The sequence below is a fragment of the Streptomyces sp. NPDC060194 genome, from assembly GCF_042728285.1.
Classification (GTDB): Bacteria; Actinomycetota; Actinomycetes; order Streptomycetales; family Streptomycetaceae; genus Streptomyces.
In genome coordinates, this window is sequence record NZ_JBHWZH010000010.1 from 9,248 (window position 1) to 66,918 (window position 57,671).

Below are 57,671 nucleotides of genomic sequence, written 5' to 3' on the forward strand. Positions count from 1 at the left end.
CAGGCAACGCGCGGCGCTGTTTGCGCCCACACCCCCGCCCGGCCCGGCGAGAGGGCTCTACCCGGCCGGGGCGGGGGGGGGGGGGGTCCGGGGGGGGGGGGGGGGGGTGGGGGGGTCGGCCGGGCGGGGCCGGCCCCGCCCGGCTAGGACGCCCCCGGACCGTCTCCCGGCGGAGCCGGCTCGGGGGTGCGTCGGCCGACGACGTACCCCTCCCACAGGCGTCCGCCCGCCGGTGCGAGCACCTCGTCCACCAGGGCGACGAGGTCCCCGCAGCCGGCCGCCGGCGCGGCCCGCGACGCCGCCTCCAGTCGGGCGGCGAATCCCGGCCGCACCTCGTCGGCCCGCCGTGCCAGCCACTTGCCGCCGCCGAGCCAGGCCCGGTGCTGCAGCAGCAGGAAGGCGGCGGTGCGTTGGACGATCTCGGCGACGACGAAGAGCCGCTCGCCCGGGTCGCGGCAGCCGGCCAGATCGTCCAGGAGGTCGGTCAGGTAGTACCGGTGGGCGTCCCGCTCCTCCTCGGTGAGCGGGGCCGGCCCGGCCGCCGCGACCCGCCGCGACTCCTCGGCCAGCGCGGCCCCGACCCCGTCGCGGTCGAGGATCAGATCGCCCTGCGCGCACATGTCCATCAGCGGCGAGCGCCGCTCGGCCACCTCGCGGGTGAAGAACTCCCGCCAGCTCTCGGGGCTCTGCACGAACAGCTCCACCGGCCACCCGCCGGAGCGCAGGCTCTCCCGGTACGGCGCGGCCGCGGAGTCGGTGACCACCACGATGTCCAGGTCCGAGTACGGGGTGCGCCAGGACGTGAGGACGCTCCCGGCGAGGAAGGCGGCCCGCGCCTCGGGGTGCCGGTCGGCCACCAGCGCGCGTGCGGTCGCGTGCGGTTCTGTGTTCGCCATCCGCACATTCTGTCCGCGGCGGCCCGGGCCGCGCATCGGTATTCGATCACGCGGCGGCGTCGGACCCGCGCGCGGCAAAGGTGCAGTTGAGGGCTGTGGTACGGCGGTTGGCGCCGTGTGCGCCGCGTCCGGGGAAACGTCACTGCCCGTGCTGGCTCGGGAACCGAGCGTGCAAATCCCGGGAGTCTAGTACGCCGCGAAGGCCGCCGTACGCGGTTGGGAGAACTCCCGAAGCGCTGATCGCCAAGGGCTACGCTCGCCTCGTTGTGACCGCAGTTGGCACGTATTCAGGCATTTGTTCGCATCGGTTCCCGAACGTCCCGTCCGTCGACCGCCAGAGGGATAGCAATGGCACGCGTTGAGGCGCCCCCCACCGATCGCACCGTCCCCGTCGTCCGCGCCCTGCTCCTGGCGATCGTCCTGACCTCCGCGGCCACCGTCGGCGCGGCGGCCCTCGCGGAGCAGGCCGCCCGGATACCCCTGCTCCTCGCCGGCGTCGCGGCCACCGTCGCCGTCGCCGCGCTCTCGGCCGTCGCCGCCCGCCGCCGGCTCGACGCCCGCGCGCGGGAGCAGCGCGACGCCGTCCGGATCGCCGACCTCGAACGCCGCCTGGCCGGGCACGACGACCGGCTCGCGGGGCTCGCCGACGAGGTCCTGCCCGCGGTCGTCCGCCAGCTGCGGGCGAGCATCCCGCCGACCCGCATCAGGAAGCAACTGCGCGAGGCGGCCGCCGCCTACGAGGACCTCCCCAGCATCGGCCGACTCGTCGAGGGCGTCATCGCGGTCGTCGACCACGAGATCCTGCGCCGCCAGGGCGCCGAGCACAGCTTCGTCGGCGTCGCCCGCCGCGTGCAGACCATCGTCGCCCAACAGGCCATCGAGCTGCGGGAGATGGAGGAGGACCACGGGTTCAACCCGGAGGTCTTCGACGACCTGCTCCGCATCGACCACGGCAACGCCCTGATCGGCCGCCTCGTCGACAGCATCGCCGTCATGAGCGGCAGCAAGCCCGCCCGCCAGTGGCGGCGCAACGTCGCCCTGTTCAGCGTGCTGCGGGGCGCGATGTCCCGGATCCTGGAGTACCCGCGGATCAAGCTCGACTCGGTCGCCAAGGTCGGCATCGTCGCGCCCGCCGTCGAGTCGGTCATCCACCTCCTCGCCGAGATCCTCGACAACGCCACCCGCTACTCGCCGCCGACCTCCAAGGTGCGCGTCAGCGCCGTCGAGGTACCGTCGGGCGTCGCCATCGAGATCGAGGACTCCGGCGTCCGGCTCACCGAGACGGCCCGGCTGCGCATCGAGAAGCTGCTGCACGGCGCGATGCAGGGCACCGACGTCGACCAGATCGGGGAGTCGCCGCGCCTGGGGATCGCCGTCGTCGGCCGGCTCGCCACCATGTGGAACATCCAGGTGTCGCTGCGCTCCTCCGCCTACGGCGGCCTCCGCACGGTCGTCGTCGTGCCCAGCGAACTGCTCGGCGAGGCGCCGCCGCGCAACATCATCGAGGCCATGGCCCACGGCATCGGGGCGCTCGCCCAGCCGGGCCCGGACGGGAAGATGCCCCGTCCGCCGCGGTCGCACGGCAGGCCGCCCAAGGAGGAGCGCGAACCGAAGCCGGCCGCCGTCCCGGCCGCCGTGCCCGGTCCCGCGCCCTCCTGGCAGGTCGACCGGCCGGCGGTGCCCAGGTCCCGTGCGCTGTCGGCGGACGACGACGAGCCGGTGGTGACCGAGTGGACCGAGGACGGGCTGCCGCAGCGCCGCAGCAAGCTCCGCGCCCAGCTCGAGATGCCCCCGCCCGCCCCCGCACCCCGCCCGCGCGCGCCCGAGCCGACGACCGCGCCCGGCATCCGGGTGGAGCAGTTCATCAGCGCGGCCAAGGGACTGCCGCACCAGCCGCCCCCCGCCCGGGAGTCGGGCGAGCCCCGAGACGAGGAGGACCAGACGTGATCCGGCAACTGGGCAACATGGACTGGATGCTGAAGGACCTCTCCCAGAGCGCCCAGGGCATCCTGCAGATCGTCGTCCTGTCCGCCGACGGGCTGCGCATCGCCCGCCACGGCGGCGACCCCGACGGCGCCGACCGCGTCGCGGCCGCCTGCGCCGGCCTGCAGAGCCTGGCCGCCGCCGTCGCCGCCGAACTGCCCTACGGCGAGGGCGTGATGCGGATGGTCGTCATCGAGATGGACGCCGGCTTCTTCTACCTCATGGCCGTGGCCCCCGGCTCCTACGTCGCCGTGCTCACCGACGAGACCGCGGACTCGGCCCGGATCGGGGCCGCGATGCGGGACATGGTCGCCCGGATCGGCGAGAACCTGGCCAGCCCGCCCCGGCACGACGGGAAGGCCGGATGACGTCCCCGCCCCGCCGGGAGCGCCGCGAGCCCCTGCCGGAGGAGGACCCGGACTCCGACCCCGACCGGCTCTACCTCCTCACCGGCGGGGCGCCCGGCGGGCGCGCCCCGATCGACCTGGTCACCATGATCGTGGGCCGGCCCGTCGACCCCGACACCCTCCAGCCCGAGCAGGCGGCGATCGTCCGGCTGTGCTCCTCCCCGCTGTCGGTCGCGGAGGTCTCCGCCTACCTGCGCCTGCCGTTCCGCGTGGTGGCCGTCATCCTCACCGGACTCCTCGACGCCGACCTGGTCGAGTCGCGCGCGCCCCTCGTCCGCAAGGCCCTGCCCGACCGGGCCCTCCTCGAAGCGGTGATGCATGGACTCCAGAAGCTCTGACACCGTCCTCGGCGCCGGCGCCGTCATCGACCCGGACGCCGTCGTCGGACCCCGGCAGGAGGACGTCCTGCCCGACACCACCCGGGCCGCCGTCAAGATCGTCATCGTGGGCGGCTTCGGGGTCGGCAAGACGACCATGGTCGGCTCGGTCAGCGAGATCAGGCCGCTGACCACCGAGGAGACCATGACCCAGGCGGGCGTCGGCGTCGACGAGAACCGCGGCGTGGACGACAAGACCGCCACCACCGTCGCCATGGACTTCGGCCGGATCAGCATCAGCGACGAACTGGTCCTCTACCTCTTCGGTACCCCGGGACAGGAGCGGTTCTGGTTCCTCTGGAACGGGCTCTTCGAGGGGGCGCTCGGCGCGGTCGTCCTCGTCGACACCCGCCGGCTCCAGGTCAGCTTCGAGGTCATCGGACGGCTGGAGGAGCGCGGGGTGCCGTTCGTCGTCGCCGTCAACAGCTTCCCCGACGCCCCGCGCCACCCCGTCGAGTCCCTGCGCGCCGCCCTCGACCTCGCCGACGAGGTCCCGATGGTCGACTGCGACGCGCGGCAGCGGGCGTCCAGCCGCGACACCCTGCTCACGCTCATGCGCTACCTGCACGGGCTGGCGGCGCGGGACACATGAGCCCGCGGGGTGCTTTGCCGACATGTCCGTCCAGGGCCGCATGCCAGAGGTCCAGCGATCCACGTCAGGAGTGCACGTGACAGCCCCCTCCCACCCCGAGTCGGGATCCCCGGACGGCTCGGCCCTCCCGCCCCCGCAGTGCCCGGCCCACGCCGCCGGCGCCGCGCTCAACGGCGTCGACCGGGACCTCGCCCCCACCACCACCGCGGTCTCGCCCGTCGGCCCCGGCGGGATCCGCCGCCTCTACGGGCCCGAGGTCACCCACGACCCCGTGGGCGTCTACGAGAAGCTGCGCGCCGAGCACGGGTCCGTGGCGCCCGTGCTGCTCCACGAGGACGTCCCCGCCTGGCTCGTCCTCGGCCACCACGAGGCCATGCACGTCGTCACCACGCCCGCCGTCTACTCCCGCGACCCCCGCAACTGGCGGCTCGTCCACGACGGGACCGTCCGCCCCGACCACCCGCTCGGCCCGCTGTTCGTCTGGCAGCCCTTCTGCAGCTTCGCCGACGGGGCCGAGCACGTCCGGCAGCGCGGCGTGGTCGACGAGGCGATGGGCGCCTTCAGGATCCGCGACGCCCGCCGCTACATCGACGACTTCACCAACCTGCTCGTCAACGAGTTCTGCCGGGACGGCCGCGCCGACCTCGTCCCGCAGTTCACCGAGCACCTGCCGATGATGGTCATGTGCGAGGTCCTCGGCATGCCCGAGGCCTACAGCGAACGCCTCGTCCGGGCCGCCCGGGACATGATCAAGGGCACCGAGACCGCGCTGGCGAGCAACGAGTTCGTGATGCAGCACCTCATGCGGCTCGTCGCCGCCCGCCGCGCGCAGCCGACGGACGACTTCACCTCCCGGATGCTCGCCCACCCCTCCGCCTTCACCGACGACGAGGCCGCCCAGCACCTGCGGCTGGTCCTCATCGCCGCCTACGAGACCACGGCCAACCTGATGGCCAACGTGATCCTGATGGTCCTCACCGACCCCCGGTTCCGCGCCCAGCTCAGCGGCACCAGCATGACCGTGGTGGCGGCCGTCGAGCAGACGCTGTGGGACCGGCCGCCGTTCACCACGATGTTCGGCCGCTGGGCCGCGGCCGACGCGGAGCTCGGCGGGAAGCGGATCGCGAGGGGCGACGCCCTCGTCCTCGGGATCGCCGCGGCCAACCTCGACCCGGCGATCCGCCCCGACCGGGCCAAGCCGATGCTGGGCAACCGCTCCTACCTCACCTTCAGCGGCGGCCCGCACGAGTGCCCCGGCCAGGACCTCGGCCGCACCATGGTCGAGATCGCGGTCCACTCACTGCTCGTGCGGCTGCCGACCGTCGACCTCGACGCGGACGAGCACGAGCTGCGCTACGAGGCGTCGCTGATGGCGCAGCACCTCAAGGAGCTGCCGGTCACCTTCGAACCGGGGCCGCCGCAGGCGGTGTCCGACGGCGTCACGCTCACCAGCCTCCGGCCCCAGGAAACCGCCTCCGGCGATCTGCCGCGGCCGGCCGCGGCGCCCCCGGCAGCCACACCTCCGGCCGACGCGCCGCAGGCGGCCGGGGCGCCGGCTCCGGACCCGCTGATCCCCGCCCAGCGCGGGGTCTCCGCGCCCCGCCGGCTGGTCCGGTCGGTCGTGCGGTGGTGGCGCGGCTACTGACCGACGACGAGCCGCGTCGGCGCGAGGGACCCGAGCGGCGGCAGGGCGATGCCGTCCCGGCCGGGGGTGACGGAGCCGAGCACGCTCGGGTGGCGGGCCCCGGTGCAGCCGGGCAGGGTGCCCGCGAGTCCGTGGAGGGTGAGGAAGCCGAGCACGGCGAAGGCGTACGCCTCCTTCGCCGCGGACGGCAGCCCGAGCTCGTCGGAGAACCGCAGCGGCGTCCCCGCCAGTTCCTCGCGCAGCATCTGCACGAGCACCGGGTTGCGGGTGCCGCCGCCGGACGCGACGACCTCGGTCGCGCCGGCCGAGCGGACGGAGTCGGCGACGGTGCGCGCGGTCAGTGCGGTGAGGGTGGCGACGAGGTCGTCGGGCCGCACGTCCTCGTCGAGCCCGGCCAGCGCCTCCCGCAGGTAGGCGCCGTGGAACAGCTCCTTGCCGGTCGTCTTCGGGGCGGGCCGCGCGTAGTACGGCTCGGCGAGCAGGCGGTCGAGGAGCGCGGTGCGCACCCGGCCGCGGGCCGCCATCGCCCCGTCCGCGTCGTACGCGAGCGCGCCGCCGGTCAGCTCGCGCGCCGCCGCGTCGATCAGCGCGTTCGCCGGGCCGGTGTCGTACGCCACCGGGTCCTCGCCCGCGACCGTCAGGTTCGCGATGCCGCCGAGGTTGAGGGCGACCGGGACGCCGGGCAGGCCGCGCAGCCAGAGCACGTCGAACAGGGCGACCAGCGGCGCGCCCTGGCCTCCGGCGGCGACGTCGCGCGGCCGGAAGTCCGAGACGACCGTGCGGCCGGTGGCCTCGGCGATCCATGCGGGCTGCCCGAGCTGGAGCGTGCCGTGCACCCGGCCGTCGGCCACCCAGTGGTAGACGGTCTGCCCGTGCGACGCGACCGCGTCCGCCCGGCCCCCGCACAGCTCCCGGTCGGCCCGCGCGGCCAGCGCGCCGAACGCCTGCCCGATCCGCGTGTCGAGCACGCACACCTCGCGCAGGTCCGTCGCCGCCGGCGGCAGCGCGGCCGCGAGCGCGTCCCGCAGTTCCGGCGCGTACTCCTCGCTGACCATCCCCAGCGGCCGCACCCGCAGCTCCCCGCCGACGAGGTCGATCTCGGCGGCCGCCGCGTCGACGGCGTCGTACGACGTCCCCGACATCATCCCGATCACGCGCAGTCCCGGCATCGCGTCCCTCCCGTTGCGTCGGTCCCGGTGATCGTATGCGCCGTGCGCAAACCGCTTGTCGGCGGTGCGGGGCGATGATGGGGTGCGGTCATGGACCACGACGAGGTACTCGCGCTCTTCGACCGGCGGATGCGGCGGGAGGCCGTCCCGGACGGGCCGGACACGCGGGTCGAACGGGTCGGCGGCGTCGTCCGTTCGGTCGGACCCGCGCACGCGTGGAACGGGGTCCTGTGGTCGGACCTCACCCCGGCGACCGCCGACGGGGCCGTCGCCGAGCAGGCCGCCTTCTACGCCGGCCGCGGGCTGACGTGCGAGTGGAAGCTGTACTCGCACGACCGGCCCGACGACCTCGGCCGGCGGCTCGCCGCGGCCGGGTTCGAGGCCGAGCCCGCCGAGTCGCTCATGGTCGCCGACCTCGCCACGCTGCCCACCGACGCCGAGCCGCCCGCCGGCGTCCACCTGCGGACGGTCGCCGCACCGGCCGACGTGGCGCTGGTCGCCGAGGTCCACGAGCAGGCCTTCGGCACCGACAGCCCGTGGCTGACCGCGCTGCTCCTGGAGCAGTTGGAGCGGGGCGCGACCGATACCGCCGCGGTGCTCGCGATGGCGGGGGAGCGGCCCGTCAGCGCCGCACGGCTGGAGATGCCGGCGGGCGCGCCGTTCGCGAGCCTGTGGAGCGGGGGGACGGTGGGGGAGTGGCGCGGGCGGGGCATCTACCGCTCGCTCGTCGCCCATCGCGCGCGGATCGCTCGGGAGCGGGGCTATGCGTACCTCCAGGTCGACGCGACCGAAGCCAGCCGCCCGATCCTGGAGCGCCTCGGCTTCGCACGGCTGGCGACGACGACGCCGTACGTGAAGGCCGCCCGCTAGGAGGGGCTCGGGGCCGGCGCGCTGTCGGGGGCCGGGGCGAGGCCGTCCTCGACGAGGCCCTTGAGGACCGCCGCGCCCAGGGTCTGGACGGCGGACAGGGGGCGGACCATGACGGTGAACTCCTTGATCCGGCCGTCGGGGGCGAACTGCAGGAGGTCGATGCCGTGGATGTCCCTGCCGTCGATCGTGGCGCGGAAGGGGAGGACGGCGGAGTCGGCGGGCTCGCCGGCGGCGGTCTCCACGGTGCCGTCGAGCGCGCCGACGTAGCGGAGGTCCTCGAAGGTGCGCAGCAGGACGCCGAACAGGCCGAGGACCGCGGGGCGGCCGGTGAAGGGGACGAACTTGACGGGGCTGTGGAGGACGATGTCCTCGGTGAACAGCTCCTCGAGCGCGGCGAGGTCGTGCTGCGCGACGGCGGTGCGGAAGGCGTCGGTGGGCGTCACGGTGGCTCCTGATCGGCGTCGGTAGTCATCGATGTGACTAGTCATGTCGATGAGTATCATGGCGGCAGCCCCGGGAACAGCCCCAGGGACTCCCGACAGGAGGAACGCCCATGGCGTTGCGCCACGCGGTGCTCGCCGCGCTGCTCGACGAGGAGCTGAGCGGTTACCAGCTGACGAAGGCGTTCGACATCGGCGTCGCCAACTTCTGGCACGCGCTGCCGCAGCAGCTGTACGCGGAGCTGAGCAGGCTGGAGGGGGCGGGGCTGGTCACCGGGCGCGAGGTGGTGCAGGAGAGCCGGCCCAACAAGCGGCTCTTCCGGGTCACGGACGCGGGGCGGGCCGAGCTGGAGCGGTTCGCGGCGGCCGCGGTGAAGCCGTCGTCCATCCGGGACGACCTGCTGGTCAAGGTGCAGTCCGCGGACCGGATCGGGGCGGAGGAGGTCGTCGCACAGCTCGCCGAGCGGGCGGAGTTCGCCTCCGCGCGGATCGCGCTGTTCAGCGCGCTGCTGGCGAAGATGCGCGGCTCCCTGACCGAGGAGGAGTTCCTGCGCGACGGGGATCGCATCGGGCCGTACCTCACCTGCCTGCGGGGCCTGGCCTTCGAGCAGGGCAACCTCGACTGGTGCGAGCATTCCGCGCAGGTCCTGCGCAACCGCCTGGCGGCGAGCCCCGCCGGCCCTGACGGCGGCTGACCCGTCGACCGCGGCTGCGCCGCGAAGCGCCCCGGTGGGGCGGGGGGCGATGTCGCCGCCGAGCGGCACGAGACGGCACGCGAGCCGCACGCACTCACCCAAGCCGGCGAACGCAATCGGCCCGGCCGGCGTTCGAGGCCTCCGGGCGGAGCCCGGTATCCGCGGCGGAGCCGCGAACATCCCGTCGCTGCCGCCCAAGGCTTACGCTCCACCGGTGAGCAGAGCCGCCCGCCGGGCCCGTCGTCAGCCGCCGCCCGCGCCCCTCCCGCAGCGGGGCGGGATCGATCCCGTGCGGGTGCGGCTGCCGCAGGGGGAGGAGTGGGCGACCGTGCGCGACTACCTCGTGGCCCGGTACGGGCGCGCGATCGGGTCCACGCGGGTGGACGCCATGCTGCGGGAGGGACGGTTCCACGGCCTCGGCGGCCCCGTCGGCCCGGACGCCGCGTACGAGCCGGGCGCGTACGTGTGGTTCCACCGGGACCTCCCCCCGGAGCGCCCCGTACCGTTCGCGGTGGAGGTCGTGCACCGGGACGAGACGATCGTCGTGGTCGACAAACCGCACTTCCTCGCCACCACCCCGCGCGGAAGCCACGTCACGGAGACCGCGCTGGCGCGACTCCGCAGGGACCTGGACCTGCCGGAGCTCACCCCCGCCCACCGCCTCGACCGGCTCACCGCCGGCCTGCTCCTCCTCGTGGTGCGCCCCGAGGACCGCGGCGCGTACCAGGCGCTGTTCCGCGACCGCCGCGTGCGCAAGGAGTACGAGGCGGTCGCCCCGTACGACCCCGCCCTGGAGCTGCCCCGGACGATCCGCAGCCGGATCGTGAAGGAGCGCGGCGTGCTCGCCGCCCGCGAGGTGCCGGGCGAGCCCAACGCGGAGACCCGCGTGGAGCTGCTCGACCACCACGGCGGCCTGGGCCGCTACCGGCTGCTCCCCGCCACCGGCCAGACCCACCAGCTCCGGGTGCACATGAACGCCCTCGGTCTGCCCCTCCTGCACGACCCCCTCTACCCCGTGGTCGACCCCGACCGCAGTGACCCGGAGCGCGAGGACTTCACCCGCCCCCTCCAACTCCTCGCCCGCTCGCTCGACTTCACCGACCCCCGCTCCGGCCGCCCGCACCGCTTCCGCAGCGGCCGTTCTCTCGGCGCGTGGCTCAGGCCGCGGCCTCCGCACTCGTGATCACCGCGAAGAACGCGCCCTGCGGGTCGGTCAGCATCGCCATCCGCCCGACCCCCGGCATGTCCACCGGCCCCATGAGGACCGCGGCCCCGCGCCGGGTCGCCTCGGCGACCGTGGCGTCGGCGTCCGGGGTCTCGAAGTAGGGCTGCCAGTAGCCCGTGCCGTCGGGCAGCATGTCCGGGCCGAGCTGCATCAGGCCGGCGTGGGCGCGCTCGGAGCCACCGCCGGTGGGGGAGGCGACGGTGTAGGTGTCGGACACCGCGCCGGGCGGGAGCGGCATGTCCTCGTACTCCCAGCCGAGGACTCCGGCGTAGAACGCCTTGGAGCGGGCGGCGTCCGGCGTGAAGGACTCCGTCCAGCAGAGGGTCCACGGGTCGGTGACCGCGTCGAGTCCCTTGTTGCCGCCCGGCTGCCACACCGCGAACTCCGCCCCGGTCGGGTCGGTGAAGTGGGCCATCCGGCCCTGGTCGAAGATGTCCATCGGTGCGGCGCGGACCGTCCCGCCCGCCTCCTCGACGCTCTTGGCGGTGGCGTCGGCGTCCGCGGTCTGGAAGTACACCGTCCAGGCGGGCTTCGCGCCCTCCCCCTGGTGCGGGCCGACCGCCGCGACCGTCCTCCCGTCCCGGACGAACATCCCGTACCCGCCGGCCTCCGGGCCCGCCGAGGCGAACTCCCAGCCGAAGAGAGCGCCGTAGAACTCCACGGAGGCCGGCACGTCGCCGGACCCGAGATCGACCCAGTTGGGCGCGCCGGAAACGTAGTCGGTGGTGAGCATGACGGTCCTCCTCACTCGCGGCCCGGCGCCTCGGTCAGATGCCGGATGTGACCTGGAACACAGCATCGCAGCCCCCACTGACAATCGCCGCCCGGCCACCGCTCACCCGTCGGCAGGCCCCTTCTGAACTGCGGCGATGTCCCGTACCCGACCCCGCACCCCGTACCAGCCGGCGACCAGTGCGGCCCCGATCGGGAGGATCAGCAGCACGGTCCAGCGGTTGATCCGGTCGCCGCCGAACGCCATCAGGCCGAGCACGGAGAGCAGGAACGCGACGGTGACCACGTTCAGGTACGGGGCCGCCCAGAGCCGGAACGCGGGGCGCTCGCGGCCCAGGGACCGGCACCGCCGGACGAACACCAGATGGCAGACCATGATCAGCGACCAGGTGCTGATGATCCCCAGGGAGGCGACGTTCACGACGATGCTGAAGGCCGCGTCCGGCAGCCACGCGTTCAGCGCCACGCCGAACAGCGCGACCCCCGAGGTCAGGAAGATGCCGCCGTAGGGGACGTGCGTGCGGCTCATCCGCGCGGTGAAGCGCGGGGCCGAGCCGGCCATGGACATCGAGCGCAGGATCCGGCCCGTCGTGTAGAGGCCCGAGTTGAGGCTCGACAGGGCCGCGGTGAGCACCACCAGGTTCATGATCCCGTCGGCCGCGGGGATGCCGATCGCGGACATCGCCGTCACGAACGGGCTCTCGTCGGCGGAGTACGCGTCCCACGGCAGCAGCAGCGCCAGCATGAGCACCGACCCGACGTAGAACACGCCGATCCGCCACATGATCGAGTTGACCGCCCGGGGCACGACCTTCGCCGGTTCGGCGGTCTCCCCGGCGGTCACGCCCACCATCTCGACCGCCGAGTAGGCGAAGATCACCCCTTGGACGACGAGGACCACCGGCAGCAGCCCCACCGGGAAGAAGCCGCCGTTGTCGGTGATCATGTGCAGTCCCGGCACCTCGTCGCCCACCGGCGTCCGGGTCACGAGCAGCGCGATCCCGATGCCCATGAAGCCCACGAGCGCGGCGACCTTGATCACCGCGAACCAGAACTCCATCTCGCCGAAGAGCCGCACCGACACGAGGTTCACCACGAGGACCACCGCCAGCGCCACCGCGGCGAGCACCCACTGCGGGACCGGGGTGAACACCGACCAGAAGTGGGCGTAGAGCGCTACCGCGGTGATGTCGGCCATTCCGCCGGTCGCCCAGGTCAGGAAGTACATCCAGCCGGCCACGTAGGCGCCCTTCTCGCCGAGCAGCTCCCGGGAGTAGGAGACGAAGGAGCCGGACGAGGGGCGGTAGACGACCAGCTCACCGAGTGCGCGGACGACGAAGAAGGCGAAGACCCCGCAGACCAGGTAGGCGAGCGCCAGCGCCGGGCCTGCCTTCGCGAGGTTGCCGCCCGCGCCGAGGAAGAGGCCGGTGCCGATCGCCCCGCCGATCGCGATCATGCTGATGTGGCGGGGCTTGAGCGTCTTGCTGTACCCGGCGTCGCCGGGATCGACCGGCGGGGCGGGTGCGGCCTGCCCGCCGGCGGGGACGTGCTCGCTCACCGGCCGCCGCCCAGGACCTCGGCCAGGTCGAACGAGACGGGCTCGGCCAGCTGGTCGTACGTGCAGCTCGACGGTTCCCGGTCGTCGCGCCACCGCTTGAACTGGGTGGTGTGGCGGAAGCGGGTGCCCTCCATGTGGTCGTAGCCGACCTCGCACACCAGCTCGGGGCGGAGCGCGACCCAAGAGGCGTCCTTCTTGGCGTTCCAGCGGTTGACGGAGCCGGGCAGCCGGTTGGCCTCGTGGGCCGCCTCGTTCGCCCAGTCCGCCCACGGGTGGCCGGAGGGGTCGTCCATCCGCAGCGGCTCCAGGGCCTCGACCAGCTCCGCGCGGTGCTTGGCGGAGAACGCCGAGCTGACGCCGACGTGCTGGAGCACGCCCTTGGCGTCGTACAGCCCGAGCAGCAGCGAGCCGAGTACCGGCGCGTTCTTCGCCAGCCGGTAGCCGGCGACCACGACGTCCGCGGTCCGGGCGTGCTTGATCTTGAACATGGCCCGCTGGTCGGGGCGGTAGCCGCCGTCCAGCGGCTTGGCGACGACGCCGTCGAGGCCGGCGCCCTCGAACTGCTCGAACCAGCGCTCGGCGAGTTCGCGGTCGGTGGTGGCGGGCGCGAGGTGGAGCGGCGCGGGGGCGCCTCCGACCGCGCGCTCCAGGGCCGCGCGGCGCTCGGCCTGCGGGGTGCCGAGCAGGGAGTCGTCGCCGAGCGCGAGGAGGTCGAAGGCGATGAACGAGGCCGGCATCTGCTCGGCGAGGAGCCGGACGCGGGAGTCGGCCGGGTGGATCCGCTCGGTCAGTGCCTCGAAGTCCAGCCGGCCGTCCCGCGCGATGACGATCTCCCCGTCGACGACGCAGCGCGGCGGCAGCAGCTCCGCCAGAGCGGCGACCAGTTCGGGGAAGTACCGGTTGAGCGGCTTCGCGCTCCGGCTCCCGATCTCCAGCTCGTCCCCGTCCCGGAAGACGAGCGCACGGAACCCGTCCCACTTCGCCTCGTACTGCATCCCGGGCGGGATCTTCGCCACCGCCTTGGCGAGCATCGGCTTCAACGGCGGCATCACAGGCAGGTCCATCCCCCGATTCTGGTGGCGAGATGCCGGGAAACGACCGATATGCGTACCGTGTCGACATGGGTGTGCAGAGCGACGGTCCGAAGGACGGCAGCGGTGCGGGTGCGGACGGCGGCCGTGACGCCGGGGGTGGCGGGCGGTCCGACCGCGGCCGGCGCGCCACCGCCGGGGGCGGTGCCGAGGCGGGCGCCGGCCGCGGCGCAGGAGCCGGCGACGCGGGCGGGGACGCGAGCCGTGCGGCCGCGTCCACCGGCCCGGTCCGCCGCAAGGCCGCCACGCCTGCCGAGGCCGGCGCGGCCGGTAAGGCGCGCGGCGGCCACGGAAGCCCGGTCCAGATCGACGCCGGGGGCCGGTCCGTGCGCCTCTCCAGTCCCGAGAAGGTGTGCTTTCCCGACCGGGGGTACACCAAGGCCGACGTCGCGCGGTACTTCCTCGCCGTCGGCGACGGGATCCTGCGCGCCCTCCGCGACCGGCCCACCACGCTGGAGCGCTACCCGGACGGGGTCGCCGGCGGCTCCTTCTACCAGAAGCACGCGCCCAAGAACCTGCCCGACTGGATCCCGACCGCCGAGATCACGTTCCCCAGCGGGCGCAGGACGCGGGAGATCGCCCCGGCCGAGATCGCCGCGGTGATCTGGGCCGCGCAGTTCAACACCCTGACCTTCCATCCCTGGCCGGTCCGCGGGGACCGCCCCGACCACCCCGACCAGCTCCGCATCGACCTCGACCCGCAGCCCGGCACGTCGTACCCCGACGCCGTCCGCGCGGCGCACGAACTGCGCTCCGTCCTGGACGGGTTCGGCGGTCTGCGGGGCTGGCCCAAGACCTCCGGCGGCCGGGGGTTGCACGTCTTCGTGCCTCTGGAACCGCGCTGGACGTTCACCGAGGTGCGCCGCGCCGCCATCGCCTGCGGCAGGGAGCTGGCGCGGCGGATGCCGGACGGGGTGACCACCGCGTGGTGGAAGGAGGAGCGCGGCGAGCGCATCTTCGTCGACTACAACCAGACCGCCCGCGACCGCACCATCGCCTCCGCCTACTCCGTCCGAGCCCACCCCGACGCCCGGGTCTCCGCGCCCCTGCGCTGGGACGAGCTGGACGACGCCCGCCCGGCGGACTTCGACCTCGGCTCCATGCCCGCCCGCTTCGCCGAACTCGGCGACGTGCACGCCGACATGGACGACCACGCCTATTCCCTCGACGCCCTCCTGGAACAGGCCGACCGCGACGAGCGCGACCACGGCCTCGGCGACCTGCCGTACCCGCCGGAGTACCCGAAGATGCCGGGCGAGCCGAAGCGCGTCCAGCCGAGCCGGGCGCGGCACGACACGTAGCCCGCGGCACGCGGAAGGCCGCCACCGGTACGCCCGGCAGCGGCCTCCGTCACGAGCTCACAAAACAACGAGCTCACGAACCCACGAGCTCACGAACCCACGGACGTGCGGTCAGAGCTCCTGCACCCGGATGTCCCGGTACGAGATCACGTCCGTCGTCCCGTGCACCTGCAGCCCGATGTACCCGGACGCGAACCGCCGTCCGTCGGTCCCCGGGTCGTCACCGCGCGGCGGGCTGAACGCCTGGCCGCCGGTGTTCTCGAACTCGTTGATCAGCACCCCGTTCCGGTAGACCGAGTAGTGCTGGTCGACGACCCGGATCTCGTAGTCGTTCCAGGTCCCCTTCGGCGTCACCCGCGCGCCGGCCAGGCCGACCCGGTCGAAGCCGTAGAGGGAGCCGGTCTTGTACATGTCGCCGTCGGGCCGGTCCAGGACCTGGACCTCGTGGCCGTACTTGATGGCGACCCACTCCGGGCGCGACTCCTCCGGGTGGTCGTGGACCTGCGGGAAGCGGACGAAGACCCCGCCGTTGGCGTTGCCGTTGCCCGGTGCGTCGTCCCGCCACTGGAGCTTCAGCGAGAAGTCGCCGAACCTGCGCTGCGGGAACCACAGCATGCCCATGCCCGGAACGGTCGTGCTGCTGGTGATCGAGCCGTCCGCGTTGAGCCCGAACTGCCCGCCGCCGACGTGCTGCCACTTGGCGAACGACGAGGCGGTGCCGTCGAAGATCGGCGTGTAGCCCTCGGTCTGGCCCGGCTTGCCGATGCCGGACCTCTTGGCCGCCGCGTAGACCTTCCTGTGCTCGCGGGCGTCGATCACCCCGTCGGTGAGCAGGCCGTCGAGCACCTTGTCGACGTGCTTGAGGAACAGTGCGTGCGACGACCAGGACTTCTCGTCCTCGATCAGCTCGCCGATCGTGCACCGGCTGCGGGTCATCCGGTTCGGCACCCCGCTGTCGACCGTCCCGACGATGACGGTGAGCCGCTCGTCGTGCTCGGGGCAGGACGGGGCGGGCACCCCGCCGCCCTCCGCGACGGTGAACGCCGTGGTCTTCGCCGCGGCCGTGTTGCCGGCCTTGTCGGTCGCCCGGTAGGCCACCGTGTGCCGGCCGACCCGGTCCACGAGCACCGGGACGGTGTAGGCGAGGTACGGACCGCCGTCGAGCGAGTACTCGACCTTGTCCACCCCGGAGTCGGCGTCGGTCGCGGAGACCGTCACCTTGGCGCTGGTGACGTACGCCCCGTCGGAGTTCTTCGTCCCCTCGACCTTCACCGACGTCGTCGGCGGCGTCCTGTCGACGACCGGCGGGGCGACGACGGTGAACGTCACGGACTTCTCCGCGGCGGCGTTCCCGGCCTTGTCGGTGGCGCGGTAGCGGACGGTCTTCTCGCCCACCTCGTGCACCATGACCGGGCCGGTGTACGCCGTCCACGCGCCGTCCGCGCCGAGCGCGTACTCGATGGTGTTGACGCCCGAGCCGGCGTCCGACGCGGTGACCGTGACCGTCGCCATGTCGATGTAGCGGCCCTCGGCGTCCTTCTCGCCGGTGACGGTCGCCGAGGTCTCCGGCGCCGTGGTGTCGTCCGTCGGCGGGGCGACCACCGCGAAGTCGACGGACTTCTCCGCCGCGGTGTTGCCGGCCTTGTCGGTGGCCCGGTAGCGGACCGTGTGGGTGCCGACCTCGTCGATCACGACCGGGTTGGTGTACGGCTGCCAGGCGCCGTCCGCGCCCACCGCGAACTCGGTCCGCTCGACACCGGAGCCCGCGTCCGTGGCGGTGACGGAGACCGTCGCCTGGCCCACGTAGGCCCCGTCGGCGTTCTTCGTGCCGTCGACCTTCGCGGAGGTCTCCGGGGCGGTGGTGTCCTCGCCGGAGCCCTCGGTGACGACCAAAATGCCCTGCATCGAACCGTGGCCGGGGATCGTGCACTTGAACAGGTAGCGGCCCGGGGTGAGGGTCACCTCGGCGGTGTGCCTGCCGCCGTTGGCGTCCGAGGGGTTGGCGAGGATGTTGAGCGGGACGTCGTTGTTGTACTCCGGGTCCGACACGTCGAAGGTGAGCGTGTGCGGCATGCCGGTGGTGTTGCCGGTGGCGGCGCTGTTCTCGAAGACGATCGTCGTGGGTCCGGCGACCGCCGTGGTGGGCTGGGAGACGTACTTGTCGATGCCGTCGCCGGCCGTCCAGGTCAGCGTCTGCGCGGCCGCCTTCGGCTCGGGGCCTGCGGCCGGTCCGGAGGCCTCGCGGCCCCACGCGGCCGAGGTCAGGCCGAGCACCATCAGGAGGGCCGCGAGCAGCGCCGTCCCGATCCGTGCCGGCCGCGGGTTGCTCGCTCTCAACTCACCGTCTCCTTCCGGGCGACGTCGTCGGCGGCCGGCGTCGCCTGGCCGCCCTTGTAGGTCACGCGCCACAGCGCCGACTTGGCGTCCGAGGTGAAGAACCCGCGGCCGTAGTCGAGGACGTAGAGCGCGCCGTCGGGGCCGAACTTCCAGTCCATCAGGTTGCGGATGCCGTCGTTGCCGACGGGGATGATCTTCTTGAGGTTCTCGGCGTGCACCGGGAGCCCGCCCTTGCCGACCGTCTTCGGGTCGGTGAGCACCGCGTGCCGCGGCTGGTCCTGGTCGTAGAAGTCGCCGACGAACCACTTGCCGTCCCAGTACGACGGCCACTTGACCGTGGACGCGCTCGACTCGTCATAGCGGTAGACCGGGCCGTTCATCGTGGCCTGGCCGCCGCCCTTGAGCCACGACAGGAGGTACGTGCTCTCCTCCTGCTTGTAGCTGGGCACGCCGTTCGCGTCGCGCGGGAAGTCCGGCGCGCCGCCCTGCGGCGAGTACCAGATGGTGTTGCCCGTCACCGGCGGCAGGTTGACCAGGCCGTCGTTGTTGGGCGACTCGTTCTTCGGCGCATTGCAGTCGTACCAGCCGAGCGGCTTGCTCGGGTCGGGCAGGTTGCGGTCCCGGTAGGGCTGCTTGTTGCCCATGCAGTACGGCCAGCCGTGGTTGCCCGCCTCGGTGATCGCGGCGAAGGTGTCGTACTTCGCCGGGCCCCAGGTGGTCGACGGGGCGCCGGCGTCGGGGCCGACCCAGCCGGCGTACAGCGTGTCCGTCTTGAGGTCGACGTCGATCCGGGCCGGGTTGCGGACGCCCATCACGTAGATCTCGCCGCGGGTCTTGCCGCCGCCCTCGGCCGTCTCCTCGCCGGTGAAGAGGTTGCCCTCCGGCAGGGTGTAGGTGCCGTCCTGCTCCGGGTGGATACGGAGGATCTTGCCGTTGAGGTTGTTGGTGTTGCCCGCCGTGCGGCGGGCGTCGGCGAAGGACACGCCCTTGTAGTTGGGCTCCGGGTTGTTGCCGGAGTAACCGCTGCTGAACTGGGAGGAGTTGTTGTCCCCGGTCGCGATGTAGAGGTTGTCCTTGGAGTCCCAGGCCATCCCACCGCCCGCGTGGCAGCAACTGTGGATCTGCACCGGCCACTTGAGGAGGACCTTCTCGCTGGAGAGGTCCAGCTTGTTCGTGGTCCGGTTCAACGTGAAGCGGGAGACGTACCGTTCGGCCATCCGCTTGTCCCGGTCGATCCTCGAGTGCGGGGTGTAGTGCAGGTACACCCACCCGTTGTCCTCGAATCGGGGGTCGAGCTCGATGCCGAGCAACCCCTCCTCGTTCTTGACCAGTTCGTCGCCGCCGCCCTTGTTGCCGAAGACGGTGAGCGAGCCGGCCAGGGTGACCTGGTCCGTCTTCGGGTCCCAGATGTGGACCTCGCCCTGGCCCTTGCCGATCTCCGGGTTGCTCCAGTCGGTGACCACGGGCTTGGAGGAGTCGGCGCCGCCGCGGCCGATGTAGAACACCCGGCCGTCCTTCGCGGTGACCAGGCCGTGCGGTTCGCCGATCTGGTCGTTCTGTCCGGGCTGGTTTGGCTTGGTCAGCCGGGTGGCGGTGTAGTTGGCGTTGATCGCGGCCTGGCAGTCGGCGCGGACCAGGCGGGTGGTCCAGTTGAGCGCGCCGCGCAGGTGGGCGCGGAAGTCGGTCTCCTGGTAGCTGTCGGCCGTCCCGCCCATCGCGGTGTAGAAGGACCGGCCGCCGTCGTAGTCGCGGCACCAGGAGACGGGGTGGTCGGCGCCGTTGGCGCCCGCGCCCGGGGTGTAGGAGTTCTCCCGCACCCGCGCCACGGTGTGCACGGTGCCGGAGGGGTTCGTCGCCCAGTTGAGCCACTTGTCCGGCCGCTTCCACTCCAGCGGCAGGCTCTTGGTGGCCGGATGCTGACGGTCGCCTACCTCGACGACCGCGCGCTGCACGGCCGTCGGGTTGCTCTTCGCCGGGCGGGCCCCGATCAGGCCGCCGAACCAGTCGGAGTACGGCTCGGTGCGGGCGGCGTCGTGCAGGCCGAGGAACCCGCCGCCCGCCTCGATGTACGTCTCCAGGCCGGCCTCCTGGTCGGCGTTCAGCACGTCGCCGCCGCCGGTCAGGAAGACCACGGCGTTGAACCTGCCGAGCCTCGCCCGGGTGAAGACCGAGGCGTCGTCGGTCGCCTCGATGGTGAAGCGGGTCGCGGCGGGTCCGGTGCGGCCGATCGTCTCGATGGCCTCGATCCCGGCGTCGACGACCGGTGACTCCTCGGTCGCCGAGCCGTGGAAGACGAGCACCCGTACGTTGTCTCCGCCCGGCGGCGAAGGGACGGACAACGTTGTCCGCGGATCCGGAGCCGGTTTCGCGGTGGCGGGGGAGACCCCGCCGAGCAGTCCCGCGGTGACGGCCCCGGCCACCAGGCCGGTGGTCCAGACGCGTCGGCTCCGCCGTCGTCTGTGGCTCAAAACCCCTGATTCCGTGTGTTGTTGATGCGGCTCTCGTCGCATGCGTTCACCCACCCCTCATCGGTCGCGGCTACAGCGCGGACGAAGCTAGACCTCTTTCGACGCAAGGCCAAGACCTATGACCGGAATCTCTCGAACTTTGTCCTGAGTGTGGATAAACCAGCGGGACGCGGCTACGGTGTGCCCGGTCCCAGGGGGCACTGCGGCCCCGTCAATGACGCCCGGAACGTGGGGAGTTCGAGATGGACAGACGGAGTTTCAACCGACGGGTGTTCGCGGGCGGCGCGGTCGCGGCGGGCCTGACATCGTTGTCCGTCGCGGGCTCGGCCAACTCCGCGCCGACGGTCGAGAACCCGCCCCGGACCGCGCCGGCCGGCGGCCAGGTCCGCAACCTCAAGCTCTACGCCGAGAAGCTCCCGAACGGGCAGCTCGGGTACGGGCTGGAGAAGGGCAAGGCGACGATCCCCGGCCCGCTGATCGAGCTCAACGAGGGCGACACCCTCCACGTCGAGATGGAGAACCTCACCGACGTCGACGCGAGCCTCCACGTCCACGGCGTCGACTACGAGATCAGCTCCGACGGCACCCGGCTCAGCAGGAGCCACGTCCCGCCCGGCGAGACCCGCACCTACACCTGGCGCACCCACGCCCCCGGCCGCCGCAAGGACGGCACCTGGCGGGCCGGCAGCGCGGGCTACTGGCACTACCACGACCACGTCGTCGGCACGGACCACGGCACCGGGGGCATCCGCAAGGGCCTCTACGGGCCGGTGATCGTCCGCCGCAAGGGGGACGTGCTGCCGGACCGGACGTTCACCATCGTCTTCAACGACATGACGATCAACAACCTGCCCGCCGGGCCGGACTTCAGGGCGACGCTCGGCGAACGCGTCGAGTTCGTCTCGATCACGCACGGCGAGTACTACCACACCTTCCACGTCCACGGTCACCGCTGGGCCGACAACCGCACCGGCCTGCTGACCGGCCCCGACGACCCCAGCAGGGTCGTCGACAACCTCATCGTCGGCCCCGCGGACTCCTTCGGCTTCCAGGTGATCGCCGGCGAGGGCGTCGGCCCCGGGGCGTGGATGTACCACTGCCACGTCCAGAGCCACTCCGACATGGGCATGGCCGGCCTCTTCCTCGTCGCCAAGGCCGACGGCACCATTCCGGGGTACGAACCGCACCACCCGGGCGGGGACGGGGACGGGGGCGGGGGTCACGAGCACTGAGTCGAAGCGGGGTCTGAAAGCGCTCTCACGGCGACGGCGGCGGGGGATATCCTGGGCGTGAACCGCGGGTCGGTCCACGCCGTGCCCGCCCCGCACGCCGCCGCCGAGGAGTAGTCCGTTGAGCCAGCCGCATGTCGCCGGCCTGTCCCCGCGTCCCACGCTCGAGGCCGTCGCCGAGCGGGCCGGGGTGTCGCGGGCGACCGTGTCGCGGGTGGTGAACGGGATGCCGGGGGTGCGGCCGGGGCTGGTGGACCGGGTGCGGCAGGCGGTGGAGGAGCTGCGGTACGTGCCCAACCAGGCCGCGCGCAGCCTCGTCACCCGCCGGCACGACGCGGTCGCTGTCGTCATCGCCGAGCCGGAGACCCGGGTCTTCGCCGACCCGTTCTTCGCCCAGCAGCTCCGCGGCATCAGCAAGGAACTCACCGCCCACGACTCGCAGTTGGTGCTGCTCCTGGTCGAGGGCCCGAACGACTTCGCCCGCGTCGGCCGCTACCTCGGCGGCGGCCACGTCGACGGCGCGCTCGTCTTCTCCGTGCACATCGACGACCCGATGCCCGTCATCATCGACCGCAGCGGTCTGCCCACCGTCTACGGTGGCCGCCCGGTCAAGAGCACCGACACCGCCGTCCCCTTCGTCGACTGCGACAACCGGGGCGGCGCCCGCGAGGCCGTGCGGCACCTCGTCTCCCTGGGCCGGCGGCGGATCGCGCACATCACCGGACCGCTCGACCAGACCTCCGCCGTCGACCGGCTCGACGGCTACCGGGACGTCCTGCCCGACGCCGACCCCCAGCTCCTGGCCACCGGCGACTTCACCCCGGCCGGCGGCGAGCGCGCCATGTGCGAACTCCTGGACCGCGCACCGGACCTCGACGCCGTCTTCGTCGCCTCCGACCTCACCGCCTCCGGCGCCCTGCGGGCCCTGAAGGCGTACGGGCGCCGGGTGCCGGAGGACGTGGCCGTCGTCGGGTTCGACGACATCACCACCATCGCCGAGCACACCGAGCCGCCGCTCACCACCGTCCGCCAGGACATCGAGGAGATGGGCCGCGAGATGGTCCGCCTCCTCATGCGCGGCCTCGACCGCCCCGACGGCGACGGCGCCCCGGTCACCCCGCCGCCCCCCGTCATCATGCCCACCGGCCTGATCCGGCGCGCCTCCGCCTGACGAGGGCCGCGGAAGGGCTCCACCCGCCGCCCCGGGAGGCGGTTGCGGTGTCCTTCTCGGAGGCGACGGCGGACGCCGAGAGGAGCGTCGCCGCGCTCAGCCCGCCCCACAGCGCGCCCGGACCGTGCGAGGCGAGCGCGGCGATCACGGCCGGCGAGACGGGCGCGACGCCTCGGCCCCGCTGGAGACGATGACGCTCCGCCTCGACGCGCTCGCCCACCCCGTCCGGCTGCGGCTCCTGCGCATCCTGGCCCGCGGCCCGCACAGCACCGGGGAGCTCGCCCACGCCTGGGAGCTCTCCTCCCCCGAGGTCTCCCGCCACCTCGCCGTCCTGCGCCGCGCGGGGCTGCTCACCGCGCAGCGCCACGGGCGGTACGTGCGCTACGTCCTCGACCCGTCCGTCCTCACCGGGTTGGGCGACGACCTGCTGGCGGCCGTCCTGCGCTGAGCCGGGCCCGCGCCGCCCGCGACCGCCGGGCAGAACCGCCGGTAACGGTTGGGCGTGCGCCGTCCTTCCCACAGGGATGCGGCGCGGCCATGCTGGGCAGTCGGGACCCGAAGGCGGTCGATCCGGAACTGGGGGCGGCGAGTTGAGCACGAAGGCGCGCGCGTACGACTACATCATCGTCGGAGCGGGCTCGGCGGGCTGTGTGCTCGCCGCCCGGCTCTCGGAGGACCCGCGGGTGCGCGTCGCGCTCGTCGAGTCCGGCGGACGGGACCGGCGCAGCGAGGTCAGGATTCCCGCCGCCTTCACCGCGCTGTTCAAGACGCCGTACGACTGGGACCTGCGGACGGCCAAGCAGGAGGCGCTCGGCGGCCGCGAACTGTACTGGCCGCGCGGCCACGTCCTCGGCGGCTCGTCCTCGCTCAACGCCATGATGTGGATTCCCGGCCACCGCGCCGACTACGACGCCTGGGGCGAGCTGGCCGGCGAGGAGTGGGCGTACGACGCCTTCGTCCGCTACGTCCGCCGGGCCGAGCGCTGGGCCGGCGCCGGCGACCCCGCCCGGACGACCGCCTACGGCACCGACGGGCCGCTGCACATCGCGCCGCTGCGCGACCCGCACCCGGCCACGGCCGCCTTCCTGGAGGCGTGCCGGGGCGCCGGCCTGCCCGAACTCCCCGAGCTGAGCGGCCCCGACCACAGCGGCTGCGCCCCCACCCCCGTCAACCAGCGCCGCGGCCGCCGCTGGAGCGCCGCCGACGGCTACCTGCGCCCCGCCCTCAAGCGCCCCAACCTGCACGTGTACACCGACACCCGGGTCAGCCGACTGCACTTCGACGACACCGGCACCCGCGTCAACGGCATCGTCGCCGAGCGCCCGGGCGCGAACACCCTGCTCGCCCGCCGCGAGGTCGTCCTCAGCGCGGGCGCGGTCGGCTCCCCGCACCTGCTGCTGCGGTCCGGCATCGGGGACCCCGACGCCCTGCGGGCCGCCGGGGTGCGCATCCGGGTCGCCTCGCCCGAGGTCGGCCGCCACCTCCAGGACCACCTGGCGACCGCGATCACCCTGCGCACCACCGAGCCGATCTCGCTCACCGGCGCGAAGACCCTGCCGAACCTCCTGCGGTACCTCCTCGCCGGCCGCGGGCCGCTCACCTCGAACATCGCCGAGGCGATGGCGTTCACCCGCAGCACGCCCGAACTGGCCGCGCCCGACCTGGAGTTGATCTTCGCGCCGGTGCCGTTCGTCGACCACGGCCTCGCGCCGCCCACGGAGCACGGCCTCACCATCGGCGTCGTGCTCCTGCAGCCCGAGTCCGCCGGCACGCTCTCCCTGGGCGCGGACGGGGCCGCCGTCATCGACCCCGGCTACCTCACCTCGGACGGCGACCTGCGGACCCTCGTCGCGGGCGTCCGCCAGGCGGAGGCGCTGTTCGCCGCCCCGCCGCTGGCCCGGCTCACCGCCGACCCGATGGGGGAGTACCCGGGCGTCCTGGACGACGCGGCGCTCGGCGAGCTGATCCGCGCCACCTCGCAGACCCTCTACCACCCCGTCGGCACCTGCCGGATGGGCCTCGACCCGTACTCGGTCACCGACCCCCGCCTGCGGGTGCGGGGCGTGCCGGGCCTGCGGGTCGTGGACGCGTCGGTCATGCCGCGGATCACCCGCGGGCACACGCACGCGCCGACCGTCGCCCTCGCCGAGAAGGCGGCGGAACTGATCCAGGAGGACGCGGCCTGAGCGGCGCCCCCTACGCGAGCAGGCCCGCGCCTCCCGCTTGAGGCACGGACCTGCGGTTCGGGGTTGCCGTCGAGAGCGGCCCGGGTCAGCCCGCGGCGCGCGCCGCGAGCCGCGCCTTGCGGGCGGCGAGCTTCTCGTCGAACTTCGACGCCTCGGAGTCCAGGCCGTTCATGTACAGGCCCAGCTCCTCCTGCGCCTTCAGGCCCTCCGGGCCCAGCCCGTCGATCTCCAGGACCTTCAGGTAGCGCAGCACCGGGGCGAGCACGTCGTCGTGGTGGATGCGCAGGTTGTAGACCTCGCCGATCGCCATCTGCGCCGCGGCCCGCTCGAAGCCGGGCATGCCGTGGCCGGGCATCCGGAAGTCGACGACGACGTCCCGCACGGATTTCATCGTCAGGTCCGGGGCCAGCTCGAACGCGGCCTTCAGGAGGTTGCGGTAGAAGACCATGTGCAGGTTCTCGTCGGTCGCGATGCGGGCGAGCATGCGGTCGCAGACCGGGTCGCCGGAGTGGTGGCCGGTGTTGCGGTGCGAGACGCGGGTGGCCAGCTCCTGGAAGGCGACGTACGCGACCGTGTGGAGCATCGAGTGCCGGTTGTCGGACTCGAAGCCCTCGCTCATGTGCGCCATCCGGAACCGCTCCAGCTTGTCCGGGTCCACCGCGCGCGAGGCGAGGAGGTAGTCGCGCATCACGATGCCGTGGCGGCCCTCCTCGGCCGTCCAGCGGTGCACCCAGGTGCCCCAGGCGCCGTCGCGGCCGAACAGGGCGGCGATCTCGTGGTGGTAGCTGGGCAGGTTGTCCTCGGTGAGGAGGTTCACCACGAGGGCGATCTTCCCGAGGTCGGAGACCTTGGACTGGCCGGGGTCCCACGCCTCGCCGTCCTCGAAGAAGCCGGGGAAGTTCCTGCCGTCGCCCCACGGCACGTACTCGTGCGGCATCCAGTCCTTGGTGACCTTCAGGTGGCGGTTCAGCTCGGTCTCCACCACTTCCTCCAGCGCGTACAGCAGGCGGGCGTCGGTCCATTCGGCCGACGGGCCGGCGAGGCGGGGGGCGGGGATCGTCACAGGAACTCCAGAGGAACGGGGACGGCTCTTACCTACGCTCTCGTAGGTTACGAGACCGTAGGTTAAGCACCGCGTAAGCCTCGGGCCAAGCCCGGGGGCGGGATGTGGCGGTATGGCCGCCCCGGCCTCGGTCGGGGCCGGGCTCCGGTGGCGTGGATGAGATGCATGTCACACCCTGTGCGACCGGGCGTGGCGCGGGGCGACGGCGGCCCGTCCCCGCCCCCCGCCCGTCGCTCACCCCTCCTCGTGGCCGGGCGTCCCGTCCTCCGCGCCCGCCTCGTCCGCCTCCGCGCCCAGCTCCAGCCACCGGGTGATCCCGACCGACTCCAGGAACGGCATGTCGTGGCTGACGACGACCAGCGCGCCCTCGTACGCGTTCAGCGCCGCCGTCAGCTGCCGGACGCTCGCGAGGTCGAGGTTGTTGGTCGGCTCGTCGAGCAGGAGCAGCTGGGGAGCGGGCTCGGCGAGCATCAGCGCGGCCAGCGAGGCGCGGAAGCGCTCGCCGCCGGAGAGGGTCCCCGCGCGCTGGTCGGCGCGCGCCCCCTTGAAGAGGAAGCGCGCCAGCCGGGCTCGGATCGCGTTGTGCGTCGCGCCCGGCGCGAACCGGGCGACGTTCTCCGCGACGCTCAGGTTGTCGTCGAGCACGTCGAGCCGCTGCGGCAGGAAACGCGCCGGGACGTGCACCCGCACCTCGCCGGCCACCGGCTCCAGCTCGCCCGCGATCGTCCGCAGCAGCGTCGTCTTGCCCGAGCCGTTGCGTCCGACCAGCGCGATCCGCTCCGGCCCGCCGACGGTGAGCGTCCCGGGGAGACCGGTCCCGTACACCGTCTCCACCTCGGTGAGGGTGAGCACGTTCCGGCCGTACGGCACGGCCGTCGACGGCAGGTCGATCCGCACCTCCTCCTCCCGGCGCACCGCCTCCTCGGCCTCGCCCAGCCGCTGCCGGGCGTCGTCCAGCCGCCCCTCGTGCAGCTTCCTGCCGCGCGCGGCCGTCTCCTCCGCCTTGCGCCGCATCGCGTCCATCATGACCTTCGGGTGGCTCCCGCTCGCCGCGAGCTGCCGCCCCTTGCGGTCCCGGCGGGCCTGCTTCGTCTGCGCCTCCATCAACTCCCGCTTCTCGCGCCGCACTTCGGACTCCGCCGCGCGCACCGTGCGCTCGGCGGCCTCCTGCGCGGTCGCCAACGCCGCCTCGTACGCGCTGAACCCGCCGCCGTACGTCGTGATCGCGCCGTCGTGCAGGTCGGCGATCTGGTCGACCCGCTCCAGGAGCTCCCGGTCGTGGCTCACCACCACCATCACCCCCTGCCAGCCGTCCACCGCCGCGTACAGCCGGCGCCTGGCGTGCAGGTCCAGGTTGTTCGTCGGCTCGTCGAGCAGCAACACGTCCGGCCTGCGCAGCAGCAGCGCGGCGAACCGCAGCAGCACCGACTCCCCGCCCGAGATCTCCCCGATCGTCCGGTCCAGGCCCACGTGCCCGAGCCCCAGCTCCCCGAGCGTCGCCAGCGCGCGCTCCTCCACGTCCCAGTCGTCCCCGACGACCGCGAAGTTCTCCTCGCTCGCCTCACCCCTCTCGATCGCGTGCAGCGCGGCCCGCCGCTCCGCGACCCCCAGGGCCCGGTCGACCCGCTGCGTCGTCTCCAGCGTGAGGTCCTGCGGCAGGTACCCGACCTCCCCGCTCACCCGGATCCGCCCCGACGCCGGCCTCAGCTCCCCCGCGACCAGCTTCAACAGCGTCGACTTCCCCGACCCGTTGACCCCGATCAGCCCCGTCCTCCCCGGACCGAACCCGACCTGCAACCCCTCGAACACCGGCCTCCCGTCCGGCCAGGCGAACTCCAACGGCGTGCTGCTGACGGACAGCGATGTAGTGGAATGGGTCATGACAGGCCTCCGCGATGGCGTGAGTGATCAACGTGCCGGACAACGCGTACGGAGACACCACGGGGCGACAGCGGAACGACGAGCGCGGGGCGGCTTCAGCCACGAAAAAGGCCCGCGTGTCCGGAGGACGGCGCATATGCCGAGGTCGCACGACACCTCACGCGATCACTGTCGCGTGCAGCGGTGGTGACTCAAGACCTCAGATGCGCAACGTTCCACTCCGATCGACGACGACAGGGCCGAGATCGACGGTACGGGGGGCGGGGCGGGACATGCAAACGCGTTTTCGCGTGGGAGCGCGCGAGCCACGAACTCTCGGGCGCATCCAAGCCACGAACTCTCGGCCGCATCCGAGCTGCGAACTCCCGGGCACGCCCGAGCCGGCAAAAAATTCAGCCCGGCCGGCGTCTGAGGCCGCCGGGCGGAGCCCGGTACGCGCGGCGGAGCGGCGAACTCCCGGGCACGCCCGAGCCGTAAGAAACTCAGCCCGGCCGGCGTCTGAGGCCGCGCGGCCGCAGGCCGTGCACCCGCGGCGGAGCCGCGAATCCCGCTGCCGCCGCCCAAGGCACCCGCCGCGAATCCCTCGTTGCCGCCGCCCAAGGCTACCCGCGGAGGAGCTCCGCCAGCTCGCGGTCGAGCCCCAGGTGAACCGCCTCTTCCCCGACGGGGACGAGCCCGACCGTCAGATCGAGGAACCCCCGCAACTCCGCCGTCCGGACGTGCACCATCGCCGCCCCACCCTCCGCATGGAACTCCAGCACCGTCCGCCCGAACCCGTACGGCCGCACCCGCACGTCCCCCGCCCCGCACCCCTCGCCGGCCAGCCCCTCGTCGAGGAGGTCCCGCGCGAACACCCAGCTCACCGCGTCCCCGTCGAGCGTCGCCGCCGGCGGGAACGTCATCCGCACCGCGAACGGGTCCGTCGCGTCGTACCGCAGGACCACCGGCACGTCCGGCCCCCCGGGATGCGTGGTGATCAGCCGGGCCTGCACGGACTGCTCGATGACGGTGGACAACGCCGGCCTCCTCGGGGCGAGGGCGCGCGGCCGTCCGCCGGCGCGCGTCGCGGGACCGGCGCGGTTCCGGCCCGCACCCGGTCAGACGACGGAGCGCGGGAATCCGTGCCCACCGACGGGGGGTGAGGTGCGTCACACAGGCTCCCGCCTGCGGTTTCGTATCGCCGGAGCGCCTACGCTCTCCGCCGTGACCGTCACCGTTCCCGAAGACTGGCCCGCCGACGAGCGGGAGGCCCGGGCGGTGCAGGACGCGCTGCGGGAGCGGGTCGTGCTCGACAACAGCGGGCCCGCGGTGGGGGTCGGGCACGTCACGGGCGTCGACGTCGCCTACGACGACGCGCGCGATCTCGTCGTCGCCGCGGCGGTCGTCCTCGACGCGGAGACGCTCGACGTCGTCGAGTCGGCGACGGCCGTGGGGCGGGTGTCGTTCCCCTACGTGCCCGGGTTGCTCGCGTTCCGGGAGATCCCGACGGTGCTCGCGGCGCTGTCGTCGCTGGGCGCGGATCCGGGGGTCGTCGTGTGCGACGGGTACGGGCTCGCGCATCCGCGGAGGTTCGGGCTGGCGAGCCATCTCGGCGTCGTCACCGGGGTGCCGACGCTGGGGGTCGCGAAGAATCCGTTCACCTTCCGGTACGAGGAGCCGGGGCGGGAGAGGGGGGATTTCGCTCCGCTCACCGAGGGCGATGACGAGTTGGGGCGCGCGCTTCGGACCCGTTCCGGCGTGAAGCCGGTGTTCGTCTCCCCTGGCCACCGGGTGTCGCTGGACGCGGCCTGCGCCCACACCCTGCATCTGACGCCGCACTTCCGCATCCCGGAATCCACCCGCCGAGCCGACGCGCTCTGCCGGCGCACGCTCGCCGAGCTCTGACCGGGGCTCCGCCCCGGTTGTTTTCCCCCCACCCGCCCCTTCCCCAAGTCCCTCGGCGGGCGCCGTCGCGCCTGTCGGCGCGGTACCGGGCTGCGCCCGGTGGCCTCAATGCCGGCCGGGCTAAAATTTTTTGGCGGCTCGCGCCGGTTTGGCGGCTCGCGCCGGAGTTCGTGCCGCTCAGCGGCGACGGGGGCCGCCACCTTCACCCCGCTGTGGGCAATCGTGCCGCAGGGCGGCACGGGTGGGCACAGCCCACAGTGCCGAGCCAGCGACGTTTGCGCCCGCTGCAGGAGGCCCCCCCGGCGGAGCCGGGTCCCACCGGCCGGAGGCCGGGAGGGGGTGTGGGGCGGAGCCCCGGAGGCGGCCCGCCGTGCCGGAGCTACCGCACCGCGGCGACCCGGAAGCGGATGCCCGCCCCCTTCAGCCGCTCGATCAACGCCTCGCCCATCGCCACCGCCGTCGTCACCTGCCCGGACGTCGGCGGCAGATCGTCGTACGCCAGACACAGCGCGGACTCCGCCAGCATCTTCGCCGTCTCGCCGTACCCCGGGTCCCCACCGGACACCTCGGTGCAGACCCGCCGCCCGCCGCCCTCGCCGACGAAGCGGACGGTGAACCAGCTGCGCGCGCGACGGGCCTCGTCGGGCCCGGACCCGGCGGCGAGGCGGGAGGTCAACCAGCGGCGCGCGGCGGGGAGTTGCGCGGCGGCGAACAGGCCGCCCGCCGCCGCGGTGCCGCCGAGCGCGACGGGGAGGTGCCGGACGGAGGCGTAGTGGCGGTAGCGGAAGTCGGGCCCGTAGCGGGGCAGCGCCCGGGCGGAGCGGGCGACGACCTGCGCGTCGAGGGTGGGCAGCGGGACCGCCCAGGTCCCGACCTCGGGCGCGAACCGGGGCGACCCGAGCGGGGCGGACACGCGGCGGTCCGTGACGCGGGGCTCCACCCGCCGGCGGTCGCGCGCGGCGGTGAGGGTCTGCGGGCCGCGGGAGAACGCGGTGAGCGCGGAGGCGAGCGTGCCCCCGCTCATCGCGGCCCGCGCACGGACGTAGCCGTCGACCCGCAGCGGCACGCCCTCCGGGAGCTGCTGGACGGTGAAGTACGCACCGAGGTCGTGCGGGATCGAGTCGAACCCGCAGGCGTGGACGATCCGGGCGCCGGTCTCGACGGCGCGGGCGTCGTGGCGCAGGTACGCCAGGTCGACGAACTCGGGCTCGCCGGTGAGGTCCAGGTAGTCGGTCCCGGCCTCGGCGCACGCCTCGACGAGCCCCTGGCCGTAGGTGATGTACGGGCCCACCGTGGTGGCCAACACCCGCGTGGAACCGGCGAGTTCACGCAGCGAGTCCGCCTCGCCGGTGTCCGCGGTGACCAGCTCCACCTCGACGCCCAGCTCGTCGCGCAGCCGCTCCAGCTTCTCCTTGCTGCGCCCGGCCAGCGCCCACCGGCAGCCCTCCGGGATCCGGTCCGCGAGGTGCCGGGCGGTGAGCCGCCCCACGAACCCCGTCGCTCCGAAGAGCACCACGTCGTACGTCCTGTCCGGGCCGGCCATGTCGTCTCCTCGCCTCGAAGCGCTGTGAGCGTGACGCTGAACCCAACCTAGTACCCACCCCGTAGCCCTGAAACTGAGCGCTTGCTTTCCCGGGGCTTGTGCCGGGGCGGCCCGGTTCATAGCATCGATGGTGTTACATCAGTACTGTCACACCGATGGGGGTGCGATGGCAGGGACCGCGGCCGGCCCGCTCGACGGGGTGCGGGTGGTGGAGCTGGCGGGGATCGGTCCCGGCCCGTTCGCCGGGATGCTGCTCGCCGACCTCGGCGCGGACGTGGTGCGCGTGGACCGCCCCGGCGGCCCGGTGCTCGGCATCGACCCCGCGCGGGACGTGACCAACCGGAACAAGCGGTCCGTCCTCGTCGACCTCAAGGCGCCCGAAGGACCGGTCCGCGTGCTCGACCTGGCCGAGCGGGCCGACGTCCTGATCGAGGGCTTCCGCCCGGGCGTCGCCGAGCGGCTCGGCGTCGGACCGGACGCGTGCCTGGCCCGGAACCCGCGGCTCGTCTACGGCCGGATGACCGGCTGGGGCCAGCAGGGCCCGCTCGCCGAACGCGCCGGGCATGACATCGGCTACCTCGCCCTGACCGGCGCCCTCGGCCTGATCGGCCGCCCCGACGAGCCCCCGCCCGCCCCCGCCAACCTGCTCGGCGACTACGCGGGCGGCTCGCTCTACCTCGTCGTCGGCGTACTGGCCGCCCTGCACCACGCCCGCGGGGAGGGGGGCCGCGGCCAGGTCGTCGACGCGGCGATCGTCGACGGCACCGCCCACCTGACGTCGATGATCCACGGCATGCTCGCCGCCGGCGCCTGGCAGGACCGCCGCGGCCGCAACCTCCTTGACGGCGGCTGCCCGTTCTACGGCACCTACGAGGCCGCCGACGGCCGCCACCTCGCGGTCGGCGCCCTGGAGCCGCAGTTCTACGCCGAGTTCACCCGGCTGCTCGGTCTTGACCCCGAACAGGCCGCCGCCCGCGACGACATGACCCGCTGGGACGAGCTGCGGACCGCCGTCGCGGACCGGTTCCGCACCCGCACGCGCGACGAGTGGGCGGCCGTGTTCGAGGGATCCGACGCCTGCGTCGCCCCCGTGCTCTCGCTCGGCGAGGCCCCGGTGCACCCGCACCTCGCCGCGCGCGGCACGTTCCTCGACCACGCCGGCATCACCCAGCCCGCCCCCGCCCCGCGCTTCTCCGCGACCCCCGGCGCCGTACGCCGGCCGCCCGCGCGGCCCGGTGCGGACACCGCGGAGGTCGCCCGCGACTGGGGCCTCCCGGCGCGGGGCGACGAGGACGAGCCCGCCATCCCGCGCCCCCAGGAGGACCGTTGAAGCGCCAGATCTTCACCGCCGAGCACGACGCGTTCCGCGAGACCGTCCGCACCTTCCTCGCCCGCGAGGTGCTCCCGCACTACGAGCAGTGGGAGCGCGACGGGATCGTGCCCCGCGAGGCCTGGCGGGCGGCGGGCAAGCAGGGGCTGCTCGGGCTGGCCGTGCCGGAGGAGTACGGCGGCGGGGGAGAGCCGGACTTCCGCTACAGCGCCGTGCTGGCCGAGGAGTTCACCCGGGCCGGCGTCTCCGGGCTCGCGCTCGGGCTGCACAACGACATCATCGGCCCCTACCTCAGCGGTCTCGGCACCGAGGAGCAGAAGCGCCGCTGGCTGCCCGGCTTCTGCAGCGGCGAGACGATCACCGCGATCGCCATGACCGAGCCGGGCGCGGGCTCCGACCTCCAGGGCATCGCCACCACCGCCGAGGACCGCGGCGACCACTGGCTGCTCAACGGCTCCAAGACGTTCATCTCCAACGGCATCCTCGCCGACCTGGTGATCGTCGTCGCGAAAACCACCCCCGAGGGCGGGGCGAAGGGGCTCTCGCTGCTCGTCGTCGAGCGCGGGACGCCCGGCTTCGAGCGGGGCCGCAACCTCGACAAGATCGGCCAGAAGTCACAGGACACCGCCGAGCTGTTCTTCACCGACGTCCGGGTCCCCAAGGAGAACCTGCTCGGCACCCGCGACGGGGCCTTCCTCCACCTGATGACGAACCTCGCCCAGGAGCGGATGGGCATCGCCGTCGCCGGGATCGCCGCCGCCGAGCACCTGCTGGAGATCACCACCGCGTACGTCAAGGAGCGCGAGGCGTTCGGGCGGCCGCTGTCCAAGCTCCAGCACATCCGGTTCGAGATCGCCGAGATGGCCACCGAGTGCGCGGTGACCCGCACGTTCCTCGACCGCTGCATCGTCGACCACTCCGACGGCGAACTCGACGCCGTCCACGCCTCCATGGCCAAGTGGTGGGCGACCGAGCTCCAGAAGCGGGTGGCCGACCGCTGCCTGCAACTGCACGGCGGCTACGGGTACATGACCGAGTACCGGGTCGCCCGCGCGTTCACGGACGGCCGCATCCAGACGATCTACGGCGGGACCACCGAGATCATGAAGGAGATCATCGGACGCTCCCTCCTCGGCTGACCCCGCCCCCGCGCACCCGAAGCGCCCCCCGAGACACCCCGAACGCATCCGAAAGGCCTCCTGTGAGCACCGAAGCGTACGTCTACGACGCGATCCGCACCCCGCGCGGACGTGGCAAGGCCAACGGGGCCCTGCACGGCACCAAGCCCATCGACCTCGTCGTCGGCCTGATCCACGAACTGCGCAGGCGCTTCCCCGACCTCGACCCGGCCGCGATCGACGACATCGTGCTCGGCGTGGTGAGCCCCGTCGGCGACCAGGGCAGCGACATCGCCCGGGTCGCCGCCGTCGCCGCCGGACTGCCCGACACGGTGGCCGGCGTGCAGGAGAACCGCTTCTGCGCCTCCGGTCTCGAGGCCGTCAACCTGGCCGCGGCGAAGGTCCGTTCCGGCTGGGAGGACCTGGTCCTGGCCGGCGGCGTCGAGTCGATGTCCCGGGTGGCGATGGGCTCCGACGGCGGCGCGTGGGCCATGGACCCGATGACCAACTTCGACACCGGCTTCGCCCCCCAGGGCATCGGCGCCGACCTCATCGCGACCATCGAGGGCTTCAGCCGCCGGGACGTCGACGAGTACGCCGCCCTCTCCCAGGAGCGCGCGGCGGCGGCCTGGAAGGACGGCCGGTTCGCCCGGTCCGTCGTCCCCGTCCGCGACCGCAACGGCCTCACCGTCCTCGACCACGACGAGCACATGCGCCCCGGCACCACCGCCGACTCGCTCGCCGCGCTCAAGCCGTCGTTCGCCGCGATCGGCGAGATGGGCGGCTTCGACGCCGTCGCGCTGCAGAAGTACCACTGGGTCGAGAGGATCGACCACGTGCACCACGCCGGGAACTCCTCCGGCATCGTCGACGGCGCGGCCCTCGTCGCCATAGGCTCCCGCGAGACGGGGGAGCGCTACGGGCTCGCACCGCGCGCCCGGATCGTCTCCGCGGCGGTCTCCGGCTCCGAACCGACCATCATGCTGACCGGCCCCGCGCCCGCGACCCGCAAGGCGCTCGCGAAGGCCGGTCTCACGATCGACGACATCGACCTGATCGAGATCAACGAGGCCTTCGCCGGCGTCGTCCTCCGCTTCGTCCGCGACATGGGCGTCTCCCTCGACAAGGTCAACGTCAACGGCGGGGCGATCGCGCTCGGCCACCCGCTCGGCGCGACCGGCGCGATGATCCTCGGCACGCTCGTCGACGAACTGGAGCGCCAGGACAAGCGCTACGGGCTGGCCACCCTCTGCGTCGGCGGCGGCATGGGCATCGCCACCGTCGTCGAACGCGTCTGACCGCCCGCGCCCGCCCCCACCCCCTTTACGGAGCCACGCCTCATGAGCGAGACCACCACCCCGACGACCATCCGCTGGGAGCAGGACGGCGACGGCGTCGTCACCCTCGTCCTCGACGACCCGAACCAGTCGGCGAACACCATGAACCAGGCCTTCCGGGCCTCCCTCACCGCCGTCGCCGACCGGCTGGAGGCCGAGCGGGGATGCGTGCGCGGCGTGATCTGGACCTCCGCGAAGAAGACGTTCTTCGCGGGCGGCGACCTCAAGGACATGATCAAGCTCGGCCCCGACCACGCCGAGCAGGCGTTCGCGGCCGGCACGGGCATCAAGCGCGACCTGCGCCGCATCGAGACGCTCGGCGTCCCGGTCGTCGCCGCGATCAACGGCACCGCGCTCGGCGGCGGCTACGAGATCGCGCTCGCCGCCCACCACCGGATCGTCCTCGACGCGCCCGGAACCAAGATCGGCCTGCCCGAGGTCACCCTCGGCCTGCTGCCCGCCGGCGGCGGCGTCACCCGTACGGTCCGGCTGCTCGGCGTCGCCGACGCGCTCCTGAAGGTGCTGCTCCAGGGCACGCAGTACAACCCGGCCCGCGCGCTGGAGAACGGCCTCGTCCACGAGCTCGCCGCCACGCCCGACGAACTCCAAGCCAAGGCGCGGGAGTTCATCGCGACGCACCCGGAGTCCGTGCAGCCCTGGGACGTCAAGGGGTACCGGATCCCCGGCGGCACCCCCGCCAGCCCGCGGTTCGCGGCCAACCTGCCCGCGTTCCCCGCCAACCTGAAGAAGCAGACGTCCGGGGCGAACTACCCCGCGCCGCGCAACATCCTGGCCGCGGCCGTCGAGGGCTCGCAGGTCGACTTCGAGACCGCGCAGGTCATCGAGGCGCGGTACTTCACCGAGCTGGTCACCGGCCAGGTCGCCAAGAACATGATCCAGGCGTTCTTCTTCGACCTCCAGGCCGTCAACTCCGGCGCCAACCGCCCGCGCGGGATCGCCCCGCGCCCGGTGCGCAAGGTGGCCGTGCTCGGCGCGGGCATGATGGGCGCGGGCATCGCCTACTCCTGCGCGCGGGCCGGGATCGACGTCGTCCTCAAGGACGTCTCCGCGGAGTCCGCCGCGCGCGGCAAGGCGTACAGCGAGAAGCTGCTGGACAAGGCGCTCGCGCGCGGGCGCACGACCCCGGAGAAGCGGGACGCGCTGCTCGCCCGCATCACCCCCACCGCCGACCCGGCCGACCTCGCCGGCTGCGACGCGGTCATCGAGGCGGTCTTCGAGGACGCGGCGCTCAAGCACAAGGTCTTCCAGGAGATCCAGGACGTCGTCGAGCCCGACGCACTGCTCTGCTCCAACACCTCCACGCTGCCCATCACCCAGCTCGCCGAGGGCGTCACCCGGCCCGTCGACTTCATCGGGCTGCACTTCTTCTCGCCCGTCGACAAGATGCCGCTCGTGGAGATCATCAAGGGCGAGCGGACCGGCGACGAGGCGCTCGCCCGCGCCTTCGACCTCGTCCGGCAGATCAACAAGACGCCGATCGTCGTCAACGACTCCCGCGGCTTCTTCACCTCGCGGGTCATCGGGCGCTTCATCGACGAGGGCGTCGCCATGGTCGGCGAGGGCATCGAGCCCGCGTCCGTCGAGCAGGCCGCGGCGCAGGCCGGGTACCCGGCCAAGGTGCTCTCGCTCATGGACGAGCTGACGCTCACCCTGCCGCGGAAGATCCGCGGCGAGTCGCGGCGCGCGGTCGAGGAGCAGGGCGGTGTGCTGGAGGTGCACCCCGCCGAGGCCGTCATCGACCGCATGGTCGACGAGTTCGGCCGCACGGGGCGGAGCGGGGGAGCGGGCTTCTACGACTACGACGAGTCCGGCAAGCGCGGCGCCCTCTGGCCCGGGCTCCGCGAGCACTTCACCCGGGCCGGCGTCGAGATCCCCTTCGCCGACATGCAGGAGCGCATGCTCTTCGCCGAGGCCCTCGACACCGTCCGCCTCCTGGAGGAGGGCGTCCTCACCTCCGTCGCCGACGCCAACATCGGCTCCGTCTTCGGCATCGGCTTCCCCGGCTGGACCGGCGGCGTCCTCCAGTACATCAACGGCTACGAGGGCGGCCTCCCCGGCTTCGTCGCCCGCGCGGAGCAGCTCGCAGCGCGCTACGGCGACCGCTTCCTGCCTCCGGCGCGGCTGGTCTCCCAGGCGGAGCAGGGCGTCCCCTTCTCCGACTGAACCAGGCCCGCTGAGGGGGTTGCCAATCCCGCCGCCGAGCGGCACGAACTCAGCGCCGGCCGGCCAAGACATCCAGCCCGGCCGGCGTTCGAGGCCACCGGGGCGGAGCCCCGGTCAGGGCGGGCCGGCGGCCTCGCCGGGGGCGTCGGCCCCGGTGGGGCCGCCCGCGCCGTCCGTACGGAACGCCTCGCGGAGTTCCTCGCGCATCGAGCGCTGGAACGCCGTGATGAGGGCCTGCACCACCAGCGGCTGCATATGGGCGGACAACGACCGCATCGCGTCCACCCGCCCCGGCTCCCACACCTCGTCGCGGAAGAGCGCGGTGAGATCCTCCGCCGCCGCCCGCGCATGTCCGAGCAGCAACTCCCGCGCCGCGAGGATCGTCTCGTGCGCGATCGGCACGTCCAGCAGCTCCACCCCGAGCCGCAGCAGCCCCGGATCCACCCGCAGCGCCCCGTCGTCCGCGGCGACGACGACCCCCATCGCCGCCAACCGCTCCAGGTCCCCGGCCGAGATCGACCGTCCCGCCCGCCGCTCCAACTCCCCCCGCGAGACCGACTCCACCGCGTCCGGCGCCCAACTCGCCACCACCCCGCGGTGGATGGCGAGCCCCTCCGCCCCGATCCCGTCCGGCAGCGCCCCCACGTACCGCTCGATCGCGGCCAACGTCATCCCCTGCCGTTGCAACTCCTCGATCAGCGCCAGCCGGGCCAGATGCGCCGGCCCGTACCGCCCGACCCGCCGCGCCCCGATCACCGGCGGCGGCAGCAGCCCCCGCGTGGAGTAGAAGCGGACGGTGCGGACCGTCGTCCCCGCCCGCGCGGCCAGCTCGTCGACGGTGAGCGCCGGCTCTCCGGCGTCGGTGGCCGCGGTCCCGCCGGTATCGGTGCTCATGGCGGAACAGTATTGCTGTCACACCGCCCGTGTGACACCTCTGCGCCGGATCACCCCGGAAACGATCACGATTCGGAAGGTGACCCTCCGCTTTGTGAGTTCGCCCACAGACGGATCCGGGTCCCGTCGGGGAGGGTGTGTCGCTGGTTTGCGATCGCGCACGATCTGCGCGGTCCGCCGATTCGCGAGACCCTCCTGACCGAAGGCGAGAGATCAGCTGTGAGCACCGAGACCGTCCGGGACGACCACCGGCCGTCGGACGGCCCACCCGGACAGACCGCGGCGACCCCGCAGGACGCGGGGGACGCCGGGTACAGCAAGGGCCTCAAGGCCCGGCACGTGAACATGATCGCCATCGGCGGCGCGATCGGCACCGGCCTCTTCCTCGGAGCCGGCGGCCGGCTGAACACCGCGGGACCCGCCCTCGCCCTCGCGTACCTGGTCTGCGGAGTCTTCGCGTTCTTCGTGGTCCGCGCGCTCGGCGAGCTGGTCGTGCACCGCCCGTCCTCGGGCTCGTTCGTCTCCTACGCCCGCGAGTTCCTGGGCGAGAAGGGGGCGTACGCGGCCGGCTGGATGTACTTCGTCAACTGGTCGACGACCGGTATCGCCGACATCACCGCCATCGCGCTCTACACGCACTACTGGAGCGTGTTCAGCGACATCCCGCAGTGGGTGATGGCGCTCGCGGCACTGGCCGTCGTGCTCGCCCTGAACCTGATCTCGGTGAGGATCTTCGGCGAGATGGAGTTCTGGTTCGCGATCGTCAAGGTCGCCGCGCTCGTCGCGTTCATGCTCATCGGAATCTTCCTGATCGTCACCCGGCAGCCCGTCGACGGCACCACCCCCGGCCTGAGCGTCATCACCGACAACGGCGGCCTCCTGCCCGGCGGGATGCTCCCGCTCGTGCTCGTGATGCAGGGCGTCGTCTTCGCCTACGCCTCGCTCGAACTGGTCGGCGTCACCGCGGGCGAGACCGCCGAGCCGAAGAAGGTCGTGCCGCGCGCGGTCAACTCGATCATGTGGCGGGTCGGGATCTTCTACGTCGGCTCCGTCGTCCTGCTCGCCCTGCTGTTGCCGGCCTCGAAGTACTCGGCCGGCGAGAGCCCGTTCGTCACCGTCCTGTCGAACCTGGGCGTGCCCGGCGCCGGCGACGTGATGAACCTGGTCGTCCTCACCGCCGCCATGTCCAGCCTGAACTCCGGCCTCTACTCCACCGGCCGCATCCTGCGCTCGATGTCGATGGCGGGCTCCGCGCCGAGGTTCACCGCCCGGATGAACCGCAGCCAGGTCCCCTACGGCGGCATCGTCCTGACGGCCGGCGTCTGCGTGCTCGGGGTCGGCCTCAACTTCCTGCTGCCCGAGCAGGCCTTCGAGATCGTGCTGAACATCGCCTCGCTCGGGATCATCAGCACCTGGATCACGATCATGCTCTGCCACATGAGGTTCGTGCGCCTGACCCGCGAGGGCGTCCTGAAGCGCCCCCGCTTCCGGCTGCCGGGCACGCCCGTCACCGACGTCGTCACCATCGTGTTCCTGCTCGGCGTCGTCGTCCTGATGTGGTTCGACGAGCCGATCGGCCGCACCACCGTCCTGCTGATCCCGCTGATCGCGGCGGCGCTGGTCGCCGGCTGGTACGGCATCCGCACCCGCGTCCGCGCGATCGCCGCGGAGCGCGCGACGGCCCCCGCTCCGACGGACGGCTGACCCCCGCGCCCGCACGAGCGACCCCCGGCCCCCGTCCACCCCCGCGTCCCGCGGACCGGACGGGGGCCGGGTCTTTCCCAACTTCCCTCTGTCGTCGCGCAGTTCCGCGGGGTAACGTCCGCCCATGCCGATACGCGCGCGCCGGAGATCCCTCCTGTCAGGGATCGTTGCCGCCGTCGCGGCGACCGTCCTGTCCGGTCTCGTGGCCCCCGCGGCCGCCGAGGCACGGCCGCCGGCGCCCGACCGGCTCAGCGAGCCGGTGTACGACTACGCCCGCGCCGTCCGCGAGTCCGTCTGGGTCGACACCGGGCTCGACGGGGACGGCGACGGCCTGCGGGACCGGGTCGCCGTCGACATCGTGCGCCCCCGCGAGCCCGCCGCCCGCGGCCGCAAGGTGCCCGTCATCATGGACGCCAGCCCCTACTACGCCTGCTGCGGGCGCGGCAACGAGAGCCAGCGCAAGACGTACGACGCGGCCGGGAACATCGTCCAGGCGCCGCTGCACTACGACAACTACTTCGTGCCCCGCGGCTACGCGGTGGTCATGGTCGACCTCCTCGGCACCAACCGCTCCGACGGCTGCGCGGACGCCGGCGGCCGCTACGACATCGGATCCGCCAGGGCCGTCGTCGACTGGCTGAACGGCCGCGCCCGCGGCTGGACCACCCGCACCGGCGACACCACCGCCCGGGCCGACTGGAGCAACGGCCGCACCGGCATGATCGGCAAGAGCTACGACGGCACCATCGCCAACGGCGTCGCCGCCACCGGGGTGAAGGGCCTGGAGACGATCGTCCCCATCGGCGCGATCTCCTCCTGGTACGACTACTACTTCTCCCAGGGCGCCCCCCTCTACGACAGCGGCCCCGACTGGCTGTCGCACTACGTCGAGAGCCCCGCCGCCCGGGAGCGCTGCACCGCCGTCCAGCAGGACATCGTCCGCGGCGCCCCGCGCAGCGGCGACCTCACCCCGCTGTGGGACGCGCGCGACTACACGGCCGACGCGAGGAAGGTGCGCGCCAGCGTCTTCGCCGTCCACGGCACACAGGACCTGAACGTCCGCGCGCGCCACTTCGGGCGCTGGTGGGAAGCTCTGGCCGCCGCCGGGGTCGACCGGAAGGTCTGGCTCACCCAGGCCGGCCACGTGGACCCCTTCGACCTCCGGCGCGCCGACTGGGTCCGCACCCTGCACCGCTGGTTCGACCACGAGCTCCTCGGTGTCGACAACGGCATCGACGACGAGCCCGTGGCCGACATCGAGCGGGCCCCCGAGGTCTGGGTCACCGCGCGCACCTGGCCGCCGCGCGAAACGAAAGCCACGACCCTGCGCCCCGGCCCCGGCGCCACCGCCGGCGTCGGCACCCTCGGCATCCGGCCCGCCCCGCGCGGCGCCACCGAGACCTTCACCGACGACCCCGCCCTCGGCGAGACCGACTGGGCGGCCCGGATCGACACCCCCACCGCCGCGAAGTCCGGCTTCGTCACCACGCCGCTGACCCGGGACCTGCGGCTCGCCGGCTCCGGCACTCTCACCGTCACCGCGACCCCCACCACCGCCACCGCCCACCTCAGCGCCGTCCTCGTCGACCTCGGCCCGGCCACGATCCGCGATTACGCCGCCCCCGGCGAGGGCATCACCACCCTCCCCGCCCGCAGCTGCTGGGGTGCGAGCACGCCCGGCGACAGCTCCTGCTTCAAGGAGACCGCGGCCCGCACCGCCGACGTCGACTACACCGTCTTCAGCCGCGGCTGGGCCGACCTCGGCACCCACACCAATTCCCGCCGGGGCGCGCCGCTCACCCCCGGCCGCCCGTACACGATCACCCTCGACCTGCACGCCAACGACCACGTGGTGCCCGCCGGGCACCGGCTCGCGCTGATCGTCGCCGGCACCGACGAGGGCCTCATCGACCCGCCGGACACCACACCCACCCTCACCCTGGACCTCCGCCGCACCGAGGCCCGCCTCCCCGTCGTCGGCGGCCCCGAGGCCGTCGCCCGGGCGACGGCGGGCGCCACCCCGCCGACCGCCCCGCGCGAGCCCCGCTACGAGGGGCTGAACCCGCCGCCGACCGACGCCCCGGTCCCGGGGGCCGCCGGCTGATGCCGTCCCGCTCCTTCACCACCGCCGGCGCCCTGCTCGCCCTCACCGCGCTCGCCGCCCCCGCCCTCGACGTCGCCCGCGCCCAGTCCGGGCCCGTCCCGCCCCGCACCGGCTTCGAGACCAGCGCAGGCGCACGCTGGACGGACGCGGCGGAGGAGCGGCGGTTCCTGGCCGCCGTCGACCGGGCGTCCGACCGCGTCACCGTCGAGACCGTCGGCGTCACCCGCGAAGGCCGCCCGATCCGCCTCGTGCGCATCGCCGACCGGCCGGCGACCGCGAACACCGTGCTGCTCGTCTGCGCCCAGCACGGCGACGAGCCCGCCGGCCGCGAGGCCTGCCTCGGCACCGTCCGCGACCTCGCCCTCGCCGACGGGCCGCGGGCCCGCGCCTTCCTGGAGGACACCACCGTCCTCGTCGTCCCCACCGCCAACCCCGACGGCCGCGCCGCCGGCACCCGCGGCAACGCCGACGGCGCCGACGTCAACCGCGACCACATCGCGCTGGCGACCGCCGAGGCCCGCGCGCTGGCCGGCGTGCTCCGCGACCACGAACCCGACGTGGTCTACGACCTGCACGAGTACGCCTCCGCCCCCTCGGTGCCGCCCCCCGCCCCCGACCTCCTCGACCTCTGGCCGCGCAACCTCAACACCGCCCCCGCCCTCCGCGCCGAGGCCCACACCCTCTCCACGGACCACGTCCGCCCCGCGGCCCGGGAGCACGGCCTCACCACCGGCACCTACGGCATGCGGACCGACCCGGTCACCGGCTCCGCACGCCAGGTCGCGGGGGACGGCCAGGAACGCATCCTGCGCAACGTCGCCGGCCTCAAGCACGCCGTCGGCCTGCTCGTCGAGGGCCGCGCCGCCCCCCGCGGCGAGGCCGCGCAGGCAGACCCCGCGCTCGACCGGCGCCGCAGGGTGGCCGCCCAGCTCGCCGCCCTCGCCGGGCTCGGCTCCTACGTCGCCGAGCGCCGGCCGGCCGTCGAGGCCGCCACCACCGCCTCGCGCCGCGCGGGCCTCCGCGACCGGGGGCCGGTGTACCTCGGCGGCGCGGACGACGACCCCGCCGGCCCGGACGAGACCCTCGCCGACCCGCCGTGCGGCTACACCCTGAGCCCCGCCCAGTACGCCGAGCACAGGGACGAGCTCGCCCTGCACGGGGTCCTCGCCCGCACGACCCCGGACGGCGGGGCGTACGTCCCCCTTCGCCAGAGCAACCGTGCGCTCGTGCCGCTGCTCCTCGACCGCCGGGCGCAGTTCCCACTCACACACGGACATTCCGACACGAGATGCTGATCACACCATGTTCCGTGCGTACGATCCGCATAAGTGGTAAGGCCTAGGGGTCGACCGTTCACCCCTTTGCGAAAGGCACCACCGTGGCGCACGACCCACAGCACACCGGGGACGGCGGGACGACGTCCCGCACCGGCGGGGGACCACCGGGCTCGACCCGGATCACGGCCGCCCCCCGCACGGACCGGGTGGTCTTCGGTGTCACCGCCATCCTCACCGTCGCCTTCGTCGTCTGGGGCGCCATCGCCACCGACACCCTCGAGTCGGTCTCGACGAACCTGCTCGACGGACTCATGCACAACGGCGGCTGGGCCTTCGTCCTCGCCGCCTCCGCCTTCGTCGTCTTCGCCCTCTGGCTCGCGATCAGCCGCTACGGCCGTATCACGCTCGGCGACGACGGCGAGAAGCCCGAGTTCAGGACCGTGTCCTGGGTCGCGATGATGTTCAGCGCCGGCATGGGCATCGGCCTGATGTTCTACGGCGTCACCGAGCCGCTGTCGCACTTCACCTCGCCGCCGCCCGGCACCGACCCGTCCACCCCGTCGGAGGCCATGGAGACCGCCATGGCCACCACCCTGTTCCACTGGACGCTGCACCCCTGGGCGATCTACGCGGTCGTCGGCCTCGCCATCGCCTACAGCACCTACCGCAAGCGCCGCCGCCAGACCATCAGCGCCGTGTTCACCCCGCTGATCGGCCAGAAGAACGCCGACGGCGTCCCCGGCCGGGTCATCGACATCCTCGCGATCTTCGCGACGCTCTTCGGCTCCGCCGCCTCGCTCGGCCTCGGCGCGCTGCAGATCGGCAGCGGCCTGGGCGAGCTCAACTGGGTCACCAAGGCCGGCACCGGACTCCTCGTCACGGTGATCGTCGTGCTCACCGCCGCGTTCATCGTCTCGGCGATCTCCGGCATCGAGCGTGGCGTCCAGTACCTGTCCAACATCAACATGGTCCTCGCCCTGCTCCTGGCGGTCTTCGTCTTCGTCGCCGGGCCGACCATCTTCGTCCTGGACTTCGTCCCCACCTCCATCGCCACCTACTTCGGCGAGCTCCCGCAGCTGGCCGGCCGCACCGACGCCACCGGCGGCCAGGACGTCGCCGACTGGCTCTCCAGCTGGACGGTCTTCTACTGGGCCTGGTGGATCTCCTGGACGCCCTTCGTCGGCATGTTCATCGCCCGCATCAGCCGCGGCCGCACCGTCCGCCAGTTCATCGGCGGCGTCATCCTGGTCCCCAGCACCGTCAGCCTCATCTGGTTCGCGATCTTCGGCGGCAGCGCGATGAAGCTCCAGGAGGCGGGCCGGATGCCGGAGGGCGCCAGCACCGAGGGCCAGCTGTTCGGCCTGCTGCAGCAGTACCCGATCGCCACCGTGACCAGCGTCGTGGTCATGGTGCTCGTCGGCATCTTCTTCGTCTCCGGCGCCGACGCCGCCTCCATCGTCATGGGCACCCTCTCCCAGCGCGGCGCCCGCGAGCCCAGCCGCTGGGTGGTCGCCTTCTGGGGCTCGGTCACCGGCGCGGTCGCCGCGGTCATGCTGCTCATCGGCGGCGGCGAGGGCGACGCGCTGACCGGGTTGCAGAACCTGACCATCCTGGTTGCCGCGCCGTTCGTCATCGTCATGATCGGCATGTGCGTGGCCCTGATGCGCGACCTGCGCCACGACCCGCTGATCGTCCGCGAGGAGATCGGCAGCGAGCTGATCGAGGCCGCGATCATCGAGGGCCACACCCGCTACGACGGCGAGTACGCCTTCCGCGTCGGCCCCGGTGCGGGCCCCGAGCACGAGGGCGACCCGATCGCCCCCGAGCCGCTCGAACCCGGGGAGGACCCCCACGCCGAGCCCGGCCCGGACCGGCAGGAACCGCAGAAGACGGCCTGAACCGCCGGATCCCGGTGGGCCGGCCGCCGTGCACGTCGCACGGCGGTCGGCCCGTACGCGTCCCCGGGCGCGGGTCTTCTAAGATCTGTGCCCTGATGACTGCCACTCTCGTCGCCAAGAACCTCGCCGCCGGACACGGGGACCGCACGCTCTTCGCCGACCTCGACCTCGTCGTCGCCCCCGGCGACGTCATCGGTCTGGTCGGTGCGAACGGGGCGGGCAAGTCCACCCTGCTCCGGCTCCTCGCCGGGCTCGACGCCCCCGAGGAGGGCGAGCTGCGGCTCTCCCCGCCCACCGCCGCCGTCGGCCACCTCCCGCAGGAACCCGAGCGCCGCGAGGGCGAGACCGTACGGGACTTCCTCGCCCGCCGCACCGGCGTCGCCGCCGCCCAGCTCGCCATGGACGCCGCCACCCAGGGCCTGGTCGACGGCCTGGCCGGCGCGGACGACGCCTACGCCGAGAGCCTGGAGCGCTGGCTCGCGCTCGGCGGCGCGGACCTCGACGAGCGGGCCGAAGAGGTCGTGGCCTCACTCGGCCTCACCGTCGGCCTCGACCGCCCGATGACCGCCCTCTCCGGCGGCCAGGCCGCCCGCGCCGGCCTCGCCTCCCTGCTGCTCTCACGCTACGACGTCTTCCTCCTCGACGAGCCCACCAACGACCTCGACCTCGACGGCCTGGAGCGCCTGGAGCGCTTCGTCACCGGCCTGCGGGCCGGCACGGTCGTCATCAGCCACGACCGCGAGTTCCTCACCCGCACGGTCACCAAGGTCCTCGAACTCGACCTCGCCCAGCAGCAGATCACCCTCTACGGCGGCGGATACGCGGCCTACCTGGAGGAGCGCGAACGCGCCCGCCGGCACGCCCGCGAGGAGTACGAGGAGTACGCCGACCGCAAGGCCGCGCTCCAGAGCCGGGCGCTCATGCAGCGCGGCTGGATGGACAAGGGCGTCCGCAACGCCCGCCGCAAGTCCACCGACGGCGACAAGATGGGCCGCAACACGCGCGCCGAGGCCAGCGAGAAGCAGGCCGCGAAGGCGCGGCAGACCCAGCGCATGATCGAACGGCTCGACGTCGTCGAGGAGCCGCGCAAGGAGTGGGAGCTGCGGATGGAGATCGCCGCGGCGCCCCGGTCGGGCAGCGTGGTCGCCTCCCTGCGCGACGCGGTCGTCCGGCGCGGCGCCTTCACCTTCGGGCCCGTCTCGCTCCAGGTCGACTACGGCGACCGGATCGCCGTCACCGGCGCGAACGGCTCCGGCAAGTCCACGCTCCTCGCGGCCCTCCTGGGCCGTCTCCCGCTCGACTCGGGGCACGCCGCGCTCGGCTCCGGCGTCGTCGTCGGCGAGGTCGACCAGGCGCGCGGGCTCTTCCTCGGGCCCGAGTCCCTCCTCGCCGCGTTCTGCGCGGCGGTCCCCGACACCGAGCCCGCGGACGTCCGCACCCTCCTCGCCAAGTTCGGCCTCCGCGCCCACCACGTCACCCGCCCCGCGGCGTCCCTCTCCCCGGGCGAACGCACCCGCGCCGCGCTCGCCCTCCTCCAAGGCCGCGGCGTCAACCTCCTCGTCCTCGACGAGCCCACCAACCACCTCGACCTCCCCGCCATCGAACAGCTCGAATCCGCCCTCGCCTCGTACACGGGCACGCTGCTCCTGGTCACCCACGACCGCAGAATGCTGGACGCGGTCCGCACGACCCGGCGCCTGCAGGTGGCGGACGGCAACGTCACCACGTAGGCCGACCACGGCGGGCGCACACGTCGCCGGCGCTCGGCACTCTGGGCTGTGCCCACCCGTGCCGCCGTGCGGCCCGATTGCCCACAGCGGGGGGCGGCCTTCGCTGCCGAGCCGCGTAAAACTTCAGCCCGGCCGGCGTTTGAGGCCGCCGGGCGGAGCCCGGTACGCGCCGAAGGCGCAAGGCCGCCCGGCCTGAGGGATTCGGGAAGGGGCGGGGTGGGGAACAACCGGGCGCAGCCCGGAAAGGGCCCCACCCCGCGTGGGACGTCAGCGGTCCGTCAGCCCCGCCTTCCGCAGCGCATCGGCCATCGCGCTGTTGGCGGGCGCGGGCGCGGCAGCCCCCCCGCGCCGATCCCCCCGCGGGGCCCGCTGCTGCGGCGCACGCCCCTCCGCGCGCCCACCGGAACGGCCACCCGACCGCCCCCGCGAGGGCGAGGAGTCCGACTCCTCGTCGATCCGCAGGGTCAACGAGATCCGCTTCCGCGCGACGTCCACCTCCCGCACCCGCACCCGCACGACATCCCCCGGCTTCACCACGTCCCGCGGATCCTTCACGAACGTCTTCGACAGCGCCGACACATGCGCCAGCCCGTCCTGGTGCACCCCGACATCGATGAACGCCCCGAACGCGGCGACATTGGTGACGACCCCCTCGAGGACCATCCCGACCTCCAGGTCGGAGATCTTCTCCACGCCCTCCAGGAACGTCGCCGTCCGGAACGCCGGCCGCGGATCGCGCCCCGGCTTCTCCAGCTCCCGCAGGATGTCGGTGACCGTCGGCAGCCCGAACGTCTCGTCGACGAAGTCCTCCGCCCGCAGCCCCCGCAGGACCCCCGTGTTGCCGATCAGCGACGACACCCCGCCCCCGACCGCCGCGGCGATCCGCCGGACCACCGGATACGCCTCGGGGTGCACGCTGGACCCGTCCAGCGGGTCGTCCCCGCCGCGGATCCGCAGGAACCCCGCGCACTGCTCGTACGCCTTGGGCCCGAGCCGCGCCACCTTCTTCAGCTCCTTGCGCGAACGGAAGGGCCCGTTGGCGTCCCGGTGCGCGACGATGTTCTCCGCGAGCCCGCCGCTGATGCCGGACACCCGGGCGAGCAGCGGCGCGGACGCGGTGTTCACATCGACGCCGACCCCGTTCACGCAGTCCTCGACGACCGCGTCGAGGGAGCGCGACAGCTTCACCTCGGACAGGTCGTGCTGGTACTGGCCGACCCCGATCGACTTCGGGTCGATCTTGACCAGCTCGGCCAGCGGGTCCTGGAGCCTGCGGGCGATGGACACCGCGCCGCGCAGCGACACGTCCATCCCGGGCAGCTCCTGGGAGGCGAACGCGGACGCCGAGTAGACCGAGGCGCCGGCCTCCGAGACCATCACCTTGGTGAGCTTCAACTCCGGCTTGCGCGCGATGAGTTCACCCGCCAGCTTGTCCGTCTCCCGCGACGCGGTGCCGTTGCCGATCGCGACCAGGTCGACGGAGTGCTCCGCGGCGAGCCGGGCGAGCTTCGCGACGGCCTCGTCCCAGCGGTTCGCCGGGACGTGCGGGTGGATGACCTCGGTGGCGACGGCCTTGCCGGTCGCGTCCACGACGGCGACCTTCACACCGGTGCGGAAGCCGGGGTCGAGGCCGAGCGTGGCCCTTGTGCCGGCGGGCGCGGCGAGCAGCAGGTCGCGGAGGTTAGCGGCGAAGACCCGCACCGCCTCGTCCTCGGCGGCCGTCCGCAGCCGGGTCCGCAGGTCGATGCCCAGGTGCACGAGCAGCTTGGTGCGCCAGGCCCAGCGCACGGTCTCCGCCAGCCAGGTGTCGCCCGGGCGGCCCCGCTGGGCGATGCCGAACCGGCGCGCGACCACCTGCTCGAACGTCGAGGGCCCCTCGGCGACCGGCTCCTCCGGCTCCAGGACGAGGTCGAGCACGTCCTCCTTCTCGCCGCGCAGCATCGCGAGGACCCGGTGGGAGGGGAGCGCGGTGAACGGCTCGGAGAAGTCGAAGTAGTCGGAGAACTTGGCGCCGTCCTCCTCCTTGCCGTCCCTGACCTTCGCGACCAGCCGGCCGCGGGTCCACATCCGCTCGCGCAGCTCGCCGATCAGGTCGGCGTCCTCCGCGAAGTGCTCGGTCAGGATCGCCCGCGCGCCGTCGAGCGCGGCCTGCGGGTCGGCCACCCCCTTGTCCGCGTCGACATACGCGGCGGCGGCCGCGAGCGGCGCCACGGAGGGGTCGGCGAGGAGTCCCTCGGCGAGCGGGGCGAGCCCCGCCTCGCGGGCGATCTGCGCCTTCGTCCGCCGCTTCGGCTTGAACGGCAGGTAGATGTCCTCCAGGCGGGCCTTGGTGTCGGCGGCCCGCAGCCGCGCCTCCAGGGCCTCGTCGAGCTTGCCCTGCTCGCGCACGGAGTCCAGGATCGCCGCCCGGCGCTCCTCCAGCTCCCGCAGGTACCGCAGCCGCTCCTCCAGGGTGCGCAGCTGGGCGTCGTCGAGGAGTTCGGTCGCCTCCTTGCGGTAGCGGGCGATGAACGGAACGGTCGAGCCGCCGTCGAGGAGCTCGACGGCGGCTCGGACCTGCCGCTCTCGGACGCCGAGTTCACCGGCGATCCTCGCCTCGATGGACCCGGGAGTGGTCGTGGTCACGATCCGTACCGCCATTCGTCGCTGAGCTTGACGTCAGCATTGTGGCAGGCGGCACCGACAGTGACCCGAAGGCACTCGCGCGGGTCCGGAGGTCAGGCCCGGCGGGCGCGGCCCCCGCCGCGGTGGCCGGCGCTCGACGCGCCGCCGAAGAGCCGGGCGACGGCCCGGAACGGCAGGGTGACGACCGTGCCGACGGCACCGCCGATCTGTCGCAGGACATCCGCGATGGCGCGGAACATGGGATTCCCCTTTCGTCGACGGCGGGAAGTCTCGCTGTCGACCGGGTGACCGCTGCAAGGGGCCGCAAACCTGGACCCGGCCGTTGACCGGCCGGTACGCACCGCGCTCGGCCCGCGACCGCCCGTCGCCGTCCACCCGCTGCCGGCCGCCCACCGTCCGCCGGCGGCTCCGCCGCCCCGCGCCGACCGCCTGCCCGCCGGGTCAGCCCTTGCCGAGCGCGTCCGCCGGGAACGCGCCCGCGGCGAACGCCGTCGCGGCGAACCCCGCGGCCAGCTCCGTCAGCCGCTCCACGCCCGCCGCGCCGAGGTGCTCGTACGGCGCCGCGTCCAGCCGGTCGGTCTCCGACTCCAGGTCCTTGCGCAGCGTGACGCCGGCCTCGGTCAGCCCGCCCTCGGCGTCCATGAGCCCGCGCCCGCGCAGTCGGTCCTGCGCCGCCGCCCAGTCCTCCCGCGACCAGCCGCGGCTCCCGCGCACCCACTTCGCCGCCATGCCCTTTCCGGAGGCCGTGTGGCTGACCAGCGCCTCGACGGGATCGAGACCGGCCGCCAGCAGCGCGGCCAGATGGCCGTCGCCACGGTGCTCGCGCAGGAGCGTCGCCGCGTGCCAGTACGCCAGGTGCGGCTCCTCCGGTACCGGCTGCTCGGCCTGGGCGGCGTAGAGCGGCCTGGCGTGCGCGGTGCAGGCCTCGGCGGCCGTCAGCGCCAGCTTCGCCGCCTCGGCCAGCTCGGGGGACTCCACCGGGCCCGCGCCGAGCCCCAGCAGCCGGCGCAGGGTGGCGTCGACGGCCCGCAGCCGGGAGGCCAGGACGACGTCCGGCCCGGCGGCCCGCCACACGGCGGGAACGTGCCGGGCGACCAGCTCGGGGTTGAAGTTGTAGAACGCGGCGGTGACCGTACCGGGTCCGACGGCCCCGAAGGCGGCCGCCCGTGCGGCGAAGTAGGCCGCGCCGGGGGCCGTGATGCCGACCTCCGCCATCTTCTCCGCGAGGTCGGGGGAGAAGTAGACGCTGGAGTGCAGGGGGTTGACCATGTTGTGGCAGCGTCGGCCGGCACGCGGGGGGAGTGCGGATGCAGTCGTCATGCCGCCAGGCTACCGACCGGTAGGTACGGCGTGAAGTGCGGGTGAGCGACGGGGACACGCGGGCCGCCCGGCTCCGTGGACACGCCGGGACGCCGCCCCGCCGCCCCGCCGCGCCGGATGCCGTCCGGGCCCGTCGTCCCTACCATCGGGGAGGGGGCCCGCGTCGGCCGATGGAGGCACCGAATGTCCGGACCAGACACCCACCGCCCCGGCCCCGCCGACGGACCCGGCCCGGCCGGCCCGCCGCCGGCCGCGCCCGGCGCCGCCGAGGGCCGCAAGTTGAAGCGCGGCCTCGGCCAGCTCGCCTTCCTCGGCGGCCTCCTGGTCGTCGCCGGCCTGGTCGGTCTGGCCTACACCGCCTTCGCGACCCTCACCTCCATGCTGCTCTTCGGCTGGCTGCTGCTGATCGGCGGCGTGGTCGGGCTGCTGCACGCCGTCCAGTCCCGCGGGACGAACTTCTTCTGGCTCGCCGTCGTGGTCGCCGCGCTGAACATCGCCGCCGGCGTCGTCGTCATCCGCAACCCGGACGGCACGGCCCAGGCGCTGACCATGTTCGCCGCGCTGCTCTTCCTCACCGGGGGCATCTTCCGCCTGGTCGGCGGCCTGGTCGTGCGCGGCCCGCAGTTCGGCTGGACGCTCGTCCAGGGCGCGTTCGGCGTCCTGCTCGCCTGGCTGGTGCTCGCGAACTGGCCCGAGAGCAGCCGGTACGTCCTCGGCTGCTTCTTCTCCCTCGCGCTGCTCTTCGACGGCCTCGGCCTGCTCGCCATCGGCCTCGGCGGCCGCAGGATCATCGCCGCGGTCACCCCGGAGGCCGCGCACCCCGCCCCCTCCGGGACGGCCCCCTCCCGGCCCACCGGGCCCGGGACCCCGCCGACCGCCCCGCCCGCCGGCCCCGATCTCTCGAAGCGGTCGGAAAACTGAACCGAACGACCGAATCCGGTCACGAAGTCACCGAAAGACGCTGACTTCTGTTCAGTACGCCGGTCCGGACCAACCGGAAGCCAACACTCGTGGGGTGGCGACAACCCAACCCCAGGAGGGCGAACCGACCATGGACCATCCCGGCGGCGCCCAGGCCCTTCCCGCCCCCGAGCTGCCGCCGGAAGTCCCTGCGCCGACCGGAGCCCCTTACGGACTGCCGGACCCCCCGGCGCCCTACGAGGGCGTGTGGCGGTTCACCGCGCCGACCGTCGAGACCTCGGTCCCGCAGGCCCGGCACACCGTCCGCGACCTGCTCCGACGCCAGCAGGCGCCGGTCGAGGACGACATCGTCCACGGACTGCTGCTGATCACCTCCGAGCTCGTGACCAACGCCGTCCGGCACGCGGCGCTGCTCTCCCCGCAGATCGCCGTGGAGATCACCGTCGGCCCGTCCTGGGTGCGGGTGGCCGTCGAGGACAACCACCCCTACCGCCCCAAGGCCCTGGAGGCCGACCACGACGGGACCGGCGGCCGCGGACTGCTCCTGGTGCGGGAGATCACCCTGGAGTACGGCGGCGAGTGCGACGTCGAGCACACGGCCGGCGGCGGCAAGGTCATCTGGGCGACCCTGCCGCTCAGGGCCCCGCTGCCCGCGGACGGCACCGGCCTCGTCCCCGGACAGCCCGAGCAGCACGGACCGCCCGAGCAGCACGGACCGCCCGAGCGGCACGGACAGTCCGGGCCCTACGGAGAGCCCGGGCCGTACGGCCCCGAGCCCCACGCACGGCCCGAGCAGCCCGGGCAGGGCGCCGTCCCCGACATCACCAGCCCGCGGCGGTCCCGGTGAGCTCGCGGACGGCCGGGCGCGCCGCGTCCAGGACGGTCATGAACCACGCCGAGAACGGGTCTCGCGCGTGCCGCTCCTTGAGCTCCTGCGGCGTCACGAACGCGGTCGCCCCCACCTCCTCGGGATCCGGCCGCAGCTCCGCGTTGAGCAGCCCGACGAACAGGTGGTTGTACTCCTGCTCCACCAGGCCCGAGTCCGGGTCCGGGTGGTTGTAGCGCACGGTCCCCGCCTCACCCATCAGCGCGGGGGCCGCGCCCAGCTCCTCGTACGTCCGCCGGGCGGCCGCCGCGAAGGGCGACTCGCCCGGGTACGGGTGCCCGCAGCAGGTGTTCGACCAGACGCCGGGGGAGTGGTACTTGCCGAGCGCCCGCTGCTGGATGAGCAGCCGGCCGCGGGCGTCGAAGAGGAACACGGAGAACGCCCGGTGCAGCTGCCCGGGCGCCTGGTGCGCGGAGAGCTTCTCCGCCGTGCCGATCGTGGTGCCGTCCTCGTCGACCAGTTCGAGCATGATCGCTTCTGCGGCGGTGGGAGAGGTCGGCATAACCATCCTTCGAGTCGGGCTTTCGACCCATAAGTCTGCCCCAACCGGCGCGCCCCCGTGTCAGCCCCCGGCGCCGGGCGCGGCGGAAGCGGAACGCAGCACGTACCCGGTGTAGCCGTACTCCGCGCCGTGGTCCCGGCGCAGGGCCAGCTCCCCGCGGGTCGCGGCGAGCGCCTCGGCCATGCCCGGGGCGCTCGGATCGGCGGCGTCCGCGCGGGCGGCGAGCGGGCCGTAGTACTCCTCCCAGTCGGACTCCGGCTGCGGGTGGACGGCGACGACGGAGAAGCCCGCCGCCTCGGCCGCGCGCCGGTTCTCCGCGGTGCTCCGCAGCGGGTAGGCCGGGTCCCAGAACGCCCGCGCCGCCTCGGACGGCGCGTCGGTGGTCCACTCGATCTCGGTGAGCACCAACGCGCCCCCCGGTGCGAGAAGCCGCCGCCACTCCCGCAGTGCGCGGTCGAAGCCGATGCTGTAGGCGGAGCTCTCCGCCCAGACCAGGTCGAACGAGCCGTCCGCGTACGGCAGCGCGCCCATGTCCTCCTCGGCGACGCGGATCGCCGCGCCGAGCCCGCGGGCCGCGGCCGCCGCCTCCAGCTCGTCGAGGAACGGCCGGTGCAGGTCGACGGCCGTCACCTCGCCCCCGGCCTCGGCGGCCAGGAGCAGCGCGGACCGGCCCGGACCGCAGCCCACGTCGAGGACGCGGGGCCGTTCGGGAAGCGGGCCGGCGAGGGAGAGCAGGTGCCGGGTGGTGGCGTCGGATCCGGGGCCCTGCCGCGGCAGGCCGTGGTGCAGGGCGAAGAACGCCTCGGTGAGGCCGGTGTCGTCGGTCAAGGTCGGTGTCGCCTCCTGTGTCAGCAGTCGAGTCGTTCGTGCGCCGCGTGTCCGGCCGGCTCCAGCTGGAACGTGCAGTGCGCCACGTCGAAGTGTCCGCCCAGGCAGTCCTGCAGGGCGTGCAGCATCCGGTCGTGGCCGCCCGTGTCGAGGACGCCGGGGTCCACCACGACGTGCGCGGAGAGCACCGGCAGCCCCGAGGTGATCGTCCACGCGTGGAGGTCGTGCACGTCCGCCACGCCGGGCAGCGCGAGCAGGTGGCGGCGGACCTCCGCCATGTCGACGCCTTTGGGCGCCGCCTCGAGCAGCACGTCCAGCGTCTCCCGCAGCAGCCCCACCGTACGCGGGACGATCATCAGGGCGATCACCACCGAGGCGAGCGGGTCGGCGGCCCGCCACCCGGTGGTGAGGACCAGCACGGCGGAGACGATCACCGCGACCGACCCGAGCGCGTCCGCGAACACCTCCAGGAACGCGCCGCGCACGTTCAGGCTCTCGCGCTGCCCGCGCATCAGCAGCGCCATCGAGACGAGGTTCGCGGCCAGGCCGACCGCGCCGAAGACGATCGTCAGCCCGCCCTCGGTGTCCGCGGGCGCGAAGAACCTCCCCACCGCCTCGAAGAGGACGTAGCCACCGACGCCGAGGAGCAGCAGGCAGTTGGCCAGCGCGGCCAGGATCTCCGCCCGGGCGAGCCCGAAGGTGCGGCCCGGGCTCGGCGGCCGGGCGGCGACGTGGATCGCGAGCAGCGCCAGGCCGAGCCCCAGCGCGTCGGTCGCCATGTGCGCGGCGTCCGCGATCAGCGCGAGCGAGTTCGCGAGGACGCCCCCGACGATCTCCGCGACCATCACCGTCAGGGTGAGCGCCAGCGCGACCCGCAGCCGCCCCCGGTGCGCGGCGGCGGCGGTGCCGCCCCGCGCCCCGTGTGCGTGTCCTGCCCCCATGCTCCGCCCGCCGCCTTCCGAGGTCCAGGGCCCCGGCGGCGCGCTCCCGGCGCCGGACGGCCGACGGCGCCAGTCAACTACGCCGCTCCGGGACCCGCCCCTCCGGCACGTGCGTCCGGGTGGCGCAGGCACCAGCCCTCCCACGCCGACTCGACCATCTCGCGCACCCCGCGCCGGGCCGTCCAGCCCAGCTCCTTGGTCGCCAGGTCGACCGCGGCGACCGCCCGGGGCGAGTCGCCGGGGCGCCGCGGCTCGACGAGCGCGGGCGTGCCGTGCCCGCTGACCTCGCCGATGGTGTCGATCAGTTCCCGCACCGAGACGCCCTCGCCGCGGCCGATGTTCACCGTCAGGTCGCCGGGGCCGTCCTGCGCGGTCAGCCGGCGGGCGGCGGCCAGGTGGGCCTCGCCGAGGTCGGCGACGTGGATGTAGTCGCGGACGCAGGTGCCGTCCGGCGTCGGGTAGTCGTCGCCGAAGATCCTCGGCTGCTCACCGCGGGTGAGCCGGTCGAAGACCATGGGCACGATGTTGAACACCCCGGTGTCGGCCAGCTCCGGGCGCTCCGCCCCGGCCACGTTGAAGTAGCGCAGGCACACCGTGCCCACGCCGTGCGCCAGACCCGTCGCCCGCACCAGCCACTCGCCCGCCAGCTTCGTCTCGCCGTACGGGTTGACCGGCGCGCAGGGGGTGGCCTCGGTGATCAGGTCGGTGTCGGGGTTGCCGTAGACGGCTGCGGACGACGACAGGACGAAGCGCTTCACGCCGGCCGCCACCACCGCCTCCAGGAGCACCCCGAGGCCGTGCACGTTGGCCTCGTAGTAGCTCAGCGGCTGCGCGACCGACTCGCCGACCTGCTTCTTCGCCGCGAGGTGCACCACACCGGTCACCGCGTGCTCGGCGAGGACGCGGTCCAGCAGCTCCCGGTCGAGCACCGAGCCGCGCACCAGGGAGACGTCCGCGGGCAGCCGGTCGGGGACGCCGGAGGAGACGTCGTCGAGCACCACGACCGACTCCCCGGCCCCGCTCATGGTCCGCACCACATGCGCCCCGATGTATCCCGCACCACCCGTGATCAACCAAGTCATGGCGGTCACCCTATGCGGGCCCCCGTCGGCGGCGGCCAGGGCCTCGTTTGTGGCCGGAGCGTGCCATCCACCATGATGATCGCCACGGCCGTCGGGGGCGTGAACGGGCAGTGAACGCCCGGCTCCGTGCATCCGATAGCCTCAGCCGACGTGCCCGCCGGAGCGTTCCGGGCCGGTCCGCGCCCCCCAACCAGCCTGGTTCCAAGGAGTGAGTCCCCCTGCCGACCGCCATCCTCACCGGCCCGCCGGCACCCGGATCGTCGATCGAGGGCGACCTGCGATCCCTGGGCTTCGACGTGCGGACCGCCGCCGACGCGCAGGAGGCCGCGGGGCTGCTCGCGGGGGTCCCGCAGCACGACCGGGTGGCCCTCGTCGACCCGGCCTTCGTCGGCCACGTCCACTCCCTGCGCCTCGGGCTGACCGACCCCCGCTTCGACGCCGCGGCCGTGCCCGGCGGCGTGACCGTCCAGGCCGCCGCCCGCCCCGCGCTGGGCCGCGCGCTCGACGCCGGGCGGACGGCCGCGCCCGGCCGGCCGCTGCCCGACACGATCGCCGCCGCCCTCGACGCCGAGGGCGTCGCCGTCCGGAGACCCGAGCTCGGCTCCCTGGTCGCCGCCGTCCCCGCCGACCCCGCCGCCCGCGAGCAGGCGCTCGCCGCCGTCGCCGCCGTCGACGAGGAGGCCGTCCGGCTGCGGACGGCCGTGAAGTCCCGCGACGGGTTCTTCACCACCTACTGCGTCAGCCCCTACTCCCGCTACATCGCCCGCTTCTGCGCCCGCCGCGGCTGGACCCCCAACCAGGTCACCACCGCCTCGCTGCTCGTCGCGCTGGTCGCGGCCGGCTGCGCGGCCACCGGCACCCGCGGCGGGTTCGTCGCCGCCGGCGTGCTGCTGCTCGTCTCGTTCGTCCTGGACTGCACCGACGGGCAGCTCGCCCGCTACTCGCTGCAGTACTCCACGATGGGCGCCTGGCTCGACGCCACCTTCGACCGGGCCAAGGAGTACGCCTACTACGCCGGCCTCGCCCTCGGCGCGGCCCGCGGCGGCGACGACGTGTGGGCGCTCGCGCTCGGTGCGATGGTCCTGCAGACCTGCCGGCACGTCGTCGACTTCTCGTTCAACGAGGCCAACCACGACGCCACCGCCAACACGAGTCCGACGGCCGCCCTCTCCGACAAGCTCGACAGCGTCGGCTGGACGGTCTGGGTGCGGCGGATGATCGTCCTGCCGATCGGCGAACGCTGGGCCCTGATCGCGGTCCTCACCGCGCTCACCACCCCGCGCATCACCTTCGTCGTCCTGCTGGCCGGCTGCGCGCTCGCCGCGACCTACACCACCGCCGGCCGCGTCCTGCGCTCGCTGACCCGCCGGGCCCACCGCACCGCCCGCGCCGCCCGCGCGCTCGCGGACCTGGCCGACAGCGGCCCGCTCGCCGAGGGCCTCGCCCGCGTGCTGCGGCTGCCCGTCCCCGCGCCCGCCGCGGCCGCCCTCGGAGCGGCCGTCGTCGTCGCGACCGCCCTGCTCGCGCCGTTCGGCTCCTGGTGGCCGGTGGCCGCGGCGGGGGCGTACGCCGTCCTGTCGGCGATCGCCGTCGCCCGCCCGCTCAAGGGCGCGCTCGACTGGCTGGTTCCGCCGCTCCTGCGCGCCGCCGAGTACGGAACCGTCCTCGTCCTCGCCGCCCGCGCGGACGTCCCCGGCGCGCTCCCCGCGGCGTTCGGGCTGGTCGCGGCGGTCGCCTACCATCACTACGACACGGTCTACCGCATCCGCGGCGGTACCGGGGCACCGCCCGCCTGGCTCGTACGGGCCGCCGGCGGACACGAGCTCCGGACGCTGCTGGTGGCCGTCCTCGCGGCCTCCGTGCCGCTCCACGACTTCCCCCTCGCGCTCACGGCGACCGCCGTGGCCGTGACCCTGGTGGTGCTCGCCGAGAGCATCCGGTTCTGGGTGTCCTCCGGGGCGCCCGCAGTGCACGACGAAGGAGAAACCGCATGATCGGCCTTGTGCTGGCTGCCGGCGCCGGACGGCGTCTGCGTCCCTACACCGACACCCTCCCCAAGGCCCTGGTGCCCGTGGACGGTGACACCACGATCCTCGACCTGACCCTCGGCAACTTCGCCGAGATCGGCCTCACCGAGGTCGCGATCATCGTCGGCTACCGCAAGGAGGCCGTCTACGAGCGCAAGGCGGCCCTCGAGGCGAAGTACGGCCTGACGATCACGCTGATCGACAACGACAAGGCCGAGGA

General features: G+C 73.7%; 44 protein-coding genes and 3 pseudogenes (1 of these 47 cut by a window edge). 27 read left to right on the forward strand and 20 right to left on the reverse strand.

Annotated elements, in window-relative coordinates; translation table 11 throughout:
* Positions 1 to 143 precede the first annotated feature (143 nt).
* Positions 144 to 896: a nucleotidyltransferase domain-containing protein gene (locus ACFWEG_RS03745; protein WP_387208797.1), complete on the reverse strand. Its 753-nt coding sequence runs from the start codon at positions 894 to 896 to the stop codon at positions 144 to 146.
* A 348-nt stretch (positions 897 to 1,244) separates the two neighbouring features.
* Between ACFWEG_RS03745 and ACFWEG_RS03750 the strand changes: the two genes are divergently transcribed.
* The 5 genes from ACFWEG_RS03750 to ACFWEG_RS03770 all read left to right on the forward strand — a co-directional run bounded on the left by ACFWEG_RS03750 (position 1,245) and on the right by ACFWEG_RS03770 (position 5,900).
* Entirely contained in the window at positions 1,245 to 2,843 is a 1,599-nt protein-coding gene (locus ACFWEG_RS03750; RefSeq protein ID WP_387208799.1) for an ATP-binding protein, read from the forward strand.
* Entirely contained in the window at positions 2,840 to 3,247 is a 408-nt protein-coding gene (locus ACFWEG_RS03755; RefSeq protein WP_387208801.1) for a roadblock/LC7 domain-containing protein, read from the forward strand. Before ACFWEG_RS03750 ends, ACFWEG_RS03755 begins: the two co-directional genes overlap by 4 nt.
* Positions 3,244 to 3,624 carry a DUF742 domain-containing protein gene (locus tag ACFWEG_RS03760; protein ID WP_387208803.1) on the forward strand — a complete coding sequence of 127 codons (381 nt, stop codon included), beginning with the start codon at positions 3,244 to 3,246 and terminating at the stop codon, positions 3,622 to 3,624. Before ACFWEG_RS03755 ends, ACFWEG_RS03760 begins: the two co-directional genes overlap by 4 nt.
* Positions 3,605 to 4,255 carry an ATP/GTP-binding protein gene (locus ACFWEG_RS03765; protein ID WP_387208805.1) on the forward strand — a complete coding sequence of 217 codons (651 nt, stop codon included), beginning with the start codon at positions 3,605 to 3,607 and terminating at the stop codon, positions 4,253 to 4,255. Before ACFWEG_RS03760 ends, ACFWEG_RS03765 begins: the two co-directional genes overlap by 20 nt.
* 76 nt (positions 4,256 to 4,331) lie before the next feature.
* Entirely contained in the window at positions 4,332 to 5,900 is a 1,569-nt protein-coding gene (locus ACFWEG_RS03770; RefSeq protein ID WP_387208807.1) for a cytochrome P450, read from the forward strand.
* Here the strand turns inward: ACFWEG_RS03770 and ACFWEG_RS03775 are convergent.
* A complete protein-coding gene (locus tag ACFWEG_RS03775) occupies positions 5,894 to 7,060 on the reverse strand; it encodes an anhydro-N-acetylmuramic acid kinase (protein WP_387208894.1) in 1,167 nt (388 codons plus the stop codon). The two genes, ACFWEG_RS03770 and ACFWEG_RS03775, sit on opposite strands and share 7 nt — an antisense overlap.
* A 99-nt stretch (positions 7,061 to 7,159) precedes the next feature.
* Here ACFWEG_RS03775 and ACFWEG_RS03780 point away from each other — a divergent pair, with 99 nt between their 5' ends.
* The gene (locus ACFWEG_RS03780) at positions 7,160 to 7,939 is read left to right on the forward strand and encodes a GNAT family N-acetyltransferase (RefSeq protein WP_387208809.1); all 780 of its coding nucleotides are present in this window, start codon (positions 7,160 to 7,162) and stop codon (positions 7,937 to 7,939) included.
* Here ACFWEG_RS03780 and ACFWEG_RS03785 read toward each other — a convergent pair.
* A complete protein-coding gene (locus ACFWEG_RS03785; RefSeq protein WP_387208811.1) occupies positions 7,936 to 8,427 on the reverse strand; it encodes a nuclear transport factor 2 family protein in 492 nt (163 codons plus the stop codon). The genes ACFWEG_RS03780 and ACFWEG_RS03785 overlap by 4 nt on opposite strands.
* A 65-nt stretch (positions 8,428 to 8,492) precedes the next feature.
* On the opposite strand from ACFWEG_RS03785, the gene ACFWEG_RS03790 reads away from it, so the two are divergent.
* Complete coding sequence (locus tag ACFWEG_RS03790; protein ID WP_387208813.1) at positions 8,493 to 9,074, forward strand: PadR family transcriptional regulator; 582 nt, start codon at positions 8,493 to 8,495, stop codon at positions 9,072 to 9,074.
* A gap of 214 nt (positions 9,075 to 9,288) precedes the next feature.
* Entirely contained in the window at positions 9,289 to 10,257 is a 969-nt protein-coding gene (locus ACFWEG_RS03795; protein ID WP_387208815.1) for an RluA family pseudouridine synthase, read from the forward strand.
* Here ACFWEG_RS03795 and ACFWEG_RS03800 read toward each other — a convergent pair.
* The 3 genes from ACFWEG_RS03800 to ACFWEG_RS03810 form a co-directional block, all read right to left on the reverse strand.
* A complete protein-coding gene (locus ACFWEG_RS03800) occupies positions 10,232 to 11,032 on the reverse strand; it encodes a VOC family protein (RefSeq protein ID WP_387208817.1) in 801 nt (266 codons plus the stop codon). The two genes, ACFWEG_RS03795 and ACFWEG_RS03800, sit on opposite strands and share 26 nt — an antisense overlap.
* Before the next feature lie 102 nt (positions 11,033 to 11,134).
* On the reverse strand, positions 11,135 to 12,589 hold the full coding sequence (locus ACFWEG_RS03805; protein ID WP_387208819.1) for an amino acid permease: 1,455 nt from the start codon (positions 12,587 to 12,589) through the stop codon (positions 11,135 to 11,137).
* On the reverse strand, positions 12,586 to 13,653 hold the full coding sequence (locus tag ACFWEG_RS03810; RefSeq protein WP_387208821.1) for an ATP-dependent DNA ligase: 1,068 nt from the start codon (positions 13,651 to 13,653) through the stop codon (positions 12,586 to 12,588). Before ACFWEG_RS03810 ends, ACFWEG_RS03805 begins: the two co-directional genes overlap by 4 nt.
* A gap of 56 nt (positions 13,654 to 13,709) precedes the next feature.
* Here ACFWEG_RS03810 and ligD point away from each other — a divergent pair, with 56 nt between their 5' ends.
* Positions 13,710 to 14,981: a non-homologous end-joining DNA ligase gene (gene ligD / locus ACFWEG_RS03815; RefSeq protein ID WP_387208823.1), complete on the forward strand. Its 1,272-nt coding sequence runs from the start codon at positions 13,710 to 13,712 to the stop codon at positions 14,979 to 14,981.
* A gap of 111 nt (positions 14,982 to 15,092) precedes the next feature.
* Here the strand turns inward: ligD and ACFWEG_RS03820 are convergent, their stop codons facing one another.
* The gene (locus ACFWEG_RS03820; protein ID WP_387208896.1) at positions 15,093 to 17,258 is read right to left on the reverse strand and encodes an OmpL47-type beta-barrel domain-containing protein; all 2,166 of its coding nucleotides are present in this window, start codon (positions 17,256 to 17,258) and stop codon (positions 15,093 to 15,095) included.
* A 56-nt stretch (positions 17,259 to 17,314) separates the two neighbouring features.
* On the reverse strand, positions 17,315 to 19,828 hold the full coding sequence (locus ACFWEG_RS03825; RefSeq protein ID WP_387208825.1) for a ThuA domain-containing protein: 2,514 nt from the start codon (positions 19,826 to 19,828) through the stop codon (positions 17,315 to 17,317).
* 200 nt (positions 19,829 to 20,028) lie between these two features.
* Here ACFWEG_RS03825 and ACFWEG_RS03830 point away from each other — a divergent pair, with 200 nt between their 5' ends.
* The 4 genes and pseudogenes from ACFWEG_RS03830 to ACFWEG_RS03845 all read left to right on the forward strand — a co-directional run bounded on the left by ACFWEG_RS03830 (position 20,029) and on the right by ACFWEG_RS03845 (position 24,372).
* Positions 20,029 to 21,018, forward strand: a complete 990-nt coding sequence (locus tag ACFWEG_RS03830) for a multicopper oxidase domain-containing protein (protein WP_387208827.1) — start codon at positions 20,029 to 20,031, stop codon at positions 21,016 to 21,018.
* Between the two features lie 118 nt (positions 21,019 to 21,136).
* Positions 21,137 to 22,186 carry a LacI family DNA-binding transcriptional regulator gene (locus ACFWEG_RS03835; RefSeq protein ID WP_387208829.1) on the forward strand — a complete coding sequence of 350 codons (1,050 nt, stop codon included), beginning with the start codon at positions 21,137 to 21,139 and terminating at the stop codon, positions 22,184 to 22,186.
* A gap of 181 nt (positions 22,187 to 22,367) precedes the next feature.
* Positions 22,368 to 22,634: pseudogene (locus tag ACFWEG_RS03840) on the forward strand (ArsR/SmtB family transcription factor); the annotation flags it as partial.
* 142 nt (positions 22,635 to 22,776) lie between these two features.
* Positions 22,777 to 24,372, forward strand: coding sequence for a GMC family oxidoreductase (locus ACFWEG_RS03845; RefSeq protein WP_387208831.1), 1,596 nt, complete (start codon positions 22,777 to 22,779; stop codon positions 24,370 to 24,372).
* Between the two features lie 85 nt (positions 24,373 to 24,457).
* Here ACFWEG_RS03845 and ACFWEG_RS03850 read toward each other — a convergent pair whose 3' ends face one another.
* The 3 genes from ACFWEG_RS03850 to ACFWEG_RS03860 form a co-directional block, all read right to left on the reverse strand.
* On the reverse strand, positions 24,458 to 25,435 hold the full coding sequence (locus ACFWEG_RS03850) for an acyl-ACP desaturase (protein WP_387208833.1): 978 nt from the start codon (positions 25,433 to 25,435) through the stop codon (positions 24,458 to 24,460).
* 234 nt (positions 25,436 to 25,669) lie between these two features.
* Entirely contained in the window at positions 25,670 to 27,316 is a 1,647-nt protein-coding gene (locus ACFWEG_RS03855) for an ABC-F family ATP-binding cassette domain-containing protein (protein WP_387208835.1), read from the reverse strand.
* A gap of 602 nt (positions 27,317 to 27,918) precedes the next feature.
* The gene (locus ACFWEG_RS03860; protein WP_387208837.1) at positions 27,919 to 28,332 is read right to left on the reverse strand and encodes an SsgA family sporulation/cell division regulator; all 414 of its coding nucleotides are present in this window, start codon (positions 28,330 to 28,332) and stop codon (positions 27,919 to 27,921) included.
* A gap of 187 nt (positions 28,333 to 28,519) precedes the next feature.
* Between ACFWEG_RS03860 and ACFWEG_RS03865 the strand changes: the two genes are divergently transcribed.
* The gene (locus tag ACFWEG_RS03865; RefSeq protein ID WP_387208839.1) at positions 28,520 to 29,200 is read left to right on the forward strand and encodes an endonuclease V; all 681 of its coding nucleotides are present in this window, start codon (positions 28,520 to 28,522) and stop codon (positions 29,198 to 29,200) included.
* Positions 29,201 to 29,579: 379 nt separating this feature from the next.
* On the opposite strand, the gene ACFWEG_RS03870 is transcribed toward ACFWEG_RS03865, so the two are convergent.
* The gene (locus ACFWEG_RS03870; protein WP_387208841.1) at positions 29,580 to 30,743 is read right to left on the reverse strand and encodes a saccharopine dehydrogenase family protein; all 1,164 of its coding nucleotides are present in this window, start codon (positions 30,741 to 30,743) and stop codon (positions 29,580 to 29,582) included.
* A 166-nt stretch (positions 30,744 to 30,909) separates the two neighbouring features.
* On the opposite strand from ACFWEG_RS03870, the gene ACFWEG_RS03875 reads away from it, so the two are divergent.
* From ACFWEG_RS03875 to ACFWEG_RS03890, 4 genes are all read left to right on the forward strand, one after another.
* A complete protein-coding gene (locus ACFWEG_RS03875; RefSeq protein ID WP_387208843.1) occupies positions 30,910 to 32,073 on the forward strand; it encodes a CaiB/BaiF CoA transferase family protein in 1,164 nt (387 codons plus the stop codon).
* Entirely contained in the window at positions 32,070 to 33,212 is a 1,143-nt protein-coding gene (locus ACFWEG_RS03880) for an acyl-CoA dehydrogenase family protein (RefSeq protein WP_387208845.1), read from the forward strand. Before ACFWEG_RS03875 ends, ACFWEG_RS03880 begins: the two co-directional genes overlap by 4 nt.
* 62 nt (positions 33,213 to 33,274) lie before the next feature.
* Complete coding sequence (locus tag ACFWEG_RS03885; protein WP_387208847.1) at positions 33,275 to 34,489, forward strand: acetyl-CoA C-acetyltransferase; 1,215 nt, start codon at positions 33,275 to 33,277, stop codon at positions 34,487 to 34,489.
* A gap of 42 nt (positions 34,490 to 34,531) precedes the next feature.
* The gene (locus tag ACFWEG_RS03890) at positions 34,532 to 36,712 is read left to right on the forward strand and encodes a 3-hydroxyacyl-CoA dehydrogenase NAD-binding domain-containing protein (RefSeq protein WP_387208849.1); all 2,181 of its coding nucleotides are present in this window, start codon (positions 34,532 to 34,534) and stop codon (positions 36,710 to 36,712) included.
* Positions 36,713 to 36,826: 114 nt separating this feature from the next.
* On the opposite strand, the gene ACFWEG_RS03895 is transcribed toward ACFWEG_RS03890, so the two are convergent.
* The gene (locus ACFWEG_RS03895) at positions 36,827 to 37,606 is read right to left on the reverse strand and encodes a MerR family transcriptional regulator (protein WP_387208851.1); all 780 of its coding nucleotides are present in this window, start codon (positions 37,604 to 37,606) and stop codon (positions 36,827 to 36,829) included.
* A 219-nt stretch (positions 37,607 to 37,825) separates the two neighbouring features.
* On the opposite strand from ACFWEG_RS03895, the gene ACFWEG_RS03900 reads away from it, so the two are divergent.
* The 5 genes from ACFWEG_RS03900 to ACFWEG_RS03920 all read left to right on the forward strand — a co-directional run bounded on the left by ACFWEG_RS03900 (position 37,826) and on the right by ACFWEG_RS03920 (position 46,319).
* Positions 37,826 to 39,310 (forward strand): amino acid permease, encoded by a 1,485-nt coding sequence (locus ACFWEG_RS03900; RefSeq protein ID WP_387208853.1) that lies wholly within the window; start codon positions 37,826 to 37,828, stop codon positions 39,308 to 39,310.
* 124 nt (positions 39,311 to 39,434) lie between these two features.
* Complete coding sequence (locus ACFWEG_RS03905) at positions 39,435 to 41,414, forward strand: Xaa-Pro dipeptidyl-peptidase (RefSeq protein ID WP_387208855.1); 1,980 nt, start codon at positions 39,435 to 39,437, stop codon at positions 41,412 to 41,414.
* Positions 41,414 to 42,709, forward strand: a complete 1,296-nt coding sequence (locus ACFWEG_RS03910; protein ID WP_387208857.1) for a M14 family zinc carboxypeptidase — start codon at positions 41,414 to 41,416, stop codon at positions 42,707 to 42,709. The genes ACFWEG_RS03905 and ACFWEG_RS03910 overlap by 1 nt, the downstream gene beginning before the upstream one ends.
* 83 nt (positions 42,710 to 42,792) lie before the next feature.
* Positions 42,793 to 44,589: a BCCT family transporter gene (locus ACFWEG_RS03915; protein WP_387208859.1), complete on the forward strand. Its 1,797-nt coding sequence runs from the start codon at positions 42,793 to 42,795 to the stop codon at positions 44,587 to 44,589.
* Between the two features lie 95 nt (positions 44,590 to 44,684).
* Positions 44,685 to 46,319 (forward strand): ABC-F family ATP-binding cassette domain-containing protein, encoded by a 1,635-nt coding sequence (locus ACFWEG_RS03920; RefSeq protein WP_387208860.1) that lies wholly within the window; start codon positions 44,685 to 44,687, stop codon positions 46,317 to 46,319.
* Between the two features lie 267 nt (positions 46,320 to 46,586).
* Here ACFWEG_RS03920 and ACFWEG_RS03925 read toward each other — a convergent pair whose 3' ends face one another.
* The 3 genes from ACFWEG_RS03925 to ACFWEG_RS03935 form a co-directional block, all read right to left on the reverse strand.
* Positions 46,587 to 48,944, reverse strand: a complete 2,358-nt coding sequence (locus ACFWEG_RS03925; protein ID WP_387208862.1) for a Tex family protein — start codon at positions 48,942 to 48,944, stop codon at positions 46,587 to 46,589.
* A gap of 92 nt (positions 48,945 to 49,036) precedes the next feature.
* Positions 49,037 to 49,183, reverse strand: a complete 147-nt coding sequence (locus ACFWEG_RS03930) for an LPFR motif small protein (RefSeq protein ID WP_387208864.1) — start codon at positions 49,181 to 49,183, stop codon at positions 49,037 to 49,039.
* 202 nt (positions 49,184 to 49,385) lie between these two features.
* The gene (locus tag ACFWEG_RS03935; protein WP_387208866.1) at positions 49,386 to 50,264 is read right to left on the reverse strand and encodes a hypothetical protein; all 879 of its coding nucleotides are present in this window, start codon (positions 50,262 to 50,264) and stop codon (positions 49,386 to 49,388) included.
* 183 nt (positions 50,265 to 50,447) lie between these two features.
* On the opposite strand from ACFWEG_RS03935, the gene ACFWEG_RS03940 reads away from it, so the two are divergent.
* Both ACFWEG_RS03940 and ACFWEG_RS03945 read left to right on the forward strand, forming a co-directional pair.
* Positions 50,448 to 51,185 carry an HdeD family acid-resistance protein gene (locus tag ACFWEG_RS03940; RefSeq protein ID WP_387208868.1) on the forward strand — a complete coding sequence of 246 codons (738 nt, stop codon included), beginning with the start codon at positions 50,448 to 50,450 and terminating at the stop codon, positions 51,183 to 51,185.
* 130 nt (positions 51,186 to 51,315) lie between these two features.
* A pseudogene (locus ACFWEG_RS03945) lies at positions 51,316 to 51,828 on the forward strand (ATP-binding protein); the annotation flags it as partial.
* Positions 51,829 to 52,006: 178 nt separating this feature from the next.
* Here the strand turns inward: ACFWEG_RS03945 and idi are convergent.
* The 4 genes and pseudogenes from idi to galE form a co-directional block, all read right to left on the reverse strand.
* Positions 52,007 to 52,579 (reverse strand): isopentenyl-diphosphate Delta-isomerase, encoded by a 573-nt coding sequence (idi, locus tag ACFWEG_RS03950; RefSeq protein ID WP_387208870.1) that lies wholly within the window; start codon positions 52,577 to 52,579, stop codon positions 52,007 to 52,009.
* 81 nt (positions 52,580 to 52,660) lie between these two features.
* Positions 52,661 to 53,401, reverse strand: a pseudogene (locus ACFWEG_RS03955) (class I SAM-dependent methyltransferase); the annotation flags it as partial.
* Positions 53,402 to 53,421: 20 nt separating this feature from the next.
* Entirely contained in the window at positions 53,422 to 54,342 is a 921-nt protein-coding gene (locus ACFWEG_RS03960) for a cation diffusion facilitator family transporter (RefSeq protein WP_387208872.1), read from the reverse strand.
* A 77-nt stretch (positions 54,343 to 54,419) separates the two neighbouring features.
* On the reverse strand, positions 54,420 to 55,424 hold the full coding sequence (galE, locus tag ACFWEG_RS03965) for a UDP-glucose 4-epimerase GalE (protein ID WP_387208874.1): 1,005 nt from the start codon (positions 55,422 to 55,424) through the stop codon (positions 54,420 to 54,422).
* Between the two features lie 218 nt (positions 55,425 to 55,642).
* On the opposite strand from galE, the gene ACFWEG_RS03970 reads away from it, so the two are divergent.
* Together ACFWEG_RS03970 and ACFWEG_RS03975 are read left to right on the forward strand one after the other, a co-directional pair.
* A complete protein-coding gene (locus ACFWEG_RS03970; protein WP_387208898.1) occupies positions 55,643 to 57,418 on the forward strand; it encodes a DUF5941 domain-containing protein in 1,776 nt (591 codons plus the stop codon).
* On the forward strand, positions 57,415 to 57,671 hold the 5' portion of the coding sequence (locus ACFWEG_RS03975; RefSeq protein WP_387208876.1) for a sugar phosphate nucleotidyltransferase. 481 nt of this gene lie beyond the right edge of the window; only the first 257 of its 738 coding nucleotides appear in the window; the start codon lies at positions 57,415 to 57,417; its stop codon lies beyond the right edge, outside the window. Before ACFWEG_RS03970 ends, ACFWEG_RS03975 begins: the two co-directional genes overlap by 4 nt.

Bases quoted from the DNA above. Each gene is read 5' to 3' on its own strand.
- ACFWEG_RS03745 (WP_387208797.1), bottom strand. From the start codon at position 896: ATGGCGAACACAGAACCGCACGCGACCGCACGCGCGCTGGTGGCCGAC.
- ACFWEG_RS03750 (WP_387208799.1), top strand. From the start codon at position 1,245: ATGGCACGCGTTGAGGCGCCCCCCACCGATCGCACCGTCCCCGTCGTC.
- ACFWEG_RS03760 (WP_387208803.1), top strand. From the start codon at position 3,244: ATGACGTCCCCGCCCCGCCGGGAGCGCCGCGAGCCCCTGCCGGAGGAG.
- ACFWEG_RS03765 (WP_387208805.1), top strand. From the start codon at position 3,605: ATGGACTCCAGAAGCTCTGACACCGTCCTCGGCGCCGGCGCCGTCATC.
- ACFWEG_RS03780 (WP_387208809.1), top strand. From the start codon at position 7,160: ATGGACCACGACGAGGTACTCGCGCTCTTCGACCGGCGGATGCGGCGG.
- ACFWEG_RS03785 (WP_387208811.1), bottom strand. From the start codon at position 8,427: ATGACTAGTCACATCGATGACTACCGACGCCGATCAGGAGCCACCGTG.
- ACFWEG_RS03790 (WP_387208813.1), top strand. From the start codon at position 8,493: ATGGCGTTGCGCCACGCGGTGCTCGCCGCGCTGCTCGACGAGGAGCTG.
- ACFWEG_RS03800 (WP_387208817.1), bottom strand. From the start codon at position 11,032: ATGCTCACCACCGACTACGTTTCCGGCGCGCCCAACTGGGTCGATCTC.
- ACFWEG_RS03810 (WP_387208821.1), bottom strand. From the start codon at position 13,653: ATGGACCTGCCTGTGATGCCGCCGTTGAAGCCGATGCTCGCCAAGGCG.
- ligD (WP_387208823.1), top strand. From the start codon at position 13,710: ATGGGTGTGCAGAGCGACGGTCCGAAGGACGGCAGCGGTGCGGGTGCG.
- ACFWEG_RS03820 (WP_387208896.1), bottom strand. From the start codon at position 17,258: ATGGTGCTCGGCCTGACCTCGGCCGCGTGGGGCCGCGAGGCCTCCGGA.
- ACFWEG_RS03825 (WP_387208825.1), bottom strand. From the start codon at position 19,828: ATGCGACGAGAGCCGCATCAACAACACACGGAATCAGGGGTTTTGAGC.
- ACFWEG_RS03830 (WP_387208827.1), top strand. From the start codon at position 20,029: ATGGACAGACGGAGTTTCAACCGACGGGTGTTCGCGGGCGGCGCGGTC.
- ACFWEG_RS03855 (WP_387208835.1), bottom strand. From the start codon at position 27,316: ATGACCCATTCCACTACATCGCTGTCCGTCAGCAGCACGCCGTTGGAG.
- ACFWEG_RS03870 (WP_387208841.1), bottom strand. From the start codon at position 30,743: ATGGCCGGCCCGGACAGGACGTACGACGTGGTGCTCTTCGGAGCGACG.
- ACFWEG_RS03875 (WP_387208843.1), top strand. From the start codon at position 30,910: ATGGCAGGGACCGCGGCCGGCCCGCTCGACGGGGTGCGGGTGGTGGAG.
- ACFWEG_RS03890 (WP_387208849.1), top strand. From the start codon at position 34,532: ATGAGCGAGACCACCACCCCGACGACCATCCGCTGGGAGCAGGACGGC.
- ACFWEG_RS03895 (WP_387208851.1), bottom strand. From the start codon at position 37,606: ATGAGCACCGATACCGGCGGGACCGCGGCCACCGACGCCGGAGAGCCG.
- ACFWEG_RS03905 (WP_387208855.1), top strand. From the start codon at position 39,435: ATGCCGATACGCGCGCGCCGGAGATCCCTCCTGTCAGGGATCGTTGCC.
- ACFWEG_RS03910 (WP_387208857.1), top strand. From the start codon at position 41,414: ATGCCGTCCCGCTCCTTCACCACCGCCGGCGCCCTGCTCGCCCTCACC.
- ACFWEG_RS03920 (WP_387208860.1), top strand. From the start codon at position 44,685: ATGACTGCCACTCTCGTCGCCAAGAACCTCGCCGCCGGACACGGGGAC.
- ACFWEG_RS03930 (WP_387208864.1), bottom strand. From the start codon at position 49,183: ATGTTCCGCGCCATCGCGGATGTCCTGCGACAGATCGGCGGTGCCGTC.
- ACFWEG_RS03935 (WP_387208866.1), bottom strand. From the start codon at position 50,264: ATGACGACTGCATCCGCACTCCCCCCGCGTGCCGGCCGACGCTGCCAC.
- ACFWEG_RS03940 (WP_387208868.1), top strand. From the start codon at position 50,448: ATGTCCGGACCAGACACCCACCGCCCCGGCCCCGCCGACGGACCCGGC.
- idi (WP_387208870.1), bottom strand. From the start codon at position 52,579: ATGGTTATGCCGACCTCTCCCACCGCCGCAGAAGCGATCATGCTCGAA.
- ACFWEG_RS03960 (WP_387208872.1), bottom strand. From the start codon at position 54,342: ATGGGGGCAGGACACGCACACGGGGCGCGGGGCGGCACCGCCGCCGCC.
- galE (WP_387208874.1), bottom strand. From the start codon at position 55,424: ATGACTTGGTTGATCACGGGTGGTGCGGGATACATCGGGGCGCATGTG.